This window comes from Candidatus Niyogibacteria bacterium CG10_big_fil_rev_8_21_14_0_10_46_36, from assembly GCA_002772995.1.
Taxonomy (GTDB): domain Bacteria; phylum Patescibacteriota; class Minisyncoccia; order 1-14-0-10-42-19; family 1-14-0-10-42-19; genus 1-14-0-10-46-36.
The window spans coordinates 91,406-138,107 of the sequence record PFCO01000009.1; the positions used below are offsets into that span (position 1 = coordinate 91,406).

Genomic DNA, 46,702 nt, shown 5'->3' on the forward strand with positions numbered 1-46,702 from the left:
TTGCGCGCGATTGGCTCCGGGATAATGCGCAGCACATCGGGATTAATATTTTCCTGTTCCAAATTTACGAACGGAAATCCTAAGATATACGCCTCAAGACGAATGAGGTCGTCTTCAGACATTTTTCCCTGTTTTACGAGAACATCGCCAAGCGACATCTTTGTTTTTTCCGCTTCTTTTTCCGCCGCTTCAATGTCTTTCGAAGAAACAAGATCCGAATCGAGAAGAAATAATTTGAGGCGTTTTGATTCTATTTTCATTTTTTCTTTTTCACCGCATAGGTGTCCATGATGTTTTTGATCGCAGCGACGATCTCCTCCATGGAATAATTCACCTTGATGAGAAACCCTTTTGCGCCAAGCGTCATCATCCGCTCTACATCATGAGACCCCTCAAGGTTGGTAATGACCATTACGGGGACAGATGAAAGTTTTGGGGATTTAGAAAGGTATTCCATAACCGTAAACCCGTCCTTTTTCGGAAGAATAACATCAAGGACAATCAACTGAGGCTCTTCTTTGTCAGCAAGACGGACACCCGCTTCGCCATCCGACGCGGTAACAGTCTCAAAGCCCGCGTCTTCCAGCGCTTGAGATAATACTTTTTGAAATACCGTGTCGTCTTCAATAATAAGGATTTTATTTTTCATATAATTTATACGCTTACTAACGGTTCGCGGGAAGCATCCCCTTCGCCTAATGGACTAATAGGCAACGAAAACCAAATAGTTGTTCCTTTGCTTTCTTGCGATTGTACACGCACCTGACCGCCCGACAACTCAATAAGAGAGCGCACGAGATACAATCCTAGACCTAAACCGCTTGTGTGATACCGCAACTTGTTATGTGCGCGGAAGAATTTTCCAAACACCAAATCAAGCTCTTCTTTCGGTATGCCAACTCCCTGATCGCTAACGGTCCAGATAACAAAAGAGCCTTTTTGCTGGATAGTGATTGTTATCTCTCCCCCCTCTTCACTATATTGAATCGCATTATCCAGCAAGTGCCCAATAGCAACTTCTATTTTTTTTCTATCAGCAAACACAAGCGGGAGGTTTGATGCGGCCATAAGAGACATATTAATGTTAAGCGCTTTCGCAAAGTGCTCAAAATCATTGAGTGTTTTTTCGGTGAGCGTAGCGAGAGAGAATGGCGCGGGGGTGACAACAACCTTGTTGTCTTCAATGCGATACACCTCAATCAATTCATTCACCAAACGGATTGCTTTGGTATTCTGGTCTTGAATAGTCGCAAGACTTTCAGTGAGCTCGGGATTTGCGAGCTCTTCGCTCGTTTTCTCTAAAAGATTTAATTGCCATTTTACGGTCGATAAGGGGTTGCGCATTTCGTGCGAGACCACGCTGATAAATTCTGATTTTGCAACCGACGCCTCGGCAATCTCCTCAAACGCACGCACGAGCACCGTCCCCACAGAGAACAAAAGAGCGGTTACCACAAGCACAATAAGAGCTGCGACCTCCGGTTCAGTGTACAAGCGCGCGGTTAAGTTGGTGAAAATAATCGCAACAATAATGACAAAGCCCATAATAATAAACAAAAATTGCGGGCATTGCCATAATCCCACACGATACCTATCGCATGTTTTTCGTATATTTAATGAGTCAAAAATAGACGAAGAAGATTTATTTTCCATTATTTATAGTATACCCCGCAAACACCCTGCAGGTAAACGGAATATCTGTTAAAAAAGAAAAACCGCCGGTCTCAGGACGGTTTTTCTCAAAAAACAGGGCACTATTACTTTTTCTTCTTCTTGGGAGCTGCTTCAGCATTCGCTGCATCGTTCTTAGAACGGACAATCCTATCGATAATGCCGTATTTTCGGGCCTCTTCGGGCTCCATAAAGAAATCTCTATCAGTATCCTTCTCAATCGTAACGATAGATTGGCCAGTGTGCTTTGCAAGGATGTCATTCAGCTTCTGCTTTACACGCAAGATGTGCCTTGCTGATATCTCAATCTCTGTTGCCTGCCCCTCAGCAGCACCAAGCACCTGGTGAATCATCACTTCGGCATTCGGCAGAGAAAAGCGCTTTCCCTTTTGTCCTGCGGCAAGAAGGATAGCAGCACCCGAAGCCGCAAATCCTACGCAAATTGTTGAAACATCCGGTTTGATATGCTGCATTGTGTCGTAGATTGCAAGCGTAGAAGAAACCGAACCGCCCGGAGAATTAATATAAAGCGAAATGTCTTTTTTGGGATCCTGGGACTCCAAAAACAATAACTGCGCGATAATAGTGTTTGCAACGCCATCATTAATGGAGCCGCCAAGAAACACAATGCGTTCCTTCAATAAGCGCGAATAGATATCGTAGGCGCGTTCGCCAAACTGCGATTTTTCGACAACTGTCGGAATAAGATAATTGTATGTTTGTTTTTCCATAATATATGTATATTATATCATTTTTTATGACTCTTTTTTATCGTCAGGGCCTTCGAGCATCTGGAATATTTTTTCGTTCTTTAATACTCCATATGCATATTCGCGGAGATGCTCCATTGCATGTTCGTCGGTATTATCGTGCCCATATTGATTCTTAAGATTTTCCACAAGCGCATCGAGCTCTTTTTCGTCTATCTGGACATGCTCCTGCGCGGAAAGCATGCGCAAAATCAATCCGAACAAAACGCGCTTTCGCGCTTGGTCGTCCCATCCTTTCCGTATTTCTTCTTCAGTCTTTTTTACATGTGCAAGATAGTCATCCCATTTCATGCCCATGTTCTCAATGGATGATTTTAATTCCGCTATCATTTTGTTCTTCTCGCTTGTTATCATGATATCGGGGATATCTACTTTTATCTTTTCTGCGATCCGCTCAAGGATTGCCATCCGCTTTTCCTCTTTCTTCTTCGTTGCTTTTTCAAGCCGTATGTTCGCACGGATAGCTTCGCGAAGCTCCGCAAGGGTCTGGAAATTCCCAAAGCTTTTTGCAAACTCATCATCTATCTCTATTTCTTTTTGCTCTGTTGTTTGCGCGCCGTCTTTTGCGGGATTGTCCTGAGAAGCATGCGCCTGCTCGGTTCTCATTTTTGACTTCCGCAAATGTTCAAGCGTATCATCTATCTCTTTATCCTCAACAACAATATCGTCTTTCTGTTTCATGACCTCCGCCGCTATCGCTTTATAATCCGGAAGTTCTATTTTTGGAAGCGTTGCCGTTACCAATTTTACCCCAAGCGGATTGTTGCGTGCCATTTTGGTGATGGACGCCTGTGGCGGACCGATTGCCTCTATCTTTTCTTCTTCAAGAAATTTTTCATACCACACCTGTATCGTTTGCTCAGCGGCATCCTGCAAAAGCGTTGATTCTCCTATCTTTTCGCGGATAATATGCTCCGGAACATGCCCGGGACGAAATCCGGGAATCTGAAGTTCTTTATTATACCGCTCAAGTGTGTGCGCATATGCTTTCTCAAAATCAGCCGCAGGAATTTCCGCGGTTATTTCTATCTGGGAAGAAGAGAGTTCTTTTATCTCTGCCATACGCATTACACAAGAAACGCAAGAAGTAATAATGCAACAATGTTTACCACTTTAATCATCGGATTGATTGCGGGACCCGCTGTATCTTTGTAGGGATCGCCTACCGTGTCTCCGGTTACTGCGGCCTGATGCGCAAATGATCCCTTCCCGCCATAATTCCCTTCTTCAATATATTTTTTAGCATTGTCCCACGCCGCTCCTCCCGCAGTCATTGACAGCGCAACAAAAAGACCAGTCACAATAACGCCCATCAAGAGTCCGCCAAGCGCCTCCAGTCCGAATATAAACCCAATAGCAATAGTAACCGCTATTGGAACCAATGCAGGCAATATCATTTCTTTGAGCGCCGCACGGGTAACAATATCTACCGCACGCGCATAATCTGGCTTTTGCGTGCCCTCCATAATGCCGGGCATTTCCTTAAATTGCCTTCGCACTTCAGTGATAATGCTCTGTGCTGCCTTCCCTACCGCCTGCATAGAGAGCGCCCCAAAAAAGTACGGGAGCATTGCACCAAAAAATATGCCAACAAGTACGATGGGGTTCGATAATTCAAATGAAACACTTCCTCCGAGCTTTTCAATATCCGAGATATACGAACTAAAGAGAACGAGCGCTGCAAGCCCCGCCGACGCAATCGCATATCCTTTTGTTATCGCTTTTGTGGTGTTTCCTACCGCATCAAGCGCGTCTGTCGTGTCGCGCACTTCTTTAGACATCCCGCTCATCTCCGCAATACCGCCCGCATTATCGGTGATTGGCCCAAACGAATCAATCGCAACAATAATACCGGTAAGCGAAAGCATGGACACGGTCGCAATAGCAATGCCATACACACCGAAGAGCCACCACGCAACAAGTGTACCAAGCGCAATTGCGATTATTGGAAGAATGGTTGCCTCCATAGACATTGCAAGCCCGGTGATGATATTTGTTCCATGTCCTGATTCTGACGCTTTGGCAATTGCTTTTACCGGACGGAAGTTCTTTGATGTGTAATATTCCGTAAAGAGTACTATCAAAAATGTAACCGCAAGCCCCACAACAGCGGCGCCATATACCATTCCCGCGCTCCCGAGAAGCGGCGAAATGGAATCTCCGAGAAAAGAAACTGCTTCGTTTGATGAGCGAACGAATATTTTTGTTATCGGATAGAACGCGATAAGCGAAAGCGCACCTGCAGTAATGAGTCCCTTATACAACCCTTTCATAATGTCTGTTTTGCTGTGAGCGCGCACGGCAAAAGTTCCAACCATAGACGCAATGAGCGCAATTGCGCCAAGCACCAATGGATAAATCATTGCCGCATTGATGCCAGGGAATATCAATGAACCCAACAGCATAGCTGCAATGAGCGTTACCGCATATGTCTCAAACAAATCTGCGGCCATTCCTGCACAATCCCCGACATTGTCACCCACATTATCCGCAATAACTGCAGGATTTCGGGGATCATCTTCCGGTATACCTGCTTCTACCTTTCCTACGAGGTCAGCGCCCACGTCAGCGCCCTTCGTATAGATACCGCCTCCCAAGCGGGAGAATACCGAAATAAGAGAGCCTCCAAATCCAAGCCCTACAAGCGCTGACACATCCCCGAAAAGCATCCAAAAAAGCGCCACAACAAAAAGCGCAAGACTTACTACCAAAAATCCTGTTACTGAGCCGCCGTAAAATGCAAGCCGGAATGCTGATGAAACACCCGAACGCGCAGCCTCACTCACGCGCACATTTGAAAACACCGCGGTCATCATACCCAAGTATCCCGCCAAAGCTGAGGCAACAGCACCAATCAAAAATCCGAGAGCTGTTGTCCAGCCGAGAAAAATGAACAATATAATAGTAAGAACTATCGCAACATATCCTACATTTATATACTGGCGTTTCATGTAGGCGGATGCGCCTTCCTGAATAGCGGATGCGATACGCCGCATGTCCTCATTGCCCTCCGGCGCGCGCGCAACACGGCTCCGCATCCATAATGCAAAAAGGGTTCCTACGATGCTAATACCGATAATAAAAGAAAGTAATGTGGGTGTATCCATATACGATAAACAATTTGAATTAATTAAATTATTCTTTGGAAGATTTCTCTTCTTCTTGTTTTTCTGCGCTTTCAGCCGGAGTGTCTTTTTTCTTCGGCTGTTCTTCTGAACTCTCTTCAACTTTCGTTGCGCCTTCTTCATCAGCCTTCGCTACCGATTCGCCTTCGCGGGAACGGATATCTATCTTCCACCCGGTAAGCTTTGCTGCAAGCCGGACATTCTGCCCCGCGCGGCCAATCGCCAAAGATAGCTGGTCATCAGCAACAGTTACTGCCGCTTCTTTTTGCGTCTCTCGTATTTCCACATCAAGCACACGCGCCGGAGACAACGCATGCGCGATAAATGATTCCGATTCTTCGGACCATTCAATGATGTCTATTTTTTCTCCGCCAAGCTCGTTGATGATGGTACCGACGCGAATTCCTTTCTGTCCAACGCATGAGCCTACTGGGTCAACATTCGGATCATTTGAGAATACCGCGATTTTTGAGCGGGAACCCGCTTCGCGTGCAACTGCTTTTATTTCAACAACGCCGTTTGCGATTTCAGGCACTTCAATATCAAACAACTTAGTCAAAAAGCGCGGATGAGACCGCGAAAGATACATGTTTGTTCCGCGGGCGGTCTTTTCTACCAATAGCAAATACGCTTTTATGCGCTCACCGATACGATACCGCTCTCCACGAACCTGTTCATCAGAAGGAAGAATCGCCGTTGCGCGCCCTAAATCCAAAAACACATTCCGGTTTTCCACCCGTTGGACAATACCGGAGATGACTTCTCCTTCTTTTTCTTTGTATTCGTCATACACGGATTCCCGTTCCGCTTCTCGGATGCGCTGGATAATGACTTGCTTTGCAGTTTGTGAAGCAATGCGCCCGTATTCTTCTTTATACTCAAGCGGAAAAACAAGCTCCTCACCGGGCTTTACACCTTTTTTTATTTTCTTTGCCTCATCAAGCATAATGTGGCGCTCCGGATTAAAACGGACTTTGCGCGGGGCCTCTTCATCATCTCCCGCGGCAGGAATCTCTTCTTCTTCACGGCGATCTTCGCGGTACTCCTCTCCCTTTTCTTTTGCTTCGCGCATTTTTTCCTCACGGATGCGCGCCTCTTCCTCAAGCTCCTCTTCGCTTTTTATCATGGACTCATCCACAACTATTTTTATCTGCTCAAACCGGACATTACCTTTTTCAAAATCAAAATAAGCACGCACGATTTGGTCTTTCTTGCCGTATTCTTTCTTGTAGGCAGCGGCAAGCGCCATTTCAATGGCCTCAATAATTTTTGCGCGAGGAACTCCGCGGTCAACCTCAAGCTGTTCAAGGGCCGCTTTGAATGTTTTTAAGTCTGTTAACATATAGTATTTTTTCTAAAAAGAAAGCCCGCTGTATCATCAAGCGGACTAATAATATACCCAGTATATCAGGTTTTTTTTACATGTCAAGCATGTGAACAAAATAAACAGCCGGCCAAGCTCGGCTTTTTTGATATGTTTTCATACTTGCAAACTGCTACTCATGCTCTCTTGTTCTCGGGCAGCTACATTCCTTTTTTCAAAGACTATTTCTAAGCTTTAAGCACCAAAAAGCATTAATGTATCACTGTTTTCCGGCGAGAGCGCGGAGGGATGCTATGTGGTTTCCGTTTGGAGAAGGGAGCGCGGGATAAAGAGCACCAGCACAAAAAATATCCCCATAAGAATCGCGCCTATAAGAAACGGCGCCTGCACCGTAAAAGCATCGGCAACCGGACCGATAATAAATGAGCCGAACGCAAGCGCCAGCAAAATAAAAGAACGGTATACGCCATTCAATTCTCCCATGCGTTCATGCGGCATACAATTTGTGATTACGCCCTCAATAAGTGGGCGCAAAAGAGCGAACACGGTGCCCAACGCAAGAGACAAGGCAAAAAGCACAAACACTGAATGCGTCCACACCATGCAAAGCTCTATGCCGACCGCTGCAAGCGACCCTACTATAAAGAGCACCCGCTTATTGGTGCGGTCGGCGAGCACCGAGAACGGCACTTCAAAAAACGCGGGCATCATGAATACCGCGTATATGAGTCCGATCTCCCATAGCGACACTCCGAACGCCCGGTACACAAGCGGCAATAATATCGCAACGCCCGCTCCGACAACATTAAACAGAAATGAAAGTGCGGTCATGTGCGCGATTCCCGGAATAGAGAAAAAATCTTGGAATTCGTGGCGGAAAAGACCCTGCCGGACTATTTCCCGCACACCTTTCCACAGAGAAAATGTTCCGTCCGAATCAGGAAGGCGCAAGATTGTAATAAGCGCCATGATACTAAACGCGGGCATCATATAAAAAAGCGTATGGATTCCAAAACGCACAACTAAAAATCCTCCGATGAGCGCTCCAAACACTGAGGCTCCCGCAACTGCCATATCAAACACCCCCATGCTCTCTGACGATTGCTTCCGCGGAGAGTGGCTGCGGACATACGCTTCGGTAGACGCCCACAATCCCGTTGCGAGAAACGCATGATACAGCCGGAAAAAAACCGCGTCAGTAATAGTGCGGAGCGCCGCTATCACCGGACCTATCGGAATATAGCAGATAAGCATGAGCGTTATAATCGTCCGCTTTGAAACATTGTCGGCAAGGTCGCCGAACGGCAGCGAAAGAAAAATGGAAAAGAAATACAATAGCGAAAAAATGATACCTACGGAAGTATACGAACCCAAAAGGTCATTAAAATAGATTCCTAAAAACGGCTCAACGATACCCCAGCCGAGATAATACAAAAACATCACGAATGCTATCCACCGGATAGACCGAGGAAGAGATGAAATGTCGCGGGGTAATGTCGCAAGTGTCCGGATAATATGCATATACAGGTATTATTTAAGCAAGCGCCCGAGCAGAGAAAGACCTATCATTTCTTTCGGGACCGGAAGATCAAGTAATTCAAGAATTGTTGGCGCAATGTCAGTAATAACGCCCTCGGTATGTCCGTACATCACCCGCGTTTCAGCATCGCTCCGAGGTGCCGTTCGTTTCGTTTCGTTAGCTATCAAATAAAACGGCACCGGATTTGAGGTGTGATTGGTACGCTTTTCACCCGAAGTAGAAAATATCTTCTCTTCGGCATTTCCGTGATCAGCAGTCACGATAACTGCCCCCCCTTTTTCAAGCACCTTCGGGATAATCATCCCTAAGGAAAAATCTATCACCTCAATAGCCTTTACCGTCGCCTGGAGGTTTCCGGTATGCCCGACCATATCGCCGTTCGCAAAATTTGCAAGCACAAAATCATATGACTCTATCGCATCAAGCACCGATTCGGTAACGCCCGCAGCGGACATCTCGGGCTTTTCATCAAAACGGATGTTCTTGGGAGACGGTATGAGCTTTCTGTCTTCGCCCGGGAAGGGGCTTTCTATCCCACCATTAAAAAAATAGGTGACATGCGCGTACTTTTCGCTTTCGGCGATATGAATTTGCTTTTTTCCCGCATCAGATATGACACGCGCTAAAGGATAAGCGATTTCGAGCGGAGGGAATGCGGCATGTACCGGGAACCGTTTGTCATATTCCGTCATCGTCACAAAAAAAACATTATCAATGATATTCCGTGCAAACCGGTCAAAACCGTTCAGAGTAAACGCTTCAGTGAGTTCGCGCATACTGTCTTCGCGATAGTTCACAAAGATTACCGCGTCACCCGCCCGTATGCGCCCCGCGGGAGCATTGGCGTCGTCTTTTAAATATCCGGGTTCAATAAATTCATCAGTTTTGTCTTCAGCGTATTGCTTTTCTATATATGTATGAGGGTCATCAAACGCATTTCCTCCCCCTTCCGTAAACAGGCGATACGCCGACTCTATCCGTTCCCAGTGATCATCGCGGTCCATTGCAAAGCGTCGCCCGATAAGAGAAACGATGGCAGCAAACGGATATTCATCCCGAAGCCTCTTTTGAATCATTTCTATAAAATGAGCGCCCTCTTTTTGCGGGGCATCCCGTCCATCGGTAAACATATGAAGAGCAGTCGGAACATCGCCTCCTTTCTCCCGCACTAAATCTAAAAGTGCATACCAATGATCAGCATAGGCATGCACCGACCCGGAAGAAAAGAGTCCGAGCATGTGCACGGTTCCCGAGTGCTTGCGCGCATGAGACAACGCATTCAAAAACGCTTCGTTCTTAAAAAATGAGCCGTCCTGGATAGAAACAATAATCCGCGGGAGATGATGGTACACGACACGGCCTGAACCTATTGTTAAGTGGCCGACTTCAGAGTTTCCCGGCTCGCCAAACATAAGCCCGACGGAGATTCCCGACGCCTGTAATGTCGTAAACGGATACGATCGTTCTATCTCACGGATGGTCGGCATCTTTGCGTATTGCCAAGTGCCTTCGGTAAGCGCGGGATTAACCCCAAATCCGTCAAGAATCACGAGCACAAGAGGCTTGTACGGGATATGCATGAGAGAAAGCTGTTTCTTGTCCGTCATTGTATATTCATTGTAGCATCCCGCCCGCACCGCCGAAAAACGCATCGCAGGCGGTTTCTGGACAAAAGACTGATTTTTTGCTATGATTATCGTATTGTTTATCACATTTTGTAAAAAAACGTGTTCTTAATTCCTACGACAACATCTATTCCAAAGAAAAACCTCATGAAGAGGGTGGGGGCTTTTCGCCGTGAAACGGATGCATACGGAAAAGGAGAACCGTTTGAATCATATGATCATCACCACTACGCACCTGGTCATCATATTTGTAGCAGCAATCATCGGGGGGGTAGCAGGCTACATTACGCGGCAAATTCTCGCCCAGCAACGACGGGACTCGATTGAGCTTAAGATAAAACAGCTCATTCTTGACGCCAAAGACGAGGCGCAAAAGATAATAGACGAAGCAAAACAAAAAGCGGAGACGGCAATTGATGCCGCAAAGAAAGAGGCGCGCGAACGCGAGTCTCAGCTTCGCGAACTCGAAACGCGCGTTACCCAGAAAGAAACGAACATAGAAAAGCGGGAAAAAGACATCCAGACGCATTCCCAAACGCTTGCACAAAAAGGAGAAGAAATAGAAAAGATTAAAAAGGATCTCGCACAAGCCGAAGAAGAACGCCAAAAAGAACTCCAAAAGTTAGCGAGTCTCACCGCGGAAGAAGCAAAAGAACAGCTCTTTCGGCTGTTTGAGAAAAAATACGAAGACGATGTCCTGGCGCGAATCAAAAAGATAGAAACATTCGGCATGGAAAAGCTTGAGCAGACCGCGCGGAACATTCTTGCATCTGTTATTCAGCGCTTAGCTCCTGCAAATGTCTCCGAAATGACAACTACAACTGTGCAAATCCCGTCCGACGACCTCAAGGGAAAGATTATCGGGAAGGAAGGACGCAATATCCGCACCTTTGAGCGTGCCGCGGGAGTTGAAGTTATCGTAGATGATACGCCGGGCTCAATCGTCATCTCAAGTTTTGACCCGGTGCGCCGGCAAATCGCAAAGATGGCGCTTGAAAACTTAGTCCTCGACGGACGAATACAGCCCGCACGGATTGAGGAAACCATTGAAAAAGCAAAAGCAGAAGTAGAAAAGATGATGAAAGAAGCAGGAGAAGCCGCAGCATACGAGATTGGGGTCTTTGACCTGGACCCGCGGCTAGTTATCCTTTTAGGACGGCTGCATTTCCGCACTAGCTTCGGACAAAATGTATTGCGTCATTCCGTTGAAATGTCGCATATCGCGGGCATGCTTGCCGAAGAGCTGGGCGCCGATGTCACCATCGCAAAGAAAGGAGCGCTCTTGCATGATATCGGAAAAGCGGTTGACCACGAAATTCCAGGAACGCATGTTGAAATCGGACGGCGGATACTTCAAAAATTCGGCGTTGACGAAGCGGTCATCAAAGCGATGCAAGCACACCACGAGGAATATCCGTACGAAACAGTTGAATCTATTATCGTGCAGACTGCTGATGCCATTTCCGGCGGACGTCCTGGCGCGCGAAGAGATACGATTGAGCATTATCTCAAGCGCCTTGAAGACCTTGAGCGCATCGCAAATTCATTTGAAGGCATTGAGAAATCATACGCAATACAAGCGGGGCGCGAAATACGCATTTTCGTCTCTCCCGAACATGTAACGGATCTGCAAGCAAAAGAGCTCGCACGCAAGATTGCCGAGCGTATAGAGCAAGAACTCAAATATCCGGGCGAAATCAAAGTCCATGTCATTCGTGAGACCCGTGTCATAGATTATGCCCGATAAAGACACGCGCAGGGAAGCAAAAGCGGGCAGATGAAACAATTGAAAAAAGACATTAAAGCACAAAACGGGCTGTTTCACGGCTCGTTTTGCCGTGTGTGAACGCATTATCGCGCCACACATCCAGCGTTGTTGTCCAAAAAAAGCTATGATATTATTGAAAAAAGGTCACACACATTATTGGTAACATTGCATGTTTACGCTCTTATGAAAAAAACAGACATTGTTGACCTCGTTCACGAGAAGCTCGGTGGAACAAAAAAACAAGCAGAAGAAGCGGTGGATACCGTCTTCATGGCAATCACCGACTCTCTCAAAAAGCGTGATAAAGTTTCCATCAGCGACTTCGGGATTTTCGATGCGAAGGCACGCGCGGCACGCAAAGCCCGCAATCCTCGCACCGGCGAGATGGTTGACGTACCGGCAACAACGGTACCGAAATTCCGCGCCAGTCGAGCTCTCAAAGAAGCAGTAAAATAAACTTCGTAGGCCTAAGAAGTGCCCCCTCCTTCGCAAGAAGGAGGGGGTTTTGTTTTCTCCGTTAACAGAAAACAGCTTTGCGGCAGGCAAAATATAAAAAAACCGCCACATCAGAAGTGGCGGTGAATTTATTTTAACTTGGTAACCGATATGCCTCCCTTGCACATAGGGCAAGCGTGCGGCTTCCATGTAGTGAGCTTTTTATGTATGAGAGAAAAGAGATTCGTCACACCTAAGTCAGCAGCGGCAACTCCTCCTCTATTCCACAAAACAGAAACACGCTCAACGATACCGCCCAAAAGGCGGATGTCGGCGATAAGAGGCTTGAGCGTCGTTCCTGTCGTAAGCACATCATCAACAACAAGTACGCGCGCAGAAGGAATTATTTTCTTATACGCATCCCGGAATGTAAACGAGTCGTATTGCACAAGCACTGCCTTCATTCCCTTCTTACCCCACCCCCACATTGGATCGTATATTCTGCCTCTATCTGTTTTCCATTCGGCATACGCTCCGTATATGTTCTTTCCTGTCATGAGCGACAAGTGGCGCGAAATAAGATACTGAAGAACAATACCCCCTTTTTCAGGAGCTACAACAACATCTATGTCGTGCATGCCCGCTGCGTACACTGCGTGCGCCATATGCCAGGACACATCAGAAAGGAGGGTGTCGTAGGCATGCATATAGAGCGTATCTTTATCTATATACTCAAGCGCATGCTCTCCGCTCTTGAGTGCAAAATGCCCCGTACGAACAATTTTTTTTTGCTCAAATGCTTTGAGGAATTGCTTCTCATTCCATATCATATGCGCGTCCTGCATCACAGCACCCCTGCTATCTCATCAACAATTAACTGAAAGGCGTCTTGTGGCGTCCCTATACTCTTCGGCGGGTTCGTAATAGGACGGCCAATAACCAAAAAGTCAGCACCTCTCGTAATTGCTTCTTTCGGCGTACCGATGTTCCGCTGGTCATCCGACTGCGTATACCACGCCGGCCGAATGCCCGGCACTACTTTTATGGCGTGCCTGATATCGTCATCCTTCTCTTGCATAAACCAAGGCAGGTCCCGCACACCACACACAATGCCGTCAGCACCCGACTGCATCGCAATTTTTGTAAAGTGACGCGATGCCTCTATCCGGTGCAAGCGTATGGCATTATGAGCATCCCAGTCGTTGAGCGAAGTAAGAACGGTAACCGCGATCAGCTTTGCATTGCCCTTTTCCTTCGCTGCCTCTTGTATCGCTGCCTCTCCCGCTGCTGCATGCACCGTAAAAAATTCTATATAAGGATAACGCTGAAGAGCGCGCACCGCATTTCCTACGGTTTTTGGCGTATCGTGAAATTTGCCGTCTACAAAAACTCCCGCATTAAAGCTGCGCACAAGGCCGATTGCCTCCGGGGCGCCTATACCCATAAAGGACGAGAGCCCCACCTTAAATCGCCTCACAAACGGCGAAAGTTTCTCAAGCATGCGTACTGCCGACCCCGTGTCGGACACATCAAGCGCTACTATAATCTTTTCTGCTGCCTTTTCCCGTGCATCCATGGTACCCTCTTTTTTCAATGTCGTTTCCTACACTATATGTAAAATACCCCGCTTCTGCAACGAGCCCTGCAGAGAAAATAAAAAAGCGGCAATCTGCATGGTGCATGCTATGATTGCCGCAATTTGTTAACCGAAATGTGTGATACAGATATCAGCTCTTTGCATGTCCGGATCGCCCTTTTTTCCTTTTTTAATGTGGGGGGAGATTATCTCTATCTCTTCTACCACTCTCCCCGTTCCATCTCTCACCTTGAGAACTTCGCGATGCTTTAGAGGAAATGTGGGGGATGTCTTAAGGTCTCCGAATGTTTCCTGTAATACCCTGCGTCCCATGTTCCTGAGTCGGATATTCCTTTTTTTGCCCGCGCCGCCCTTCCGCCCTCTTTTCTTAAACAGTCTATTGCCTCTGCATTTCGCCACTGGCCAAAGCCTCCTCTTTATATAGTTTTTAATCTTCTATTTTTAAAACACTACTACGGTACCGTCTTAAAAATAGAAGGAGAGCCATTCCTCCTTTAACACTGGCTCCCCTTTAGTTTTTCGGAATCCCGTTACAAATTTCATGAAAATCTGTTCGATTGAGCAAGATATATCCTGCCGCAGTTTTCATGAGATTGTAATCTATGAAATTCGTAACGGGATGGATTCTGAGGAACATCCTTCTCCCCAAAGGACTTCCTCGCGTTCTATTCCATTGAGAGTACGGGAGGTAGGTAATAACTACCACTTCTTGTGACGGTCCACCCCGTCACCGATGATAGAAATCCTCTCAATAGTTATGAAGGAGGTGCTTTTTTCTTTGGTGATAATAGCAACAATGTACCGAACAGTAAAGGGGGTTCTTCCTAGAAGAAAATTAAATATATTTTAAAATAATGAATACTGCTTCTGGAATGTTCCCCCCTTTGCTGTCCGGTACGCACTATCTTCATCATCTGCGGTGCATTATATCATATAAAAAAGTAAAAGTCAAGTCTCTTTGCAAAAGCAGGGAAATGGCTTTGTTAAGCCAAAATAAACGGCTCACACGGAGTGTGAGCCGTTTATCGGACTAGATTTATAAAGCCCCGGATTATTGCACAAATACCCTTGTGAAGATAAATATATGACTTGCGTAAAAGAGCCCCGCCATAAATATTAGGAGCGTAAAACCGTATATGATATGGCGCACATGGTGTTTTTTTACCTCATGCGCAAAATATGAAGAAAGCGCCAAAAGAATAAGCATGGCAAGTATTCCATACATTGCATAAAGCAGCCGCCGCGGAGCTGAGGCAAGCGTATCAAACAGATTTGCGTACGAAATATCGTTTTCTACATCCGGCACAAAGTTTGATTCGGGTAGCGCATATCCATTCACATCGATTGCAATAAAAGAATCTTCGGTTTCTGGAAGCTCCTCGCTCTGTAACGCAACCGCATCACCAAGCACTACCACCTCTTCGTCCGCAAGCGTTTTGGTTTCTTGTTTCGGCAAAGCGCTCTTTGTCTCTGCTATGCCTTGGGCAATATCTGGGGACAGGGGCGAGCCGAAAAGCTGCACCACAAATGTGGTTTGGCGCCCCTTATAGTACCCCTGCGCCATACCAATGCCTATTTCAGAGAAATGTTCACTCAAAATATTCTTTCGGTGCGACGGAGAATTCATCCACGCCTGCTCAACATCAATAGAGTCAGAAAAGTTAACCGCTAGGTTCTCTCCGGCATACAAAAAGTCATATCCGGCTTCCCTAAACCAATACCACGGCGTTATGCCTTCGGGCGAAGTGTGCGCGAAATAACTTTTTTGCGCCATATCCCGCGCCTTGAGCTCTGCCGCATATGACAACATGGGATTTACCGTAAGCGGAGAGCGCGCGCTCTCTGCGCGGTCTCCATTTGTAAGATCCACCAGAACAGATGAGATGACCGCGGCGAAATTCGTACTGGGAACAAGCGCGTGCTGCACCAGAGAAGCAAGAAAAAGAACACCCACAAAAAGAGCAATGGTTGCCACTGCCCTCCCGCGAAGGATGTGCGGTTTGCCGTCATTATCCTTATGCGCTATGAGATATTTTTTTGCTAACTTCTTCATATATATTTATTATATCATCCCCTTTCACTAAAATATCCCGCAGAAGCGGGATATTTTAGTTACCTATTTCCTTTACGGAAGGGCTGGGAATGGTTCCGAGTCCGGACAGACAAGATTATTTATCTTCCACTTTGTCGTTTTATATACATATCCCGTTGGAGTGTTTGTATCAGGATGGCCGAATGGAATCCATGGAGCAAGAACGTCGTCTCCGTATTTCAGCTGGAATTGATTTACAGCCTCTAATGTAAGCGCGCCATAGAATCCGGTGATGGGGAGATTAAGCCCTAAATGACTGTTCAAAAACTCTTGGAGTTTACTGACATCGTCAGCGTCATTTGCCGCCCCCGATTTAATATATGAGCGAATAAGCGCTTCACATGTTTCTCCCAATACTTCGCCTTCGGGGCCGGTACTCGCACCGAGCACTTCACCCGTCGGAACGGGGGGAGGATTTAAATTGCCGCCAGAGGTGCCTTGCTGGAAATTGTCCGTTCCACCGCCGCCGGTTCCACCGCCGCCGCCGTTATTGTCATCATTGTTGTCTTCTTCCTCCTCTTCGGGGAATTCACAACTTCCGTCATCTTCGGTAGCTTCGGAGTCAAAGTTGCTGGCATTGGAATCGGTACAACCAAGGATCTCTTCTTGCTGTTCTTCTTCCTCCTCCTCTTGGGCAATATCGTCGTTAACCATGTAACAAACATATTCTCCGCCCCACGCAAGAGTAATGAGCCCCTCTCCGTCACAATCACCGTCAACAAATGAGAGCTCGTATCCTTCCGGTCCCGATTCGGTAATTGAGTATTCGCCCGGCTCAAATTCATTTGTTTCCTCGCTTTCTACCTCTGTTTCGCCGACAAACAAATCAAAATCTTCAACATCTGCTTCTCCATCGTTATCATTTATAACTTCTTTGATAACCGTCAGTGTTGGGAACGGCAAAAGGTAGTTAACGACAAGCAATGTGCGGTCGGGGTTTCCTTCGGTCAATACGATATGGCCATCAGCATTTTTCTCCCTTCCTTCATCGTTGCCCTCGTCTCCATCAAATAAGCTTGCGTCATACGGATACGCGTCTTCAGGATCAATCACAACCTCAGAGAAAAGGTCATGATTTTCAAATTCGTCCCATCCATCGCCATCAATTGATTCTTCGGAGTAATAATACCCACCGAGTTCCAATTCCTCGTATGTGACACATTCAGCGTCATCTCCCTCGTCAAAAAGAGACGCATTGAGTGACAATGGAGTTTCAAACACAGCATCATCCAATACCGTCACCGCGGGACCCTGTGATGTCTCCGGATCAGGATTAAACCATGACACGGTAAATGTAGAACCCGGGTTCTCCGAACCGTCAGTTATTTCGCCGTCAGTATCGACGATTACCTTACAAACAGTAATTGAGCCAAGCACCGGAAGTGCGGTGCCAGTGACCAAAACATCATCTATCTTTATTTGTTCTAGATCGTCGGTTGTAGCGCCCACAAACATAATCTGAACGGTTGTATCGCTCGCATCCTCCCCGAGCCCGATCTCAAAAAAATCCCAGCCACACTCACCGCATCCCGCGTCTTCAGAAAACAGAGAAGTAAAATCGCCGTCTTCGCCCACGCGCCACAACACATCCAATGTATCATCCTCTCCTTCCTCAAACGCTTCTTCCGTGCCGCGCCAATAGAAAGACAGCGTAATATTCTCATATCCGCTCGTATCAATAGTTTGAGTAATTGACGCCCCCATGCGCAAACCGGCGTTACCGGTTGTAGGAGATCCGCCGCGCGCATCATCGGTAGTAACTTGCGCGTAATCAAAAGATGACTCGTCCTCATCCCATCCAGAAACGGTGCCAGACGGACTCGAACCGAACGAATCGCTAAAAATAGTAGTGTCGGCATATACAAATGCCGGTGCGGTATAACCGACGGGCATTAATGCAAACGCCAAGATAGTCAAAAGTGAGACAACCTTTTTTGATGCTTCTTTTACGAAATGTAAACTAAAAATCATATTATAAATAAATATTAATAATTATATATGGCTTAAAAATATCATATATAAGGCCTTTATATGGTGTGAATAGCAGCTTCCGTGCAAGCATATCAGACCTTTGATTTTTTGTCAACCCCATTCACACTGGAGGACAATTAGGCAGTCATGAAGAAAAAATAAAGCGACGCGCATTGGCACGCCGCTTATTTTTAGCGCACTCTGCTTCCTATATCGGAAAGAAGGCGCAATTTTTCTCTCTCCCTCTCTTCGTTGAGAGCAACGCGGATATATTGGCACAAAGGACTTATTCCTTTCTTTTTTCCCTGAAAAGCGCGGGCAATCTTATCACGAATTATCTTTCCTGATTTTTTTTCCGCAATTATCTCGCCTACCTTGTGAGACCCAACGCATATGTCAACGCCGCATTCACCTTCCGCATCCCACGGAAAAATCCTTATTTTTTTCTCTATAACCAAGTTAGCTATAGCCGGGCTCATGACCGCCTCCGTTGATTGTCTATGTACATTTACCTTCAATAATTAAATAACATACTTTTATTTAAAAGTCAATACATTATCGCACACCACACGCAATCAATCTCTCCGGAAAAAAGAAAGTATATTTTTCAAAAAACTAAGAAAGCGGAACCAAAAGTCCTTTTCATGCTGAGAGAGGGTAATAAATATTTCTTTTGAGGGAACTTCAAGCGATATCGTACGGCTATCATACCCTTCCCGCGTAACGGTAATGGCAATGCTCCTCCCACGATACGGAAACGCGAAAAAACCGTTTTTTTTACTCACAACACTACCGTATGGGTGCGCGACAAGCGCTCCTTCAACCGGCCTATCAAGCGTATCTTTTACATAGCCGGATATTGTTTCCGGTATAAAATATTCGCGCATCACCTCAACCGACGCCTTTGGCGCGCCATCTTCACGCCAAAGGGCGGTAGACCCGCCATATCCCGTCCAGTAATTCACCCCAACAACTTCGGGCATCGCTATGAGTTCCTTAAACGCGTTTTGTATCCATTGCGCCTGCTCCCACTCCTGCATCACACCATGAACATCCGGCACCGGCACTCCAAACTCACTTAACACCACCCGTCCACCGCTTTGGCGTGCAATCGCTTTAACATCCGCCACAAGGCGCGCCGGAGAAGAAACATAGTGATCTATAGCAACAATGCCTCCAAGCACTTCAGTCGTTGGTTCGTCCATGATAAGGCGCGCAATATCTCCGTTCATAGAAAGATAATTGGATGTTACGCGTTTTCCTATGCGCTCAAATGAATCTTGCGTCGTTTTATATTCATCCATCAAAAATTTTCTGTGCCCCTGCGCATCTCCCGTATTGCGGGGATCACCCGGTCCGCCGTTTTCACATTCCGGGCAGGCGGTAAAAATATCTCCATCCTGAAAGAGACTTTTATTGTCCAATATAAATTTTTTTGTTTTTTGTATGTGCTCTTCTCGCGAAATAGCGGGATATTCAAACCATCCTTCCCATCCGGACCAATTACCGCGGAACCACACCGATAAGCCATGCTGCCGGGCAGCATTCACCCACATACGAAGAACAGGAATAAACTCTTTATCGTATGGAGTGCCTATAGCAACATGGGTAGCGCCAATACCCGCTATCTCCCGCACCTGCTGGTCTATGATTTGCAAAAAAGAAGCGTCGTAGAGCATCTGCCGGGCAAGATCGCGTGAATATTTTACCGTATCAACTGACTGTACGCTCCAAAAAAAAGCGTCGGAAGCATTCTCAACATACGCGAATCCCGCGTACGGAACCGCTAACAATATCGCTATTCCTATAAAAAATGGGGCTTTCATTTTATTTTTGTTTTCCAAGCGTAGGCGTCGTATTCAGCTCGGGAAGATATTCCGGGCGTAATTCGTATACATCGGCAAATGGGAACGACTGGACTTTGTCATATGCCCCAAATCCCGGCACGCGGCTTACCAGCCGCCAAGTAAGGTCTTCTTCGGAATATGTACGCATAACTATCCAACGCGCCCACCGGTCCGGCGACTCAGTAGCGCTTTCCCAATACACGCCCGTCCCCTCATGAATGAATTTTTTCATAGGAAGGCCTGACGAAAAGATAATCGCATCGTGAGAAGCGGCGGCGACCAGAATAAATCCTTCTTTATCCGCGGCGTTCTCGGCAAGCCATGCACTCACCTCGGTTACATTTTTCTGGCTTGAGCCGACTCGCGCGTCGTCAATGGTTACAGCATCCCCACTTGAAAATTGGAAGAATGCCACAAACACCAAAAGCCCGATGATAATAAACCGCGCTGGCGCCGCCCGAGAAACAAGATAACCGATAAAAATGGCGAATGACGGCATAAGCATCACACCGTAGCGCACATTAAAAAGCGAATCACCAGTGAGGCCCTGCACATAGAGCACGGAGTGCCCCAAATAAAGCGCGAGTATATTGAAAAAGAGCGGCGCCAACAAAACAAACGTTGAAATACGCGTCGGAAAACGGAGGTTCTTTGAGAACCAAAGAACAACCGCCCCCAAAAAGCCCATAAGAACCGTAAGAGCCCCTGAATTATACGCAAGCGCGTAAAAATATACCTTGGCAGAAAACCAAACATTACCCTTCGTAGCAAGCAAGCCCGCCGCATCAATTTGGTCTTGCTGTGCTTTTGCCGAATACGGACCGAAAATAAAATAGAGCGCGTCCTTAAAGATAAGCTGGTTCCATAAAAGCCATAAGAGAATCCCGAACCCCCCAAGCGTAAAAAATATAACAGCAGTCCCCTCAGCAGGACGAAACCCCTTTTCAAACAGGACATAGAACACCACTAAGGCACCCGCAAATCCGAGCAAAAACCACCCGTCATAGCGAACAAGCGTAGAAAGCATTATCCATGCCGCCCCCTGGATGAGATACATAATGTTGTCGTCCTGGAACCACCGCATAATAAAATACGCCGCGGTCGTCATCGTAAACAGCAACAAAAGCTCCGTCATCGCGGTTGACTGAAGATAAAGCACATTCAAGTTTGCCGCAAACACGGCAACACCGACAAACCGCCCCAATAGTCCCACTCGAAGACGCCGCAAGAATAAGTAGATTACAACACCCGTTCCCACAAACCCAAACATGCTCCACAAGGCACCCGCAAGTCCCGAATGCCACATAAAATCATTCCAAATCAACGGCGCCATTAACAAGTGCGTAAGCGGAAGCCACACGCTTCCCAATTGCGCGAGTCCCGGCTTTAATCCCTCAACCACGCGCCGACCGATATCCAAGTGCGAGCGCGCGTCGTTATAGGCAAGCCCCAATCCGTTCTGGTAGTACGCCCAGAAACTGATGATTGAAACAACGCTCAAAACAAAAACAACCAAAAACACACCGTGCTCTTCAAAAAACGCATGGATACGGGATGACATATTTTTTGTTATGGGTATATTAATGCTCGTCATATATTTCTACTCGCTTAACAAACAAAAGATACAACATACTCAACAGCATCACCGCGATCAAAATTCCGACAAGGACCCGATGATATGTAGCAGCGCTCATATATCGCTTTGCCACCGTCTGAAAAACAAACGATTTTGATTTATTGTCCTTCAGAGCATCAAAATTTTTCTGATGCGTATATTTAATTTCAGTACCGAATACCTCTTCAAGAGCCAAGACCTCCACCTGCGGGGGATTGAGGTTTGTTGTTATGGCGCCCGACACATTCACCCACACCGAATACGAAAAAAGCGCGAGAAACAAAATCACGAATATGTAATTTTTGCGAAAGCGCGTAAGCGCGACTGCCACCCCAATGCCAAGTATCGCGTATATCGGTATGAGATAGCGCGAACCAAATGCCCACCCGCCCCATGGATCACCCCACAACGAATACAATATAAAAGTAAGACCGCATATACCCACGAGCACGCGCGCAATACTTTTTTGACGACGATACAAAATAAAAAGCCCAACAATGCCCAGAAAAAGAACGGGGGCAAAATTAATCATTCCCCTATCGGGGCTTATAAGATGGATGTAAAATCCATTCAATAAATTGCGCGTTTTGAAAAAACCGACTACTGACTTTTCATCTTTCTTGCCCGAAATTTCTGCGTCACTAAGCCCCTGCGCTTTTGTAATATCAGATTCTGTCGGATACCCAAATTCATCAATTGCTACAACACGCTCAAATGTTCCCGGAAGGCTAAATGCGGCACCATATGAAGCATTATTGAACCACGCAAAAAATATAAGGGGGAGTATAACCCCCGCAAGGGCGAGCGCACCCACAAAACGAATAGTGATGTATGATGAAGTTTGTTTATGCGCGATATAAATAAACTGCCCCGCGGTATACAAAAGAATCGGGAGCATGAGTATTGCGTTTGGGTTGTCAACCACAAAACCCACTCCGTATAAAAATAATACCGCCATCGCGGGCAACACCCCTTTCCACCGCATTGCAATATACAGGGACGCAAGAATCAAAAAGAGAGAAACATGGTGCTGATACAATGCTACAGCGTAGGCAAATGCGGGGGACGCAAACAAAAACGCGAGCGCGCCCATATGAGAAGCAATTGGGTGGGCGCCGAGCCGAATTGCTATCGCGCGAAGCAGAAGCGCGTTAAGAAAAGCGAAGAGCATAATTACCGCGTATGTTCCCGCCTGGCTCGCGCCAAAAAACTTTCCGACTATGTATCCCGGGATAACAAGAAACGAGACACCTGGAGCAAAAAGCGAAACATAATCTCCCGAAGACGACATACCCAGGTCAGGAACTGCAAAGCGCGCAGCATCCAGAGAAAAAATGGTGCTTTGTTCTTCTATAAATGAATATGTGAGCACAAAACGAGCTCTGTCAGAAGACGTTTCAAACGGACCATCCTCAATCCACGTTTTCCAATTCATTTCTCCAATATTTACATTCCCCGGCAAACCGCGCACGCCCAACACAAGCACTACGAACATAATGCACACTGTTGCTATTGTTATTGTTGTTCCAAAAAATGACTTCATACACTTACTTCTTATTATAATGAATGCGCTTGGTAGACCACGCCATATTCCATCGCGCCGTAAGATGTTTTTCTACGAATAATGCTTTTATCTTACAATATTGATTCACAACAAAAATATAACCCGCAAGAATGGGGTGACGTAAGCATACCTTGATCATTCGCGGAAGAATAACTCGCCGGGGAATGTGGTACTCATACGATACAAGCGCCTCAGAGAAATGACGCTTCATACGCGCCGGGGCAGACGCGAAGCGCGTATTTTGGCGAATCTGGTCTTTCATATCCATCGGCGAACGGTAGTAGACAACAGCTGACCGTACATACCGGTATGCGTATCCTTTCGTAAGACAGCAAAAATACGTATACATATCATTGGCAATCATATCCTCGGGAACTGTTATTTTTTTTATCAATTCCTTTTTATACGCAAGAATGCGCCCATCAACGGAAAGCACATTATTCCCCCCACGAAGAGTTTTGCGAAGCGGTATGTATGCTTCCGCTGTCAGATTAACCGCCTTTTCGGTAAATGTATTCGCTTGTACCGGCGTGGGGTGTCCACCACACATGCCAACGCCTTTTTCAAATATAAGCGGCGCGATAATGTCACGAATTACATACGGATGCGCGAACACAACATCCGCATCTGACTGCACCAATATATCACTTGTAACCACCGCATATAGTTCATTCAAGCGTGATGACTTGCCTATACGCTCAGAATGCTCCCATACTTCTACCCGCGCATCAGGAAGCGCGCGGGCATATGCAACCGTGTTATCCGTAGAGCCGTCGGAGATAATGATAACACGTTCAAGCACAAACCCCATTTCGCGCTGAATGAATACCGACTCAAGAAAAGCAGTGATGTTTTTTTTCTCATTGAGCGCGCTTACCGCAACCGTTACTGTGGGTAGTGTGTTTTCTTGGCGCATCACATGTCGGTATTTTGTTGTTGGATGTGTCGTTATCATATTATTTTTTTACTAAGGTTTTTGATGATGTCGCGGGCTTCCATGCGAAAGCAGCATCTTTTTGCATGCGCGAACTTATTTTGGCAAAGCAATACATTCCAAGATAACCGCAAAATAAGACGGGGTGCTGGATGGCATGCTTTACAATAATACGCACCGTTGTCATAAGCGGCAGTTTATACGCGCGCTCCACGCTCAAATTAGAAAAATAAGATGACATTCGGCGCTCACTTTGGAAAAAGCGCGTACTGCGTGATAAATGATCCTTAAGCGTCTGCGGCGCTCGGTACACCACTCGAGCGCGTGGCTCATAATAAAATCGCAACCCCTGCTCTTTACAATAAAAATATGAATACGCGTCTTCGCCAAGCACAGGAGGCCATTTGATTGTTTTTGCAAAATCGCCTCGAAACGCGCGGTTGTCTCCGTGGCATAAATACACATTATCTCCATCGTTCATGCGCGCGAAGATATCCTGCTTTATTTGGTCACTAAAATTAATAACGCGCTCAACAAACGTTTCTCCCAAAAGCGGTATGCGCTTACCGCTCACAATGCCTATATCTTTGTCGTGCAGGAACGGCTCTATCATGTACTGGATATACATATCATTTTCCGGAAGAATATCAGCATCCAGCATCACAAGAATATCACCAGAAAATTCCTCAATAATTCTATTTTGTGCCTTATACGCCCCACTGCGCACCGGCATGACAACAAGACGCACCCGCGCATCCTTTGCGTGTATGCCGCTTACTATTTCGTTCGTTTTGTCCGTGCTTCCGTCAGAAACAACAACAATTTCTTTCAACACAAAATTCCGCTCTTTTTGCGATAAAAGCGCTTTCAGTAAGTAGCCGACATTTCCCTCTTCATTGTAGGCGGGGATACCTACCGACACTGTTTTGATGTTATTTTGTTCTTTCATATGAAAAATCATGCACAAACAAAAAATAAGAACGCGCCGTCTTATATTCTTTCCGTGAACGGCTGCTTAACCAATGTAATGCTATCCAATACGATACCGCTTTAAAACGCAAAAAGTGTACTTTGTCCTTCTGTATACCCCGCATTGCCTTGCCCGACAACAACCGCTTAACAAACAACGGCTCGCGCCAATACGAAGCAATCGTGTGGGCAATCTCAAATTCGGGATATGTAATGCCCGAAACTTGAAAATCAATAACTGATATGCGCTTGCCATCATAGCGTACATTGTCTCTGTTCAAATCGCGATGGATAAGCCGGTACTCCGGAGCAACAAATAATACCGCCGCGTGCCTTATTATCGAAGCGCTTGCGCGAATCATAATGAATAAGAATGATGGATACCGCAGAAGCGCTCTGGTGGCAATCATTGGAAATGTCGCAAAAAAATACAAGCGCTTGCGCTGAATTAATACGCGCTTAGAAATGCGCGGCATTACATGATCAACATAGGCAAAGTAAGACATGGCCTTATCCAAAACATCTAAGCGCTTTTGGGGAGACAATACGCCAATACACGCGCCTTTTGCCTTTTCTACAAGAAACAACACTCGGGCCGGAGTACATTCGGCGTATATCAGCTTTGGAATGTAAATATCTCCAAACTGTTTTTTGAGGCGTTTTTTTTGCTCAGAAGAAAGCGCGTGGAACGCCCGATAAAAATGTATCTCGTTTTTCATTAAATGGCGCGCTATGCACCATGTTCGCCCATACCATTGTTTTGCAAACGCCTCTTTGCCTGCAGCATTCCGATAGAGCGCTATGGCGTATACACTTGTGGGCTTCTCGGGCTCGCATACCCGTATCAAGCGGTACCCGCTGATATGTGCCGGGAACATATCCCCAGGAACGACTCGCGGCACGGTAAAAACCAAACGAACTATGCTTATACACAGCGCTTCTATTTTTGAAATTGTGCTTACAAGATATGTCATATTACCGTATATTTTTAGTTGATGTATCCACGCTCCACATTGACGTCAGGACCTTTTTTGATTTCTTGCGAAATATGCGGGTATACACAAATACCAGGGCGTAGGCAGTCATCCGTATAGGGCTCCGCATATATTCACGAAACGCACCATACACAAAAGCTCCAAACGGTATCTTATATACGCTCTGGATATCCACACCAAACCATTTTTGCATCTCGGTACTTGAATATTGGTATCTACTAGACGGTCCTATCTGGTCTTTTATGCTTTGTGGACAGCGGATAAGGACTTTTGCATCATCAGGACGCGCAAATGTCCCGCCAAGCCGGCGGTTCTCCAGATACATAAAGATATCGCTGTTTACAATGTTTTCGGGCATTCGGAATTTTTGTATGTGCGATGTGCGGTACGCCAAACACCGTCCGCTTGCCATCAAATAGTTCTGCTTTTTGTTCCAGGACATACCAATATAATCCACCGCGCGCACCATACTTGCCATAATCGACTCAAAAAATGTCTCGGGCGGAAGCGGAAGAACACGCGCTCCTATCATGGTGAGCTGTGGGTCTGCTTCAAAGGCGCGCGCAATATGGTAGAGCGTGTCAGGAAGGAATGTAATATCATCCTGAGTTGATACGAAAATATCGGACTCGGCCATATCAACCATTTGTTTTATCTTTTTTATCTGGCTTCCGGTGTCTTCGTTCCAATACAGCTCTACATTCAGTTTGCGCAGTTCCGTTTTTATCTCGTCCGTCAAAGGGGTGCGGTCAGCAACAATAATAAAACGAAAATCGCCAACACCTTCGGAGGCGCGGATGCTCCGCGCAGTCTCAATAAGAGACCAGCCGCCGTAGCATGTCGGAATGCTTACCGTAAGCGTCAGTTTTTTATTCTGTTGTTCGGATGTTGTGCTCATATTATGTAAATATTTTTTCTTGTTCCTGCCATAACGCGCATGCGATGCTATCCTCCGGCATTTCTACATCATTGAATGATATCGGCTCGTCCTTTTTTATGTCGCGTTTTGCTTTACATCCGTCTGTAAGACCCATCGGCAGGAAACGCTTTTCGCGCGCCGTTTTATAATTATCTATGAGTCCGTAGCAGGTAAATCCGCCGATACCGTCCAGTATCTCGCCTGTTTTTATGTCTCGTTTTGCAACAGCAATAACATCCGCAACCGGTCCACCTTTCGGAGCAAGCGCGGCATCTTTAAAGAGCACTGCGCGCGCTACCGTCGCCGGCGTTTCTAACGGACTTAAATGGAACGGCGTGTAAAATACATAAAACGGCCCGTCGCCCATTTTGTATACTTTCATATAGCGCTGAAATAACGGATTGTCGTTGTAGCCGATCACAAATACGCCAAAGCTTGGTTCAGCTCCCAGAATATAATCCACAAGCCCACCATTCAGCATTTCGTCATGTGAGAACAAATCAATTGCGTCATTCGGATGCTTTGCTGTGGGCCCATACATGCCGCGCCTTCCTACACGAAAACCAGTGGCATTAGCAACCGTTGCCATCTCCATTGCAATCTTTGTGCCGTCAGCGAACGAGGTTATCATCTTCGGGCGCTGAAAACTCTTTTCCGCAAACTCTTTTTGTGTTTCGGGCGTACGATAATGGTCAAGCAAGCTTTTTATATTACCCGCAAGTACCGGCTTGCATCCGAGGAACGCGACACGCCGATAAAGATTCATAAGGACCGCGGGCTGGTCGCCATCCATTTGTGTATAGACCACGCCTGCTCCATCTGCCTTTTTCTTCAATAACGGCCCGATGGTCGCATCAAGTTCGGCATTTATCAGCACAACATGTTTTTTGTTTTCGATCGCTTTAGTTATAACGCGCGCGCCAAATTCCACCTCTCCGGTCGCCTCAACTACCACATCAATATCGGGAGACGAACAAAGCAAATCCGGATTGGATGTAATTACCGCCTGCTCCCCACGCACTGCAGTCTGTAATTCTTCCGGTGTCGTTACTTCGGCAATGTTTTTTGTGTATCCGGCTTCCGTATATGCTTCACGAGCATGCGTAAGCGTCCGGTTCGCGATTACCGCAAGTCGCATGCCGGCCACGCCCCGCGCTAATTGCAGCGCAAATCCGCGTGCCGCAAATCCCGCGCCAACAAGCCCCACGCGTATCGGCGCATGTTTCTTTTCAAGAATATTTAATTGTTCATCAATAATGATCATAAAAATGCGTTATGCCCACATAAACGGCCCCCATGCCTTATCTTTTTCAGAAACATGTTCTACCGAAATCGGCCACCGTACAGAAAACGAGCCGTCATCGTATCGCATACCCCGTTCGTGCTCCGGAGAATATGCCGTGTCCGAAAAGTTAGTAAACTCCGTATCGTCCTCAAGCGTCAAGATCGCGTGTCCCACGCCTTTCGGCATAAAAAGCATACGGTAATCATCCGCGCGGAATGTGAACCCTTCCCATTTTTTATATGTCGGAGAATCAGGACGCACATCGGTGACTACTTCAAATAGCGCCCCTTTATTGCAACGGGTAAGTTTTGTTTCTGCCCGCGGATGTGTCTGCCAATGAATACCGCGAATCGTTCCTTTGCATTTCGTGCCGGACACATACCCCTGCGCCAACGTTACATCAATGCCGTTGTCGCGGAATTCTTTTTCGCACCAGGTACGCGCCAAAAAGCCGCGGTCATCTTCCCGCTTTTCAAGTTCTATAATATACACCCCATCTATTGTTGTCGGAATAAATTTCATGCGCGAATTGATTCTTTTACCCAGTAATACATGTCATCAATCTGACCGGTGTCTTTCAGATAATTCATCTGCTTCAGTCGGGAAAACATCCGCGACCGGAATGTTTTTTTATCAAGCCCTATGTCTTCAAACAACCGGAACAGCTCTTGTATGCCGAAGCGAACATCTCTTACGCACCGAAATCCGGGCAATACGCGTTCGGCTTTTGAAAAATCAACACGATAACTCCGCATGTCGTTGTTTTCTTTATTAAATGTTATCTCCGCCTCGGGCATTACTTCCTGTATAATCGCGGCAATGTTTTTTATCTGATAGTTTGACGCGCTTGAGCCTATGTTTATTATCTGGCCGCGCAGAGATGCTTCGGGGGCGTGCAGAGCGGAAACCGCCGCATCGCACACATCGCGGATGTGCACAAAAGGCCGCCATGCTTCTCCATTGCTTTCCATGGTTATTTCGCGATCAACCCAGGCATATCCCGCTAAACTATTCACCGCGAGATCAAACCGCATGCGAGGTGATGCTCCGTACACGGTCGCGTTTCTGAAGATAATAGGGGAAAAATCATCGGACGCCATACCAAGAAGCATCCGCTCGTTTTCTGCCTTCATGCGCGCGTATGTCGTTAGGGGGTTGGGAGATACCGTTTCGTCTACCATCTTGCTTACAAGCCCGTAGACACTGCATGAAGAAAAATAAATAAAACGACTAACGCCTGCCGCGCGCGCGGCTTCCGCTAAATGCTTTGTTCCTTCACGGCTCACATCCGTTACTCCGCGTGGATTCAATTCGGCTAATGGATCGTTTGAAAATTCCGCAAGGTGTATTACTGCGTCCGCGCCGACAAGGTCATCTTTTGTAACCATGCGGATATCGCGCACGACGATGCCCAATCCATCTATAGACTCATCTTTGTAGAGTAACGCATCTTTATAAAATCCCGCGTCAAGCCCCACCACTAAAAATCCACTCTCCCGAAGCGTCTGGGCAAGCACCGTCCCAATATATCCCTGTATGCCCGAAATGAAAATTTTTCTTTGTTTTTTATTTATGCTCATATATGTTTATTTTTCCCATATGTTCCACGGCGCGCCTTTTTGCCACATCTCCTCTAACACATGCTTGTCGCGAAGAGTATCCATGGGATGCCAAAATCCATCATGATGGAATCCCGCCAATTCGCCTCTCTCGGCAAGCTTCTGCATCGGTTCAAGCTCCCAGCTTGTATCGTCTCCGGCAATGTAATCCAGCGCTTTCGGCTCGACCACAAAAAATCCTCCATTGATTCGTATGCCATCATCCTCCGGCTTTTCGCGAAAATTTTTAATGCGCGTTTGGCCTTTCTTTAAATGAAATGTCCCGAACCGCCCGGGCGATTTTACCGCGGTCACCGTTACGAGCGCCTTTTCGTTTTTATGAAAATCAACAAGCGCTAGCACATCCACATTACTTACGCCGTCCCCGTATGTCATTAAGAATGTATCGTCCCCTATATACTCGCGCGCGCGCTTTAGTCGTCCTCCTGTGAGCGTTTTTTCTCCAGTATCAATAAGCGTTACGCGCCAGTCTTCAATGCCGTTTTTAATAACTTCCAATTTTTGATTGAGTACATCAATCGTTACATCGGACTTACGGAGAAAATAATTGGAAAAATAGTCCTTGATAACATCCGACTTATATCCGCACAAGATTACAAAATCTTTATATCCAAAATGAGCATACATCTTCATGATGTGCCACAAGATAGGTTTTCCGCCTATTTCTACCATCGGCTTGGGACGGACCGCGGTTTCTTCGCTGATTCGCGTTCCGTATCCCCCAGCCAATATGACCACTTTCGTGTTTTTCGTATCGTTCGTTTCCATGATTACGGATTAATAATTGATAAAAATGTATTGCTTGACCTTCTCCAGTCAAAATTCTTCGCCCATGCAACAGCATTGCCGCTCATGACATTGCGCAACTTTCTGTCACGCATAATGAGCCCTATCCGTTCCGCAAATTCCTTGCTGCTCCCATATGAAACAAGATATCCAGTATCTGCGTTTTTTACTGAGTCACGAAGACCCGGCACATCAGACGCAACAATGGGTGTTCCGCAGGCATTCGCCTCTATTGTAGTGATTCCCCACCCCTCCATAAGAGACGGATTCACCATAACCCACGCCCTTTGAAGCAAACGGATTTTTTTCTCTTCGGACACGCGCCCTTTAAATTCAACCGCGCGGCTCAACCCCAGATCAACAGTAAGACGCTTGAGATACCCCTCTTCTTCACCAGACCCCGCAATGACAAGCCTCGCATCCGGAATGTCTTCTAACACGATTTTAAATGCGCGCAATAAGACATCGATCGATTTATATGCCTTCAACCGCCCGAGATAGAGCACCATCGGAACCTCTGATTTTTCTGCTGTGTGTAGAGCATGCGGATCAATACCGGGATGGACCACCTCAACGCTTTTTACTTTGAAGCCCAGCTGTTGAATATCGTGCCTGCTTGATTCAGACACCGTGATAAAACGGATATTGCGGTATACGAACGGCATCATGTCTTTTTCTAAGAAACGCGCGAACATGGAAAGCGGCGCAATAAGCGAATGGCGAAATACATCCTGATGAACGTGATGCATCAAACAATATATGGGCACGCCCGCATATATAGGCGTAAAGAACGGAATCCCGTTATGACAATCAACAATCATGTCGTATTTGCCACGAAATCGGAATATATAATATAACAGCGCAAACGCGTACACCGTATAAAACCCTCCTCGACGCACTATATGGACGCCCTCAACCATTTCTTCTCCCTTATTCTTTCCATCGTTCCCGCAAAAAAGTGTTACTGCGTGACCCTCTTTTACCCAATTACGCGCGAGCTGCTCAATATAAAGCTCGGCGCCACCGGCAAATACATGCTTCATGTCGCGCCAATTAAATACAAGTATACGTTTCCGTCCCGCTTTGAACGGCGGCACCAGTATCCGTCCAAAGAATACGCCAAACAAATCACGCACTGCCTGCCCCACAAACCGCAGATATGTTTCTGCAACATGCATTATGCTTACAGCCGCGCTTCCAACAGCACTTGATATAAAAATAATGCGCACAATTTCGGCAATAGAGCTGTGATACGCACTTATTCCAGCAGCCATAACTAGCGCAAACGCAAACGCAACAACAGCATATCTATATTTTTTTAACGCCAGATTGTACATGACAAGCGAATTAACAACGGTAAAGAGAGCTATCGCAAGTCCATACGTTGTTACATATGGAAGTACAGCAAGCGCCTTCGCGCCAAAAAGAAGCGGCGCAAAAAAAGAGCCAAGCGGACCAAGTAATATAAATCCGATAGCGCTAAAAATTGCGGTTGCGCCAAATAATATGTGGAATGTCTTTTTAGTATCTTCTCGCAATCCTTCTTCTCGAGACACAAGAGTAATCATAAACACCGTTGGGAGCGCGCCAAGGAAATATATGATTTTTCCAATAAGAGAAAGGAGCGCATATTCCCCGGCTGCTTGGGGAGGCAAGAAGTGTTTTACCAAAACAATATCTATCGATAAAAATAAAGTCGCTGAAAGCCCAGTAAGAAGAGCTGCGCCGAAAAACGCGCCTGGAAACTCCTGGCGCTTATACTGCGTCTCATTTGGCGCATGGTCCATCGTGCGAGCCATAATGATGGTCGCCACAACAGCGGAAAGCGCGATAGATATGGGAATAGAAAGATATACCAATTCATGAGCGTCAGCGTATACAAACAAAGCCGCGCTTAAAAACTTTATTAGTGCTTCAAGTAATGAAACAATGCCCACTGCAGCAAACAAAAGCCTCCCCTTAAGATATCCGCGCCCGATTGATGCGAGAATGCCGAATGAAAACACCGGCGTAAACAGAATGAACACTGATATGTTTCCTATATTGAAGAAGTCTGCAAGAAAAGAAGACGCAATAAGCCACACAATGGAAATACCTCCGGCAATAATAATGCTCCGCGTAATAACTGACGACACAAACGAAGAAATATATTGTTCTTTTTTCTCCGCATGTAAAAATGCGCTTTTGTGATTTACGGTCGTGGACAACGCAGTCATAAAAATAAGAGAGATAGACCAAATCGTATTCACAAAGATCACCACGCCGAGTTCTTCAAAATTAAGCACGCGCCCTAAAAATGCATTAAAGAAAAAGTTTATAGCATTTGAAGCCATCATGGCGGCAACAAGAAACGTGGCGCCTGAAAGCGCATGTCCCCACGATCTGGGGAGGTGCTGGCTTATCGCGTGTAATCCGCCTGACCCAAGAATGCGGATACGCGCCACCACAAGCGCAAGCATTCTTTGTACAAATAACATTTGGTCAGGAGCAACGACATGCGCATATACCAATGACCAAGCGCGTTCTATTGCCCGAAGCCAGGGAGACGCAAAATGCAAAACCCCTACATACATCGGAGGACTTACCCATGGCAAATTATTACGAAAAGGGTTTTCTTCAGAAGCAGAAAGAGCGGGGATTGTATTGGAGGCTGTTTGCGTTTTTGGTCCATTTTTTGTCTTTTTTAAATGAAGCCCGTGTACTGTTTTTTCCCAAAAGTGAGGCTTTACCATGAGCTGCCAGAGAGCCATAACCGCGGCAACGCTCATAAAGAACCAGTATACAGGAATAAGAAACACATATTTGATTACCGACCAATGACCGCGCTTTGCGCATCCGATCATGTAATAATAAAAATAAAGAAAATTTCCAAAGATAAGAGAAAATCCGGCCATATAAAAAATAACGGACGGATAGATCGACTCAATAGTAGACCCAACAAGAGCATATAACGCAAAATACGAAATAGTAGCGACCCATAAGATTGGGTTGATAAGCATAAACGCAACCTTTCCTCCTACATTCAACTGGAATAAGAACATGTGTCCTCCTGTTGTTTTCCAAAACGCAAATGGGTTGCGCATATGCACAAGATAGCTTTGAATATATCCTTTTATCCACCGCGAACGCTGACGCACCCAATTCCACGCGTTACTATTCGCCTCTTCATATGTTATTGAATCAATAATTGCCGTGCGGTACCCATGGCGGAATAAACGAGCGCCCAGATCACAATCCTCGGTTACATTAAACGGGTCCCACCCGCCGAGCTCGCGAAGATCTTGCGCGCGAAAGTGATTGCTTGTTCCTCCAAGCGGAATATATGTATTTACCGACTGCAATCCGGGAAGGACAACATCAAACCACAACGAATATTCCGCAGTAAACAGGCGCGTTAACAGGTTTTGGTTGTGATTATAATAATTTAACTTCCCCTGAAGGCATTTTACCTGGGTGGAAACTTGCCGAAAGCCAAGAAATGCTTTCTTCAATTGCTTTGGTTCGGGAATGTCTTCGGCGTCATAAATAACTAAATATTCCCCACGAGCAAGAGAAATCCCGTAATTGCATGCCTTTGGCTTTGTCTTTGGTTCCGAATGCGGAACAATAATGGTCCGCACATAGGACGGAAGGTTCATAGACCCGGCTACCTGGATTGTTTCCGTATCATTTTCTTCAAGAAGTAACAGCACATCTAACTTGTCTTTCGGCCAATCAAGCGCGCCCATCGCCTCCAAGAAGCCGGGAAGAATTTTTGCTTCTTTATATAGCGGGCAAAGCACCGTATAAACAGGAAGGTCTTTTTCAGACACACAAGACAATTGGTCATCTGAAAATACTATCTCGGGGGGAGTGCGCAAGCTTCGCGCAACCAAAAAAAGATTGAAAAACACATCAAAAAAATAGAGCGCTGACAAGCACGCCATAAGACCAATGGCCGCATACAAAGGCGACATAATAAAGGCGCCGGCAAGCAATATAAGCACGAATGCCATGACCACCTTCTGCCAAAATGTTGTTGTAATAATGGCAGACCTGGAATACGGTAATGTGCTGTGCGTGATAAAACGCTTTCCTTTGTACGCATAGCCCGCACCGATCATAGAAGGCGGGTTTTCGGCAAGAATCCTGAATGGTTTTTTCTTACGAAATTTCAACGCGAACGCATTCCATCCGATTTCCGCCATCGCTGAGAGCATGTGTATTTTTGATTCACCTTCCGCGCGCTCCTGGAATATAAAATCAATGGTTCCGATACGATATCCTGCTTCGCGCGCGTTTATTAAAAATTCGAGATCAAATGTCCATGGTGACGGGTCTATGGTGATTTCTTTTATGACTTGCGTGCGGAATACTTTTAGGCCCGACTGCACGTCACACGAAAACCCATGAAGTACGCGGCCAAATACAAAGCGGAATGTCTTGCTGGCAATTTTGCGCATAATGCTCAAATCTTTTTCTATACGATCAGCAACAACAATGTCGACCTCACCCCCCTGTATCGTCTGCATCATGCCCGGTATGCATTCAGGAATATACTGGAGATCGGCATCTATCATACAAGTAAGCTCATATGATGCGTACGCGAATCCCTCAAGCAATGAAAATGCCTTTCCGGGTCTTCCCTTTTTTATATGAAGCTGCACCGGATATGTAAGAGCAAGTTCTTTTATCCGCTCGCGTGTTTCGTCGGTAGAATGATCATCAATAAAAATAACCTCATATGATATTCTATGAGGCCCCAATGCACTATGGATACGCTCAACCAGAGGCCGAACATTTCCTTCTTCATTCAGCGTCGGTACGACTATGGAAATTGCCGTTTTTGTCATCAGAAAAAACCTTGTATTAATTGGCCATATTATTACATATTTTAAGTCGTTTGTCAATAACAGAAAAAGTCCCCTTATATAGAAGAAAATTGCTTGATATAATAGAAGAAAACCCCAAAGATGAACGCTAACCCAGGGGAAACTATTCCGCTAAAAGCGGAATACGGTTTAGCGTTCATCTTCAGGGTCTTTTTTGTTTGGGAAAATAATACCAAATATACTAAAAGATGTCAATATTCCGGACCTGCCTCCCTTGCAATTATTCTTTTCTTGGAGTATAACGGTTACAAAAAATGTTTTTGGAGGGGCTATGAGATACGGGGAGAAGCCGTTCAGAACCTTACAAATATTAGAGGAAAATAAATTCTTCACTATTACTATATCCAACCCGCCGGTTAATGCGCTCTCAAAGGAAGTGCGCCACGAATTGCGAAGAGCGCTTGAGTGCGCATCAGGCAAAAGCTGGGTAGAAGCAATTTTCATACGGGGCGAGCATAATTTTTTCAGCGCAGGCGCAGACATACATGCGCTCAAAGAAATCTCAGAAAAAAAAGAAGCGGGCGCCGGAAGGTCGTTTTCCCGCTGTGGCCAAGAACTTGTACGCTACATTCAGAAATACAAAAAGATATATGGCAAGCCCATCATCGCCCATATAAATGGATATGCATTGGGCGGAGGACTAGAACTTGCCCTTGCATGCAATACTATATTTGCCGAAGAAAGAAGCATTCTCGGGTTTCCTGAAGTAACGCTCGGACTTATACCGGCCTGGGGAGGAACAATACATCTTTTCTCACGATGCAAAAACCCACCGGATGCCCAAAAAATGATAACTGAAGGTACGCTCATTCCCGCAAAAGAAGCGCTTCGTATGGGAATCATAGACAGCATAAATGTCTTCGGAAATGATTCAATGCTGCCGATGCCCGACCTGCACACGCCCGCACCGCTTGCGAACTTTTTTCTTAAAAAAATATATTTCGGAAAAAAATTTAATGAAAGCATCGCGTACGATTTTGCATTTGACCGCGAATCTATGGCGTTTGACTTTCTTGCATCTCAAAATGACGCCCGCGAAGGCATAAACGCGTTTCTTGAAAAACGCGAACCGCAATTCAAACATCTGGAGATGGACATAAAAAAATAAAAACTATCCCCTCCTCGCGCAATGAGGGGATTTTTTGTGGACAAAAAAATATGTTGTGCTATTTTTAAAACGGTTCATTAAAAACAAAGGAGAAGACAATGGATACGCGGGAAAAACGAAAAACGTACGCGCTTCTTTTTTCGGACAGCCATATTGGTTCTGATCTTTGCCGAGCGCGATATCTCCACCGGATTCTCAAACAATGGGAATGCGAACTGCTTATTATCGTAGGGGATTTGTTTGACCACGCAAATTTAAAATCAATAAACAGCAAGTTCCTGAGCGCTCCTCGTCTTGATAAAAACCCAAACCGATTGCATTCGGGAGAATGGAAGCTGCTGGATGAAATCCGCCGAAGGACAAAAGGAAACGAGGGCATCTGGATAGAAAACGAAAAAATAACAAACAAAAACCCGTCGGACCAAGTCATTTGGGTGGAGGGCAACCACGACGAAGGACTTATGTGGATTATGCCGTTCTTTCTCGGAACAAAAGCAGTACAGGCATATTCTTTTTCTCTCGGAGAAAAAGAATTTCTGGTTATTCACGGCCATCAGTTTGACGATATTATGACAAGCTACCCCTGGCTCACCGAAATTGCCTGCATCTTTTATAGGAACATCCAGCGGCTTGATATGCGATATAAATGGAACCTCTCTCGGTTCTTCAAACACCGCGCACAGCGCTGGAAACGCATTACCGAAAAAGTAGAACAGGGTTCGTCTGAATACGCGCATGAACAAGGCGCAACGCATGTTATCTGCGGACACACCCATTTTGCTGAAGTGGGCAAAATAATGGAAAACGGCGTTGTATACCTGAATACCGGCTCGTGGACAGAAGATAGATCGGCATACATTACGATAGACCATGACGGAGAGGTGCATTTATGGGAAGTAGAAACGCCAGATTAAAAATTCTCTTTGCCATACAAGGAACAGGCAACGGCCACATAGCGCGTTCGCGGGAGATAATTCCCCGACTCGCAAAATACGCGGATATCGATGTACTCGTCAGCGGATATCAATATCAGTTAGATATACGCCATCCTGTTACATACGCATTCAAGGGCGTATCGTTTGTTTTTGGAGAAAAAGGAGAGATTGATTACTGGAAAACGCTCGCACGCTTAGATCTGCGCCAGGCGCATAAAGACCTACGATCGCTCCCAAAAAAGAAATACGACCTTGTCGTGTCCGATTTTGAGCCGATAAGCGCGCGGTTTGCCGAAAAATACGGCATCCCATCCGTCCATATATCACACGAGATAGCACTTCTGTCTCCTCAAAGTCCGCGGCCGGGATGGGACATCCTGGCAGAACTTGTTATTTCGCTCTACGCGCCATGCGACAAAACGATAGGCATACACTATAAAAAATATGACGCGACCATGGTAACGCCCATCATACGAGACAAGATACGGAAAGCACGGGAAAAGAAAAACAACAACGAGTACTACCTCGCGTATCTCCACGCATTTAGCGACGAGCGTCTTATATCAGTATTTTCAAAAACGAAAGAACGCTGGATAATCGTTTCCAAATATATCAAGCGCCCCAAACAGATAAACAAAAATATTTTTATGCTGCCCGTAGGGCATGAATCATATGAGGATATTTTTGCGGGCGCAAGAGGCGTATGTTTTAACACCGGATTCCAAGCAACCGCCGAAGCGCTCTTTTTAGGGAAAAAATTATATACCGTTCCCCAGCGAGGCCAGCATGAACAACAATGTAATGCCGAAGCGCTCAAAGAATTCGGCGCATGGAGCAGCAAAAAATTAAAGGCGGATTATGTGCGGGAATGGATAGCAGAGGGAAAGCCGACGAAACAACAAGACTATTCTGACCCGATTCCTGAAATAGTGGAACGCATATTAGATTTCACATAAAAAAATCCCGCACGATGCGGGATTTTTTATTTATGATCTTCGTTTTTCCGTTAGCTGGAGAGTTTTTAAAGGAATAATACCTAATGTATACGCACACCGGTCGTGAAAATTAAACCAGCGTCTGCCTTCGGGAGCTTCCCACACTTGGATTACCGGGTCCCAATACGCAAAGTCTTCGCCGCAATCCTCACAGAAATGATCCTGGTAGATGTTCTTTTTTGCTACTGCGTATATAGCCATTACCGCACATATAAAACAAAACACTCCGGCATATGCTGCGTATGCGTGCGACTCCAGATACCAAAACACGGATGCAGAGAATAGCAGCAAAACGCTTGATGCAAAAAAGACCTTCATATACGCAATCCAGCGCATATACCTGTCTCTATTGTTCTTGTGCCGATTGTTTGAGGGATATAGTATTCTATTCCATGCGATTTTCCCCTTCTTCATATTGTCCCTCCTATTTTTATTTCCTCTTCTTCGACGCATGCGCCATGATGCGCGCGCAATGTCTGCGGGAAAAATCCGGAACAAATCTTTTCAACAACTTCTTCGTTGAAAGAAAAATCCTTTTTGCATATGAAGCAGAACCGTTTTATATATACCTGTTCCCGCCAGCGCGAGTAAAAAAAGAGCCCAAACGCAAGCGCAACCCCCACAAACAGCACAGGGAGCGTAATCTCTTTTGCAAAAAACGCGAATACGGAAAACATCAGTACAATTAAACCCACGCTGACAAAAGTAACCCGCACGGCGTGCTTGTACCGCTTGTGGTTGTCGTGCGTGGAGAAATCTGAACGATATCGGCATCTCTTTTCATATATATACATAGCATTCCTCCCTTAATATCCCGTTATCAAAGCCACAACAAACATACGACATTTTTTTCTGCAGGTCAACGAATTCGTTTGCATATTCTATTGACAAACGCACAAAAATAAGGCAAAAATGAAGCAGCATTGCTTTAAAAACAGAATAAGGAGGACCTGCATGTATCGATTAGGAAAAGGAAATCTTCGCGTCCCCAAGCTCGCGCGTCCGGTATATCTTATCGGCTGCGGGCTTACGGATTACAGAAAAGCCTACCCAGAAAAACAATCATGGGAACTTGGGATGGACGCCATGCGTATGGCGGTCAAAGACCATCTCAAAATGGACCCCCGCAAGTTTAAAGAAATGGTGAACTTTGTCATCTATTCGCATTTTGCGGATCATTTTTCAGACCAACTGCTTGCCGCCGCAAAAATGCATGACTACTTGGGCTTTGAGCCTTTGCCTAACCTGGAAATAAAGACAGGAGGCGCAACCGGCGGCTCAGCAGTACTCACAGCAGTCATGACGGTCGGATCCGGTATGGCATCTGTAGTGCCCGTCGTAGGATGGGAACGAATGGACGAGGTAAGTACGCGCCAAGGAAATGCATATATCGCGTCCGCCGCATGCAAAGATTTTGAATCACCGGAAAATTGGCTATATGCGACTTATTACGCGCTCATGATGACGCGGTATTTAAAAGAAAATAAGATTCCGCGGGAGATTCTTGCGCGAATAGCACAAAAAAATCATCACTATGCACGCTTCTCTCCATATACGCAGATGCCCGGCGACTATACGCTTGAAGAAATTATAAACACGAAGGTCGTTTCGGCCCCACTTACATTTCTTGAGTGTTGCCAGATGAGCGTGGGAGCAGCCTGCGTCATCGTTGCCGACGAAGACGCGATAGAAGAATTCGAAAAAGAAAATATCAAAATACAGCCCGTCAAAGTCATCGGCATACACGGTGGAAGCGACACGCTTCGGACCGCGGATAGACGGCCGATGGATATCAATGAATATCTCCTGCCGAACGAAACCCAAGAAACCTATAAAAATAGGATGGTTGATTACCCCGGGTTTACCGCATTTCGCGCGGCGCGCTTTGCTGCGATGAAGGCATACGCGATGGCGGGGATTACCGACCCAGTGAAAGATCTCGATATTCTTGAAACGCACGACGCATTTACCGTATCCGATATACAAACATACGAAGACATCGGACTCCGACCATACGGCAGAGGCGCAGAATTCATGGAAAGCGGAGAGGCATATTTTGAAGGAGCCCTCCCAACCAATCTTTCCGGCGGGCTTATCGGTGGAATGCATTCTGTCGGCGCTACCGGCATATTTCAGATTGCCGAAATTGTCTGGCAGCTCCAAAACAGATGGACGGAATTCCATGCAGATGAAAAATATTGGAGAAAATTCGGAAAAACAAAGCCGAAAGATTTTAAAAATCTCCAGGTAAAAGGAGCGCGGCGAGGCGCTGCAATCAGCCATGCGGGCACAGGCTCGCATGTCACTATGGCAATTCTTGAGGAGGCGTGGCGATGAATACAGAACGACAAAAAGTAACACTTACCACAGACCCGGGAGTTCTTATCAAAGAATTATTCCACAAAACAGTCCCCGATGAATTTCTTGTCGTGCTCAATAGGCACATTATAGACCATCATCACAGTTACGGTGGAGTGACTCCGTTTTTCAGGGGACTTATCGATGGAAAATTACTCGGCACCCAATGTCATTGGATAGAATGCATGGTAGACAACGATGCAAAAATTCTACTCCCCCCTCGCGCGGACTGCCCCGACTGTTGGAACGACATGGAATGGGTAGAGATAGATACAAGCAAAGCAACTATATACTCATACTCCGTGGCGGAATATTCGGGCGCAGGCGCAAAAGGATCTCTTCCGTGGCCGCTTATATCCGTGGAGATTCCCGGCGTATGGACTAAATTTATGAGCTACCTTGCAGAATTCGGTGAGAACGAGCCGTACATCGGCATGCCCATAAAGCCCGTGTTTCGCAGGGAAAATCCAACCTATACCATCTTAGATATAGCGTGGATACCTGACGACGAACGCATAGAAAAAGAAGAAAAAAAGAAAACATGCTGCTGCTCATCATGCAGCTGCACATAAAAAATAAAGCGCTCCGTAATACTGCGGAGCGCTTTTTTTATTACTTTTTATTGCTGATTTTTACCTGTTCCCTTCTTAGGCGGAATCTTTCTTCAAAATCTATGAAAAATACTTCCCGCACATAGAACTTACTCCCCCTGTATTCACCCCAATAATACAGACTGTCGAGAGACACATCATCGCCGTCTTCGCCCTGCAACCACTTTATCGTATGGCGTGTTATAGGCTTGTCATTCCCGCAACTCCCCGCATTGATGACGACCATGGCGCGTGCGTCATCGCTCGAAATGCTCTTCACCGAAAAAGCATCTCCGGGAATAATCTTCATCCCCTCCACAACAACATTTTCTGAACCCAGCCGGCACAGCATCTGCTCTAATTCCATCATCTACTGCCTCCTTTTTGTGAATTATGGTGTGAAAAAAATATAGCACATAAATAAAAAAGGCAACCAATTAAACAGTCGGCGCGGGGGCGTTAGCCGTTTAATTCCCCGCTGTGATATAGTGGATAGGAAATAAATCATTTTAACAGGAGGCTCATTGCCAATGCTAAGACATATGTTGCTATTTTGCCTTGGGTGTACCGTATTTTTTTGCGCCATCATAGCCCTGTCATTTGCTTATTCGGCCGCGTCATTATCAACTACAGGAATCCTCATGGGGGCATATTCTTTTGACTTGGCGGAAGGCGGCATAATCCTTGCTATTGTTTTCGTTGCTTCTATCTTTTTGTTCGCAGGGAGCAGCCTTGCTATTATGGCCTGGAAGTCTAAATTTTCGAGAGAAAAATAAGGAGAGACGCGTGGCGAAGAAACTCGGGGTAAAAAGAATAGTAAAAAAGATAACGCTATGGGAATGTCCTATCTGCAAAACACGCTACAAAACAGAAACAAAAGCGAAATGCTGTGCTCAAAAACCGGTTGAGAAACAATCTTTCGCCGTGGGAGACACGGTGCGATGCAAAGAAACGCGGGAGTGTAGTTATACCTCCAAAAAGGGAAAGCACAGAATGTACACATACACAGGACAGGTCGTTAAGATACATGGCCCCGAACCGGCCGACGAAGAATACGAAAAAAAGTGGCTCGGCTGGAATAGCAAACGGCTCAACAGCCATGTATTTTCGTACATAATAGAATTTCAGTGTCCTGTATGCGGCAAAAAGAAAAGCGATATCCGCTACGCACCCGAACTGGAAAAAGCATAAAAACAGCCGCGTCTGACGCGGCTTTTATTTTTGTCTTTTTTGCGATACTATAGCCATATTGCGGGATTAGTTAAATGGCATAATAACAGTTTTCCAAACTGTGGTCAGGAGTTCGATTCTCCTATCCCGCACCAACATGACCAACAAACAACTCTCCGCCGGGATGATACACAAAGCACCAGCAGATTTACGGACAATCCTTATCTCTCACCCAAAGGCATTCACCGCTTGGGAGGATATCACTCCGCTCGCACGCAATGAGTGGATTTGTTGGATTGAGTCCTCAAACAAACAAGAAACAAGAGGCCGTCGCATTAAAAGGACCGTCGCGGAGCTTGCAAACGGAAAACGCAGGCCTTGTTGCTGGGCTGGCTGCCCTCATCGTTAATCTAACCCGACAAAAACAAAACCCCGCATATGCGGGGTTTTGTCATCGCGTCAGACGCGATTTCACAAGGTTATGAAAAGTAAGAGAAATTATTGGCTGTCAGTTGAGCCGTCACCTTCTGTGGTGTCGCCTCCTTCTGCAGGAGTGCTGCCACCCATGTCACCGCCTGTGGTGTCGCCTCCTTCTGCAGGAGTGCTGCCACCCATGTCACCTCCCATGTCACCGCCTTCGTTGGTCACTTCGTCACCACCGGTGGTGTCAGGAGTGTCAGGAGTAGGGTTGTCAGTAGTTTCCATTTCTCCTTCTAAACGCATTTCGTCAGTCATAATAGTGTTTTTAAAAAATTTTGCCGTTAAAAAACAAAAAAGGTTGTTGAGCGACCTTTTAAACTCTTCTATTCGGTTGTCTTCAACCTACTGCTGAAACCCACTAATATAGTAAAGCGACTTTCGCAGTATACATACCATGATAATCAATTATACAAAAAAGTCAAGGGGTTTTTGTTAAAAAATGGCTTAAAATAAGGATTTTAAGCCATTTTGATGTGTATAAACTGTTAATTTCTCACATATAATCCAATAAGTTCTGTTTGTGTCAAGATATGCCCGTTCATCGCTCCCTCAACCTGCCCCTTTGTTGAGCCTTCGGGGATATCAAGCTCCGTATCAAGCGCGTAGAGCTTAAAATAATAGCGATGCTCCCCGTCTGGCGGACATGGACCCCGATATCCCTTATTATTACCCGAGCCCGTGCCAAATACCCCATCCGGCTCCTCCCCTTCTTTTATTTCTTCCGTACCCGGAGGAATGTTCCAGATAATCCAGTGATCCCACACTTTTCCTGCAGGCTTTATTGCGTCAGGATCATCCATAATTAATACCAAGCTCTTTGCTTCTTCGGGAACATCCAATATGGCAAGTGGCGGGCTGATATTTTCGCTGTCGCATGTATACAAAGATGGGATTTTCCCGTTGTGTTCAAATACTGGGCTTGTAAGCTGCATAGAAAATGTAGCGCTAAATTCTTGAGAAACGTCCTCACGCGGGTCTCCGCTTTCTTGCTCTGTCCGAGGCATTTCTCGCGAGGCAAACCGACTATTGTATGTTATAAGCCCCAATATAATTACCAATATTGCTATTGCAATAAGAATGATTCCTTTTTGTTTCATAAAACTAAAGATTGTTCTTTCCTATTAGTATAACAAATTCTCCTTTTATCGCATCCTTGCCCCCAATCCAAGACACAGCTTCGGCTGCTGTGCCGTAAAATGTCTCTTCAAACTTTTTGGTAAGCTCCCGGGCAACAAATACACGGCGTTCACCGAGCGTTTCACGAATAACCTCAAGCGTATTTTTTACGCGAAACGGCGATTCGTACACAATAACCGTGTATTCGTACGCCTCCACCATGCGGAAAAAATTCTTTTTCTGCCCTGCTTTCCTTGGGGGAAATCCCAAAAAAAGAAAACTGTCCGTAGGGAGTCCGGAAATGCTCAATGACGCAATAAGCGCTGACGGCCCCGGAATAGAGACGACGCGCACCCCCTCTTCCTGGGCTTGTTTCACGACACGGAAGCCCGGGTCTGATATCCCGGGCGTGCCCGCGTCAGATACCAAAGCGACATTTTTCCCTTGGCGTATAAGGGAAATGATGGTTTTTGCCTGTTTTTCTTCATTGTGCTCCCGATAGCTTATGAGCTGCTTTGACACCCCAATGTGTGAAAGGATTTTGCGTGTAACACGCATATCTTCTGCAGCAATGACATCAGCTTCTTTGAGTGTTTCTATGGCACGCAAGGTAATATCGCCCAAATTTCCTATGGGCGTGGCTACTACATAAAGTGCACATTCTCGGGGCATGGTTTTATTGGGTCGCAAGATCCCCTATATAGAATCCGGGAAGCAATGCCCGAGCGGTTTCAGAGTGAGAGGTTCCTGAACTAGGGCGAGACTCAAACATACTCGTTGCATCCTTGCCGCATCCTTGGATGATTGCGGGTCCTCCGGGGTGCGTAGGGATAAATTCGGTTACATCGTACACTTTTCCGTGTATTGCAAGCCAACAATCATCCTTTGTGTTGTGCGTCGCGACATCAGTAAGCGTATATAGGGTCACCTGATCGCTCATTGAGCCATCTTCTATCACGCCATCCCCGGCGTCTTCCATCATTAAGCCATCATCCTTCATTTCTTCATTTGTCATTGCTTCCTTATCCTGGTTTTGATTATCAGTCGTAGTCGGGGCGTTCGCATTTTGCATGTAAAATACAGCACCAATAACTGCAGCAAAGATAATGATGCCGATAAGTAGTCCTTTCATATGATTATAAAAAATTAATAATGCGTTCTATGAATCGGGGCGCCGAGATTCGAACTCGGACTAAATCCTCCCAAAGGACTCGTGCTAGCCGTTACACTACGCCCCGCTCATTCATTGACATCTATATCTTCAGTAATTCTTATTGTATGCTTTTTGCCCATGAAATCAAGGAAGACCGCCCCAACATCAACCTGCCATGGAGTCGTTTCGGGGACATTTTTCTCAGCAAAATAGCTTTCAATCACTCGCGCTAGGCGTCTGCGCTTCCAAACATGCACATTATCTTCCGGGTCACACCCTCCGCTGTTCTCGTTTTGTTTCACTGTCTTGACCTCAAAGAAATGTAAAACTCCGTCTTTTTCAGCAACCACATCGATTTCTCCAAATTTCTTCAGGAAATTTCTATCAAAAACCCTATATTTTTGTTTCACGATATGTTTCACGAAAATATCTTCACCAATGTCTCCAATTTTTCTTTTGGAAGTTCGATTATCAGTTTCACGTGAAAACAAATTAAATAGTCCCATTTTAGAATTATAGGCAATTAGGAAGAAAAATGAAAAGTTACACATGAAACACTTTTGAATCCATCACGACATGTTTCATATGAAACATATCGTATAAACAGGCTGTGCATAAGTCATAAATATTTAGAAAGTGCATTTTCTTTACTTGATCATTGAAAAATAAGCCTTTCTCGGACATTAATACTATTTGTGTCCGATATAAATTAAATGTCCGATATAGATATCCACAGTATGTACACACAAGATTACATACTATAATAGAAGTAATGGCAACAAAAAAAGATAAATGGCTCCAGCTCATAGAGTTCTTGGTAATAGGTATTGTGATGGGCGTCCTAGAAGATGTGATAGCGATCATGCTTGCTACAGACGTAAGCTTTAGCTGGCGTATTGTTTTTGTGGCATTTTTTGTCGCTCTTCCTTTTGCGTTCTTTAGCGAGCTTATCGTGGATCACCCCCGGTTTTGGGAAATATTTGGCAAAGGTGAGAAAAAGGCACTTAATATTAAATAAGCAAGCATTATGGCATCAATGATATTCGACAAGATAAGAGACACTATTTTAAATAAGATATTCTTGTACAGAATACGATGGGTCATTATTGGTTTTTTTATACTCATCTTCCTCATTTATTGGATGGGATTTAATGTTGAGCGCAATAAGGCAAAAATACACTGCCGCTATACTTTAAGCTTTTTAGAAAGCGGAGCGCAGGAATTGCGGGATATGAAAAATGAGTGCGATAGCATATATTCAATAGGACACCTGCTTTCTGATCTCTAAAAAGTTTCACATGAAACCTTAAATTTTATACATGCAAACAAAAAACCGGACAATGTCCGGTTTTTTATAACGAAAATTCTGCCGTATGCGGCGTTCGTTTTGGTTGGTGGTCATTGTATCAAAAAGTCCGAACCCATTTCCAACAAAATCCCTGACTTCGCACGCGCGGAGCGCGTGGTGGCTTGAA

General features: G+C 45.8%; 46 protein-coding genes, 2 tRNA genes and 1 pseudogene (1 of these 49 only partly in view). 13 read left to right on the plus strand and 36 right to left on the minus strand.

All coding sequences use genetic code 11. The features are described from left to right. From COU47_04230 to COU47_04270, 9 genes and pseudogenes are all read right to left on the minus strand, one after another. Window positions 1–260 (minus strand): annotated as a pseudogene (locus COU47_04230) (hypothetical protein); it reaches 1,453 nt to the left of the window's first position. Further along, window positions 257–649, minus strand: coding sequence for a response regulator (locus COU47_04235; protein ID PIR69273.1), 393 nt, complete (start codon window positions 647–649; stop codon window positions 257–259). Before COU47_04235 ends, COU47_04230 begins: the two are co-directional and overlap by 4 nt. Window positions 650–654: 5 nt before the next feature. After that, window positions 655–1,653 (minus strand): hypothetical protein, encoded by a 999-nt coding sequence (locus COU47_04240; protein PIR69274.1) that lies wholly within the window; start codon window positions 1,651–1,653, stop codon window positions 655–657. A gap of 104 nt (window positions 1,654–1,757) precedes the next feature. Further along, on the minus strand, window positions 1,758–2,402 hold the full coding sequence (clpP, locus tag COU47_04245) for an ATP-dependent Clp endopeptidase, proteolytic subunit ClpP (GenBank protein ID PIR69275.1): 645 nt from the start codon (window positions 2,400–2,402) through the stop codon (window positions 1,758–1,760). A 24-nt stretch (window positions 2,403–2,426) separates the two neighbouring features. Continuing rightward, the gene (locus tag COU47_04250) at window positions 2,427–3,509 is read right to left on the minus strand and encodes a hypothetical protein (GenBank protein ID PIR69276.1); all 1,083 of its coding nucleotides are present in this window, start codon (window positions 3,507–3,509) and stop codon (window positions 2,427–2,429) included. Continuing rightward, window positions 3,509–5,548 carry a sodium-translocating pyrophosphatase gene (gene hppA / locus COU47_04255; protein PIR69277.1) on the minus strand — a complete coding sequence of 680 codons (2,040 nt, stop codon included), beginning with the start codon at window positions 5,546–5,548 and terminating at the stop codon, window positions 3,509–3,511. Before hppA ends, COU47_04250 begins: the two co-directional genes overlap by 1 nt. Window positions 5,549–5,576: 28 nt before the next feature. Beyond that, entirely contained in the window at window positions 5,577–6,908 is a 1,332-nt protein-coding gene (gene nusA, locus COU47_04260) for a transcription termination/antitermination protein NusA (GenBank protein ID PIR69278.1), read from the minus strand. Window positions 6,909–7,181: 273 nt separating this feature from the next. Further along, complete coding sequence (locus COU47_04265) at window positions 7,182–8,411, minus strand: hypothetical protein (protein ID PIR69279.1); 1,230 nt, start codon at window positions 8,409–8,411, stop codon at window positions 7,182–7,184. 9 nt (window positions 8,412–8,420) lie between these two features. Continuing rightward, window positions 8,421–10,142 (minus strand): 2,3-bisphosphoglycerate-independent phosphoglycerate mutase, encoded by a 1,722-nt coding sequence (locus COU47_04270; GenBank protein ID PIR69280.1) that lies wholly within the window; start codon window positions 10,140–10,142, stop codon window positions 8,421–8,423. A gap of 127 nt (window positions 10,143–10,269) precedes the next feature. Between COU47_04270 and rny the strand changes: the two genes are divergently transcribed. Next, the gene (gene rny, locus COU47_04275) at window positions 10,270–11,802 is read left to right on the plus strand and encodes a ribonuclease Y (GenBank protein ID PIR69321.1); all 1,533 of its coding nucleotides are present in this window, start codon (window positions 10,270–10,272) and stop codon (window positions 11,800–11,802) included. Window positions 11,803–12,006: 204 nt separating this feature from the next. Beyond that, window positions 12,007–12,279: a DNA-binding protein gene (locus tag COU47_04280; GenBank protein ID PIR69322.1), complete on the plus strand. Its 273-nt coding sequence runs from the start codon at window positions 12,007–12,009 to the stop codon at window positions 12,277–12,279. A gap of 128 nt (window positions 12,280–12,407) precedes the next feature. On the opposite strand, the gene COU47_04285 is transcribed toward COU47_04280, so the two are convergent. The 18 genes from COU47_04285 to COU47_04370 form a co-directional block, all read right to left on the minus strand. Then, a complete protein-coding gene (locus tag COU47_04285; GenBank protein PIR69281.1) occupies window positions 12,408–13,103 on the minus strand; it encodes a hypothetical protein in 696 nt (231 codons plus the stop codon). Further along, window positions 13,103–13,834 (minus strand): orotidine-5'-phosphate decarboxylase, encoded by a 732-nt coding sequence (gene pyrF / locus COU47_04290; protein PIR69282.1) that lies wholly within the window; start codon window positions 13,832–13,834, stop codon window positions 13,103–13,105. The genes COU47_04285 and pyrF overlap by 1 nt, the downstream gene beginning before the upstream one ends. Before the next feature lie 126 nt (window positions 13,835–13,960). Then, window positions 13,961–14,254 carry a hypothetical protein gene (locus COU47_04295; GenBank protein ID PIR69283.1) on the minus strand — a complete coding sequence of 98 codons (294 nt, stop codon included), beginning with the start codon at window positions 14,252–14,254 and terminating at the stop codon, window positions 13,961–13,963. Between the two features lie 652 nt (window positions 14,255–14,906). Then, entirely contained in the window at window positions 14,907–15,908 is a 1,002-nt protein-coding gene (locus COU47_04300) for a hypothetical protein (protein PIR69284.1), read from the minus strand. Between the two features lie 72 nt (window positions 15,909–15,980). Further along, on the minus strand, window positions 15,981–17,918 hold the full coding sequence (locus COU47_04305) for a hypothetical protein (GenBank protein ID PIR69285.1): 1,938 nt from the start codon (window positions 17,916–17,918) through the stop codon (window positions 15,981–15,983). A 191-nt stretch (window positions 17,919–18,109) separates the two neighbouring features. Continuing rightward, entirely contained in the window at window positions 18,110–18,397 is a 288-nt protein-coding gene (locus tag COU47_04310; GenBank protein PIR69286.1) for a hypothetical protein, read from the minus strand. A 96-nt stretch (window positions 18,398–18,493) separates the two neighbouring features. After that, window positions 18,494–19,762: a hypothetical protein gene (locus tag COU47_04315; protein ID PIR69287.1), complete on the minus strand. Its 1,269-nt coding sequence runs from the start codon at window positions 19,760–19,762 to the stop codon at window positions 18,494–18,496. Continuing rightward, window positions 19,746–21,359 (minus strand): hypothetical protein, encoded by a 1,614-nt coding sequence (locus tag COU47_04320; GenBank protein PIR69288.1) that lies wholly within the window; start codon window positions 21,357–21,359, stop codon window positions 19,746–19,748. Before COU47_04320 ends, COU47_04315 begins: the two co-directional genes overlap by 17 nt. After that, entirely contained in the window at window positions 21,346–22,923 is a 1,578-nt protein-coding gene (locus COU47_04325) for a hypothetical protein (protein ID PIR69289.1), read from the minus strand. The genes COU47_04320 and COU47_04325 overlap by 14 nt, the downstream gene beginning before the upstream one ends. Window positions 22,924–22,927: 4 nt before the next feature. Further along, window positions 22,928–23,899 (minus strand): hypothetical protein, encoded by a 972-nt coding sequence (locus COU47_04330; GenBank protein PIR69290.1) that lies wholly within the window; start codon window positions 23,897–23,899, stop codon window positions 22,928–22,930. Window position 23,900: 1 nt separating this feature from the next. Further along, window positions 23,901–24,839, minus strand: a complete 939-nt coding sequence (locus tag COU47_04335) for a hypothetical protein (GenBank protein ID PIR69291.1) — start codon at window positions 24,837–24,839, stop codon at window positions 23,901–23,903. Further along, on the minus strand, window positions 24,811–25,821 hold the full coding sequence (locus tag COU47_04340) for a hypothetical protein (protein ID PIR69292.1): 1,011 nt from the start codon (window positions 25,819–25,821) through the stop codon (window positions 24,811–24,813). The genes COU47_04335 and COU47_04340 overlap by 29 nt, the downstream gene beginning before the upstream one ends. Before the next feature lies 1 nt (window position 25,822). Next, window positions 25,823–26,740, minus strand: coding sequence for a hypothetical protein (locus tag COU47_04345; GenBank protein PIR69293.1), 918 nt, complete (start codon window positions 26,738–26,740; stop codon window positions 25,823–25,825). 1 nt (window position 26,741) lies between these two features. Continuing rightward, window positions 26,742–28,025, minus strand: a complete 1,284-nt coding sequence (locus tag COU47_04350; protein ID PIR69294.1) for an NAD(P)-dependent oxidoreductase — start codon at window positions 28,023–28,025, stop codon at window positions 26,742–26,744. 9 nt (window positions 28,026–28,034) lie between these two features. Next, window positions 28,035–28,568: a dTDP-4-dehydrorhamnose 3,5-epimerase gene (locus COU47_04355; protein PIR69295.1), complete on the minus strand. Its 534-nt coding sequence runs from the start codon at window positions 28,566–28,568 to the stop codon at window positions 28,035–28,037. Beyond that, window positions 28,565–29,626 carry an NAD-dependent dehydratase gene (locus COU47_04360; protein PIR69296.1) on the minus strand — a complete coding sequence of 354 codons (1,062 nt, stop codon included), beginning with the start codon at window positions 29,624–29,626 and terminating at the stop codon, window positions 28,565–28,567. Before COU47_04360 ends, COU47_04355 begins: the two co-directional genes overlap by 4 nt. A 6-nt stretch (window positions 29,627–29,632) precedes the next feature. Further along, on the minus strand, window positions 29,633–30,433 hold the full coding sequence (rfbF, locus tag COU47_04365; GenBank protein PIR69297.1) for a glucose-1-phosphate cytidylyltransferase: 801 nt from the start codon (window positions 30,431–30,433) through the stop codon (window positions 29,633–29,635). Between the two features lie 2 nt (window positions 30,434–30,435). Beyond that, entirely contained in the window at window positions 30,436–35,283 is a 4,848-nt protein-coding gene (locus COU47_04370) for a hypothetical protein (GenBank protein PIR69298.1), read from the minus strand. 193 nt (window positions 35,284–35,476) lie between these two features. On the opposite strand from COU47_04370, the gene COU47_04375 reads away from it, so the two are divergent. The 3 genes from COU47_04375 to COU47_04385 all read left to right on the plus strand — a co-directional run bounded on the left by COU47_04375 (window position 35,477) and on the right by COU47_04385 (window position 38,321). Beyond that, window positions 35,477–36,430, plus strand: coding sequence for a hypothetical protein (locus COU47_04375; GenBank protein PIR69299.1), 954 nt, complete (start codon window positions 35,477–35,479; stop codon window positions 36,428–36,430). Window positions 36,431–36,528: 98 nt separating this feature from the next. Beyond that, window positions 36,529–37,344 (plus strand): hypothetical protein, encoded by an 816-nt coding sequence (locus COU47_04380; GenBank protein PIR69300.1) that lies wholly within the window; start codon window positions 36,529–36,531, stop codon window positions 37,342–37,344. Further along, on the plus strand, window positions 37,320–38,321 hold the full coding sequence (locus tag COU47_04385; protein ID PIR69301.1) for a glycosyl transferase: 1,002 nt from the start codon (window positions 37,320–37,322) through the stop codon (window positions 38,319–38,321). The genes COU47_04380 and COU47_04385 overlap by 25 nt, the downstream gene beginning before the upstream one ends. A 30-nt stretch (window positions 38,322–38,351) precedes the next feature. Here the strand turns inward: COU47_04385 and COU47_04390 are convergent, their stop codons facing one another. Both COU47_04390 and COU47_04395 read right to left on the minus strand, forming a co-directional pair. Then, window positions 38,352–38,774 carry a hypothetical protein gene (locus tag COU47_04390; protein ID PIR69302.1) on the minus strand — a complete coding sequence of 141 codons (423 nt, stop codon included), beginning with the start codon at window positions 38,772–38,774 and terminating at the stop codon, window positions 38,352–38,354. Next, window positions 38,771–39,154, minus strand: coding sequence for a hypothetical protein (locus tag COU47_04395; protein ID PIR69303.1), 384 nt, complete (start codon window positions 39,152–39,154; stop codon window positions 38,771–38,773). The genes COU47_04390 and COU47_04395 overlap by 4 nt, the downstream gene beginning before the upstream one ends. A gap of 118 nt (window positions 39,155–39,272) precedes the next feature. On the opposite strand from COU47_04395, the gene COU47_04400 reads away from it, so the two are divergent. Both COU47_04400 and COU47_04405 read left to right on the plus strand, forming a co-directional pair. Further along, window positions 39,273–40,697 carry an acetyl-CoA acetyltransferase gene (locus COU47_04400; GenBank protein PIR69304.1) on the plus strand — a complete coding sequence of 475 codons (1,425 nt, stop codon included), beginning with the start codon at window positions 39,273–39,275 and terminating at the stop codon, window positions 40,695–40,697. Further along, window positions 40,694–41,290, plus strand: a complete 597-nt coding sequence (locus COU47_04405) for a hypothetical protein (protein PIR69305.1) — start codon at window positions 40,694–40,696, stop codon at window positions 41,288–41,290. The genes COU47_04400 and COU47_04405 overlap by 4 nt, the downstream gene beginning before the upstream one ends. Window positions 41,291–41,330: 40 nt before the next feature. Here the strand turns inward: COU47_04405 and COU47_04410 are convergent, their stop codons facing one another. Further along, entirely contained in the window at window positions 41,331–41,678 is a 348-nt protein-coding gene (locus tag COU47_04410) for a hypothetical protein (GenBank protein ID PIR69306.1), read from the minus strand. Between the two features lie 172 nt (window positions 41,679–41,850). On the opposite strand from COU47_04410, the gene COU47_04415 reads away from it, so the two are divergent. The 4 genes from COU47_04415 to COU47_04430 all read left to right on the plus strand — a co-directional run bounded on the left by COU47_04415 (window position 41,851) and on the right by COU47_04430 (window position 42,887). After that, window positions 41,851–42,084, plus strand: a complete 234-nt coding sequence (locus COU47_04415) for a hypothetical protein (protein PIR69307.1) — start codon at window positions 41,851–41,853, stop codon at window positions 42,082–42,084. A 10-nt stretch (window positions 42,085–42,094) separates the two neighbouring features. Next, entirely contained in the window at window positions 42,095–42,499 is a 405-nt protein-coding gene (locus COU47_04420) for a hypothetical protein (protein ID PIR69308.1), read from the plus strand. 60 nt (window positions 42,500–42,559) lie between these two features. Further along, window positions 42,560–42,633, plus strand: a tRNA-Gly gene (locus COU47_04425). Between the two features lie 2 nt (window positions 42,634–42,635). Continuing rightward, window positions 42,636–42,887 (plus strand): hypothetical protein, encoded by a 252-nt coding sequence (locus COU47_04430; GenBank protein PIR69309.1) that lies wholly within the window; start codon window positions 42,636–42,638, stop codon window positions 42,885–42,887. Between the two features lie 89 nt (window positions 42,888–42,976). Here COU47_04430 and COU47_04435 read toward each other — a convergent pair whose 3' ends face one another. The 6 genes from COU47_04435 to COU47_04460 form a co-directional block, all read right to left on the minus strand. Next, window positions 42,977–43,183 (minus strand): hypothetical protein, encoded by a 207-nt coding sequence (locus COU47_04435; GenBank protein PIR69310.1) that lies wholly within the window; start codon window positions 43,181–43,183, stop codon window positions 42,977–42,979. 260 nt (window positions 43,184–43,443) lie between these two features. Beyond that, on the minus strand, window positions 43,444–43,890 hold the full coding sequence (locus tag COU47_04440; GenBank protein ID PIR69323.1) for a YbhB/YbcL family Raf kinase inhibitor-like protein: 447 nt from the start codon (window positions 43,888–43,890) through the stop codon (window positions 43,444–43,446). Between the two features lie 169 nt (window positions 43,891–44,059). After that, a complete protein-coding gene (gene rsmI / locus COU47_04445) occupies window positions 44,060–44,746 on the minus strand; it encodes a 16S rRNA (cytidine(1402)-2'-O)-methyltransferase (protein ID PIR69311.1) in 687 nt (228 codons plus the stop codon). A gap of 4 nt (window positions 44,747–44,750) precedes the next feature. After that, the gene (locus tag COU47_04450) at window positions 44,751–45,056 is read right to left on the minus strand and encodes a cytochrome B (GenBank protein PIR69324.1); all 306 of its coding nucleotides are present in this window, start codon (window positions 45,054–45,056) and stop codon (window positions 44,751–44,753) included. Between the two features lie 184 nt (window positions 45,057–45,240). Next, window positions 45,241–45,312 (minus strand) — tRNA-Pro (locus tag COU47_04455). Between the two features lies 1 nt (window position 45,313). Beyond that, complete coding sequence (locus COU47_04460; protein PIR69312.1) at window positions 45,314–45,778, minus strand: hypothetical protein; 465 nt, start codon at window positions 45,776–45,778, stop codon at window positions 45,314–45,316. Between the two features lie 221 nt (window positions 45,779–45,999). Here COU47_04460 and COU47_04465 point away from each other — a divergent pair, with 221 nt between their 5' ends. Both COU47_04465 and COU47_04470 read left to right on the plus strand, forming a co-directional pair. After that, the gene (locus COU47_04465; protein PIR69313.1) at window positions 46,000–46,245 is read left to right on the plus strand and encodes a hypothetical protein; all 246 of its coding nucleotides are present in this window, start codon (window positions 46,000–46,002) and stop codon (window positions 46,243–46,245) included. 9 nt (window positions 46,246–46,254) lie between these two features. Further along, window positions 46,255–46,515 carry a hypothetical protein gene (locus COU47_04470; GenBank protein ID PIR69314.1) on the plus strand — a complete coding sequence of 87 codons (261 nt, stop codon included), beginning with the start codon at window positions 46,255–46,257 and terminating at the stop codon, window positions 46,513–46,515. The last annotated feature ends 187 nt before the right edge of the window (window positions 46,516–46,702 follow it).

Excerpts from the sequence above, each read along its gene's own strand:
- COU47_04380 (PIR69300.1), top strand. The coding sequence starts at position 36,529 with ATGGATACGCGGGAAAAACGAAAAACGTACGCGCTTCTTTTTTCGGAC.
- COU47_04460 (PIR69312.1), bottom strand. The coding sequence starts at position 45,778 with ATGTGTAACTTTTCATTTTTCTTCCTAATTGCCTATAATTCTAAAATG.
- nusA (PIR69278.1), bottom strand. The coding sequence starts at position 6,908 with ATGTTAACAGACTTAAAAACATTCAAAGCGGCCCTTGAACAGCTTGAG.
- COU47_04300 (PIR69284.1), bottom strand. The coding sequence starts at position 15,908 with ATGAAGAAGTTAGCAAAAAAATATCTCATAGCGCATAAGGATAATGAC.
- rsmI (PIR69311.1), bottom strand. The coding sequence starts at position 44,746 with ATGCCCCGAGAATGTGCACTTTATGTAGTAGCCACGCCCATAGGAAAT.
- COU47_04360 (PIR69296.1), bottom strand. The coding sequence starts at position 29,626 with ATGAGCATAAATAAAAAACAAAGAAAAATTTTCATTTCGGGCATACAG.
- COU47_04465 (PIR69313.1), top strand. The coding sequence starts at position 46,000 with ATGGCAACAAAAAAAGATAAATGGCTCCAGCTCATAGAGTTCTTGGTA.
- COU47_04470 (PIR69314.1), top strand. The coding sequence starts at position 46,255 with ATGGCATCAATGATATTCGACAAGATAAGAGACACTATTTTAAATAAG.
- COU47_04335 (PIR69291.1), bottom strand. The coding sequence starts at position 24,839 with ATGATTTTTCATATGAAAGAACAAAATAACATCAAAACAGTGTCGGTA.
- COU47_04305 (PIR69285.1), bottom strand. The coding sequence starts at position 17,918 with ATGATTTTTAGTTTACATTTCGTAAAAGAAGCATCAAAAAAGGTTGTC.
- COU47_04345 (PIR69293.1), bottom strand. The coding sequence starts at position 26,740 with ATGAGCACAACATCCGAACAACAGAATAAAAAACTGACGCTTACGGTA.
- COU47_04355 (PIR69295.1), bottom strand. The coding sequence starts at position 28,568 with ATGAAATTTATTCCGACAACAATAGATGGGGTGTATATTATAGAACTT.
- COU47_04330 (PIR69290.1), bottom strand. The coding sequence starts at position 23,899 with ATGATAACGACACATCCAACAACAAAATACCGACATGTGATGCGCCAA.
- COU47_04280 (PIR69322.1), top strand. The coding sequence starts at position 12,007 with ATGAAAAAAACAGACATTGTTGACCTCGTTCACGAGAAGCTCGGTGGA.
- hppA (PIR69277.1), bottom strand. The coding sequence starts at position 5,548 with ATGGATACACCCACATTACTTTCTTTTATTATCGGTATTAGCATCGTA.
- COU47_04265 (PIR69279.1), bottom strand. The coding sequence starts at position 8,411 with ATGCATATTATCCGGACACTTGCGACATTACCCCGCGACATTTCATCT.
- COU47_04235 (PIR69273.1), bottom strand. The coding sequence starts at position 649 with ATGAAAAATAAAATCCTTATTATTGAAGACGACACGGTATTTCAAAAA.
- COU47_04415 (PIR69307.1), top strand. The coding sequence starts at position 41,851 with ATGTTGCTATTTTGCCTTGGGTGTACCGTATTTTTTTGCGCCATCATA.
- rfbF (PIR69297.1), bottom strand. The coding sequence starts at position 30,433 with ATGGAAACGAACGATACGAAAAACACGAAAGTGGTCATATTGGCTGGG.
- COU47_04250 (PIR69276.1), bottom strand. The coding sequence starts at position 3,509 with ATGCGTATGGCAGAGATAAAAGAACTCTCTTCTTCCCAGATAGAAATA.
- COU47_04450 (PIR69324.1), bottom strand. The coding sequence starts at position 45,056 with ATGATGGAAGACGCCGGGGATGGCGTGATAGAAGATGGCTCAATGAGC.
- COU47_04385 (PIR69301.1), top strand. The coding sequence starts at position 37,320 with ATGGGAAGTAGAAACGCCAGATTAAAAATTCTCTTTGCCATACAAGGA.
- COU47_04405 (PIR69305.1), top strand. The coding sequence starts at position 40,694 with ATGAATACAGAACGACAAAAAGTAACACTTACCACAGACCCGGGAGTT.
- pyrF (PIR69282.1), bottom strand. The coding sequence starts at position 13,834 with ATGGATGCACGGGAAAAGGCAGCAGAAAAGATTATAGTAGCGCTTGAT.
- clpP (PIR69275.1), bottom strand. The coding sequence starts at position 2,402 with ATGGAAAAACAAACATACAATTATCTTATTCCGACAGTTGTCGAAAAA.
- COU47_04370 (PIR69298.1), bottom strand. The coding sequence starts at position 35,283 with ATGACAAAAACGGCAATTTCCATAGTCGTACCGACGCTGAATGAAGAA.
- COU47_04350 (PIR69294.1), bottom strand. The coding sequence starts at position 28,025 with ATGATCATTATTGATGAACAATTAAATATTCTTGAAAAGAAACATGCG.
- COU47_04435 (PIR69310.1), bottom strand. The coding sequence starts at position 43,183 with ATGGAAACTACTGACAACCCTACTCCTGACACTCCTGACACCACCGGT.
- COU47_04285 (PIR69281.1), bottom strand. The coding sequence starts at position 13,103 with ATGCAGGACGCGCATATGATATGGAATGAGAAGCAATTCCTCAAAGCA.
- COU47_04400 (PIR69304.1), top strand. The coding sequence starts at position 39,273 with ATGAAGCAGCATTGCTTTAAAAACAGAATAAGGAGGACCTGCATGTAT.
- COU47_04320 (PIR69288.1), bottom strand. The coding sequence starts at position 21,359 with ATGACGAGCATTAATATACCCATAACAAAAAATATGTCATCCCGTATC.
- COU47_04395 (PIR69303.1), bottom strand. The coding sequence starts at position 39,154 with ATGTATATATATGAAAAGAGATGCCGATATCGTTCAGATTTCTCCACG.
- COU47_04440 (PIR69323.1), bottom strand. The coding sequence starts at position 43,890 with ATGCAGCTTACAAGCCCAGTATTTGAACACAACGGGAAAATCCCATCT.
- rny (PIR69321.1), top strand. The coding sequence starts at position 10,270 with ATGATCATCACCACTACGCACCTGGTCATCATATTTGTAGCAGCAATC.
- COU47_04390 (PIR69302.1), bottom strand. The coding sequence starts at position 38,774 with ATGAAGAAGGGGAAAATCGCATGGAATAGAATACTATATCCCTCAAAC.
- COU47_04410 (PIR69306.1), bottom strand. The coding sequence starts at position 41,678 with ATGATGGAATTAGAGCAGATGCTGTGCCGGCTGGGTTCAGAAAATGTT.
- COU47_04340 (PIR69292.1), bottom strand. The coding sequence starts at position 25,821 with ATGACATATCTTGTAAGCACAATTTCAAAAATAGAAGCGCTGTGTATA.
- COU47_04310 (PIR69286.1), bottom strand. The coding sequence starts at position 18,397 with ATGAGCCCGGCTATAGCTAACTTGGTTATAGAGAAAAAAATAAGGATT.
- COU47_04430 (PIR69309.1), top strand. The coding sequence starts at position 42,636 with ATGACCAACAAACAACTCTCCGCCGGGATGATACACAAAGCACCAGCA.
- COU47_04325 (PIR69289.1), bottom strand. The coding sequence starts at position 22,923 with ATGAAGTCATTTTTTGGAACAACAATAACAATAGCAACAGTGTGCATT.
- COU47_04240 (PIR69274.1), bottom strand. The coding sequence starts at position 1,653 with ATGGAAAATAAATCTTCTTCGTCTATTTTTGACTCATTAAATATACGA.